Below are 57,671 nucleotides of genomic sequence, written 5' to 3'. Positions count from 1 at the left end.
CAAGGCATTTTTCTCATAAAAGTAGGGCTTAAACGCCCTATTTTTTTATTTTCAAAAAATTTTCATTTTTTTTACCTCTCTTAATCTTTCCTTAAGATTCTCTTGTTTAAATATACTCATCGAAAGGCAAACAACCCAATCGATAAATAAATCTGAAAAATGTTAATCACTTAAGAAAAGATTAAGATTTGAATGATTTAATACATCTGAAAGCAAAACTTTCAACTTACTTTATGATTATCTTATTTAGGAGAACAAACTATGAAAAAATTACTTACTGTTGCAGCTATCGCATTATCTTCTGTTGCCGTATATAACACCGCAATAGCGCAAGGATTTAATGATGGCAATAATCAAGTCACTCAACAAGGTTTTGTAGATGAAAGCGTCATTGTAAAAACCGTTGCTGATGCATTAAATGCCAATGATAACACTCCAGTTCGTTTAGACGGACAAATTGTAAAACAAATTGGTAAAAAGGATTTCTTATTTAAAGACGCAAGTGGAAAAGAAATCCAAATTGAAGTCAGCAAAAAAGCATGGAATGGTCAAACGATAGCACCTCAAGATAACATTCAAATTATCGGTAAAGTCGATAAAGAATGGAATAAAACAGAAGTTGATGTAAAACAAATCATCAAAAAATAACTAACAAAATGACCGCACTTTTCTTAAGTGCGGTTAAAAATCCCAAAGGAGAAGAGAATGGAAAACGTACAAACAATGTCAGATCTTATGCAGCAAATTCAACAACGAATTGATTCACTAAAAGCCTCTGCTATGCAGCAACAAACAGAAATGAAACAATCATTAAATGAATGTATTGAGCAAAGTGAAGCCATTCAAAATCAATTAGTTCAGAGCCAACAGCAATTAACATCACAATTGGAATACGGCACTGCAGTATTAATTGAACTGGAACAAGGGTTACAGCTAGATTTCAGTACAGAAATCGCCGAATTTGAACAGTTGTGTCAAAATGAAACCGCCGATACGGCAGAATTAACACAACGATTAGAACAGAATGTACAGGAAAAAATCACGTTCCAATTAAACGAATTAAAAGCCAAAACAGGTATTGCCTTACAAGAAATTGGTCAGGTGACACCCCATATTAAGCAGTTATTTGGGGCAGAAAAAAGTGCTAAAGTGAAAGGGTTGGCAAAATTAAAACAACGTTTATATAAACGCTTTGGTAAACAGATTATTGCTTCAAAAGAATGCTTGGCAAAACAACTGGAACGCGGAGCCAGTAAATTAAGAGCTTAAAATGTCTGCTATCGTTTATTAAGAAGAAAAGTTAAACCGCACTTAATCTTGAGATGAGATGAAGTGCGGTCATTTTTTTAGTATTTTTTCGATTGAGACGATTAAATCTGAGCCAGAAATTCTTCTTCCGTTAAAACAGCCACACCTAATTCTTGCGCTTTTGTCAGTTTAGAACCGGCTGCATCACCAGCAATCACAAAATCCGTTTTCGCTGAAACCGAGCCGCTCACTTTCGCGCCCATGTCTTGTAATAAGGCTTTAGCTTCATTACGTCCCATTTGAGTTAAGGTTCCGGTTAACACCACCGTTTTGCCTTTAAAGCGGTTTTCTGTCACTTCTTTGGTTTCCACGGTTTCCCAATGTACGCCTTGAGCGATCAAATCATTCACCACAGACACGTTATGTGGCTCGTGCCAAAACGCTAAAATACGATTTGCCACCACTTCGCCAACATCAGGTACTTGCTGTAAAGCGTCTAAATCTGCATTTTGCAACGCTTCTAAGGTTTTGAAATGATTTGCTAAATTCAATGCTGTCGCCTCACCCACTTCACGGATTCCTAAAGCAAAAATAAAACGTGCTAACGTCGTATTTTTCGCTTTTTCAAGGCTCGCTAACGCATTTTCAGCTGATTTTGCGCCCATCCTTTCCAAACGAGTCAGTGTGGTTAAATCTAACTTGAATAAATCGGCTGGCGTATGAATTAATTCACGATCCACCAACTGCTCGATTAATTTCCCCCCTACGCCATCAATATCCATGGCCTTACGAGAAACGAAATGTTTAAGCGCTTCTTTACGCTGCGCTGCACAGAATAAACCGCCCGTACAACGCGCTACCGCTTCACCTTCAATACGAACAATGGCCGAATCACACACAGGACAAGTTTCTGGAAAAATAATCGGTCTTGCATCCGCTGGACGACGGTCGTGTAATACGCCGATAATTTGTGGGATCACATCTCCCGCACGGCGAATCACTACCGTATCGCCAATCGCAATGTCCAAGCGTTCAATTTCATCACCATTATGCAATGTGGCATTACTTACCGTGACACCAGCCACAAATACCGGTTCTAATTTGGCGACTGGAGTAATTGCCCCCGTTCTGCCCACTTGGAATTCTACATCATTTAGGCGAGTTAATTCTTCTTGTGCAGGGAATTTATAAGCAATCGCCCAACGTGGCGCTTTGGAAATAAAACCTAATTTCTCTTGTAACGCAATATCATTGATTTTCAACACGGTACCATCAATATCGTAGCCAAGAGCACTACGTTTATTTTGAATATCACGATAAAAATCCAACACTTCATCTGTGCCGTTACATAAACGGATTTCTGGGTTTACCGGAATCCCAATAGACTTCAACCATTGCAAACGATCATAATGCGTATTCGGCAAATCTACCCCTTCAGCAATACCAATACCATAAGCATTCAATACCAATGGACGCTTACTCGTAATTTTTGGATCGAGCTGTCGCAACGAACCTGCTGCGGCATTACGTGGGTTAGCAAAGGTTTTCTCGCCTTTCTCTAAAGCCTGTTGATTTAAACGCTCAAAGCCTTCATGTGGCATAAACACTTCACCACGCACTTCTAAACGTGCAGGTGGATTGTCCATTAAAAGTTGCAAGGGAATATTTCGAATTGTACGGATATTCGCGGTAATATCTTCCCCTGTTGTCCCATCACCACGAGTTGCAGCTTGAGTCAGTACGCCATTCACATACAAAATACTCACCGCTAAACCATCTAATTTCGGCTCACAGCAGAAAGTGAGGGGGTCAGGCAAACGAATAAGACGATCTTCAATACGTTTTACGAATGCATAAAATTCCTCGTCTGAAAAGGCATTATCCAAAGACAGCATTGGAATTTCATGACGAATTTGTGCAAAACCAGAAAGCGGTTTGGCTCCCACACGTTGAGTAGGTGAATCTGCCGTAATGAGTTCCGGATGGGCGGCTTCTAAGGCTTTAAGTTGATGAAATAAACGGTCATATTCCGCATCAGGAATGGTTGGGTTATCCAATACATGATATTCATATTCATAACGACGAAGATCCTGACGTAATGTATCAATTTGTTGCAGAAGGCTCATAATGTTCTCTAACAGTTTGCTCATTGAATTAAAATGGGCGAACCATCGGCTCGCCCAAAGTGCGGTTATTTTTTCGTGCGTTTTATGCGATGCGAGATAAGTAATCCTGCTCAGCCACATCATCAAAAATCTCTTGCTGATCAGTCAGCACCACACCACCTAAATCTTCCGCGATGGTTTTCGCTGCACGAATCATCATACGTAAGTTCGCCAAATTATTACCTGGTGATGGCAACTGCATAAAGAGCACCACACCCATGGTTGAAAACTCTGCCATATTGTAATAATCAAACGTACCGGGTTGTTCAATGTTCGCCACACTAAATAACACTGGGCTTGCCACACTTAAATCAAAGTGGCGGTGATACATTTGACGCTCGCCAAAAATAAAACCGAGGTTTTCTAAAGATTGAGATAATTGTGGACCATAAAATTCACGATTTTGATTTGAAATCACATAAAGTTGAACAAAGCCAGTGGTTTGTTTTGGTTTTTCCACTTCTACTGGTTCGTGATAGTTAAAATGCACGTTCTCATGAGTAGGTTCTTGAGTTGGATTTAATGACATCTCGGCTAATTGCTCACGCAATTCTGGCGAAGAAGAATTCACACCGTCAAAATCATTGCTTTGTGCTTCTAATTCTTCAATTGTCATTTCTGCTACACGCGGTTTTGGTTGTACATTCGTTTCAGGATAAACCACGGGTTCAGGTTGTGGAGCTGGCGCTGGAGCAGGTTGCGTAGTATTCATCTCATAAACCGGCTGATTTGGTAAAGAGATTTTAATATCATCCACGCTTTTTTCTATTTGACGCGCATCCACTTGAGCTCGTTGCTCATCAAAATTAAATTGCTGTTGGTTTGCCGCCTGCGGTGCCACTTTAGGTTGAACATGTTGTTGTACTGGCTGCGCCGCTTGAGCACGATGTGTTAAACGAATATCCGCATTAGGATCAGCAGCTTGCGAAAAAGGATTGACCTCACCGTTTTTAGAAGTGCGGTTAAATGTATTCGCACTTTTAAAATATTTTGATTTCTCACGGCGATTTGACCATAATCCGTGTACCACTAAGGCAATTAAAGCAATTACCCCTAAAATAATCAAAATGGTATTTAAGTCCATTCTTGTTGCTCCTTAACGCAATGATTTTTGCTAATCCTATCACATTTCCACAGGTGAAAAAATAGGAAAGCAAACAAGAGATTAAAAGGGATGAGATGGAATCTTTCTCAAAAAATATTGTCTTTCTGTGACATTTTGTATTTTTTACTTTTCAATTTAAAGGAACAATGATGATCGATCAAAATGAAATAAAATCTGCTTTCAATCATTTCGTAATGGGTTGGCATTTTATTACGCAAAAAGGTCTCCGCCGTTTTGTGATTATGCCGATTTTACTTAACATCGTTCTGCTTACAGGCTTATTCTGGCTATTTGTCTCACAAATCTCCACGATGATTGACTGGGTAATGAGCTTTATTCCTGATTGGTTAAGCTTTTTAAGTGTGATTTTGCTTGTACTGTCTATCGGCTCGATTCTCTTATTTTTCTATTTTGCCTTTACAACGCTTTCAGGCTTTATTGCCGCACCGTTTAATGGATTATTAGCAGAAAAAGTCGAAAAAATGCTGACTGGCGAAGCTGTTAATGATGATGGTTTTGCTGAAATCATGAAAGATGTGCCGCGTATGCTAAATCGTGAATGGCAAAAACTATGGTACAGCTTACCGAAATTTGTGGGCTTGTTCTTATTGAGTTTTATCCCCGTTATCGGACAAACCATTATTCCAGTACTAACCTTCCTATTTACTTGTTGGATGATGGCGATTCAGTACTGTGACTACCCGTTTGATAACCATAAAATTTCTTTTGGCATTATGAAAAATGCGTTAGGCGAAAGACGTTCTCAAAGCCTGACATTCGGAGCATTAATTACCCTTTGTACCGCATTGCCAATCGTGAATTTAGTGATTATTCCTGTGGCGGTCTGTGGTGCAACGGTAATGTGGGTCGAAAATTATCGCTCACAATTAAAATTTGATATGAATTTTGACCGCACTTCCGGTTCAACACAAATTGTGACACGTTCTAGTAGTACTGAAATTAAGCCTTCAGGAAATAACATCGTGAATAAATAGCATTTAGTTATAAAATATAGCTATTAACTATTTTTTTTATATAAAAGCCGGTGTTATAACTACTGCATCAACTCATTCCAAAATATAAAAGGACAGTAAAATGACAATTTATGCAGATAACTCATACTCAATCGGTAATACTCCATTAGTTCGTTTAAAACACTTCGGACACAATGGTAACGTTGTCGTAAAAATTGAAGGTCGCAACCCAAGCTTTAGCGTGAAATGCCGTATTGGTGCCAATATGATTTGGCAAGCAGAAAAAGACGGCATTTTAACAGCGGGTAAAGAAATTGTAGATGCAACCAGCGGTAACACCGGTATTGCTTTAGCTTATGTAGCAGCAGCGCGCGGTTACAAAATCACCTTAACCATGCCTGAAACCATGAGTCTTGAACGTAAACGTTTATTACGTGGTTTAGGCGTGAATCTTGTGCTTACTGAAGGCTCAAAAGGGATGAAAGGTGCGATTGCTAAAGCAGAAGAAATTGTGGCGTCTAACCCAAATCATTATGTGATGCTAAAACAATTTGAAAACCCGGCTAACCCGGACATTCACCGTCAAACTACCGGTGAAGAAATTTGGAAAGATACTGAAGGTAAAGTCGATGTTGTGGTTGCTGGTGTGGGTACCGGCGGTACAATTACCGGTATTTCTCGTGCGATCAAATTAGATCACGGTAAAAAAATTACCTCTGTAGCGGTTGAACCAACAGAATCACCTGTTATTAGCCAAACCCTTGCTGGTCAAGAAGTGAAACCAGGTCCACACAAAATTCAAGGTATCGGTGCGGGCTTCATTCCGAAAAACTTAGATTTATCATTAATTGATCGCGTGGAAACTGTAGATAGCGATACAGCAATTGCTACCGCTCGTCGCTTAATGGCTGAAGAAGGTATTCTTGCGGGTATTTCTTCAGGTGCGGCTGTGGCAGCAGCTGACCGCTTAGCAAAACTACCAGAATTCCAAGATAAATTAATCGTTGCAATCCTACCTTCTGCATCAGAACGTTATTTAAGTACAGCGTTATTCGAAGGTATTGAAGCTTAATCTATTGATTGAATTCATTTTATCTAAGGTCTGTTTTTACAGACCTTTTTTGTTTATTAATTAAACAAATTTTATTTGATATAACTAAAGGAAATAATTCATAAATAAATAATACTTTTCTTTTCTTTTTCGCTTCTTATAATTCATTTCACTTTCGTTATTTATCTAAAAAAGGAATACTTATGAAAAAATCATTTTTTAGCACCGCACTTTTAGCGGCAGGATTAGCCCTTTCTACTTTTGCTAACGCCGGGGAAATTGCTGATCGCGTTGAACAAACTAAAACCTTATTAGTTGGTACTGAGGGTACTTACGCGCCATTTACTTTCCATGACAAAGATGGCAAGTTAACCGGTTTCGATGTGGAAATTATCGAAAAAGTGGCGCAAAAATTAGGTTGGAAAGTCGAATTTAAAGAAACCGCTTGGGACGGCATGTATGCAGGTTTAAATGCAAAACGCTTTGATGTTATTGCGAACCAAACCAATCCAAGTCCAGAACGTTTAAAAAAATATGATTATAGTGCACCTTATAACTACTCTGCCGGCGTCATCGTGACGAAAGCCGATAACGATAGCATTAAATCATTCACTGATTTAAAAGGTAAAAAATCTGCACAATCTGCAACCAGCAACTGGAGCAAAGACGCACGTGATAATGGTGCAATTATTGTAACCGTTGATAGCTTGGCGCAAAACCTTGAAGCGGTAAAACAAGGTCGTGTTGATGCAACTGTAAATGATAAACTCGCGGTGTTAGATTACTTCAAAAAACAACCTAACTCAGGTTTAAAAATTGCTGTAGAAAGTGATAAAAAAATCCCGACCGGTTTTGCTTTCTTGAAAGGTGAAGAGCCGCTTATTGCAAAAGTGAACCAAGCACTTGAAGAACTACGCAAAGACGGAACGTTAAAACAACTTTCAATCAAATGGTTTGGCGATGACATTACTCAATAATTGGTTAGCCAGCCTTCCATTTATGACCGCAGAACGAGCTGATTATGTAATCAGCTCGTTTTGGCCTATGATGGAAGGGGCAATTTTATATACGATCCCCCTTGCGGTCATTTCCTTCTTTTGCGGTTTATTCATTGCAGTTATCGTGGCTGTGATTTGCACATTGCCACATCCCAATTTAATGACCAAAATTCTGCAGGGCATTTGTCGCACTTATATTTCAATTATTCGCGGCACGCCAATGTTGGTGCAGATCTTCATTATCTTCTACGGTTTACCTGAAGTTGGCATCAAACTTGAACCTTTCCCAACCGCAATTATTGCGTTCTCCATTAACATTGGTGCTTATGCAGCAGAAACGGTGAGGGCCTCCATTCTTGCGATTCCTAAAGGTCAATGGGAAGCCTCTTATGCGATAGGCATGAATTACACACAAGCTTTCGTGCGTACCATTATGCCGCAAGCGTTACGTATTTCCGTCCCTTCACTATCAAACACCTTTATTAGTACAGTGAAAGATACGTCTCTGGCATCACTTGTTTGGATTGCGGAATTATTTCGTGTGGCGCAAAACATCACGGCTGAAAACTACGAATTTATTTTAATTTATAGTGAAGCGGCCCTCATTTATTGGGTATTCTGTTTTGTGCTGTCAATGGGACAAACCCGTTTAGAAAAACGCCTTTCTCGCCATTTATAAGGACTGTTTATGTTAAAAGTCACGAATATTCAGAAAAGTTTTAATGGCCACCATGTATTAAAAGGCATTGATTTTGAAATTAATAAAGGTGAAGTGGTTGCCATTCTAGGCCCATCAGGTTCAGGCAAAACCACTTTTTTACGCTGTTTAAATTTGCTCGAACGCCCAGAAAAAGGGGTATTAGCATTTACTGATGGAAGCTTAACCATTGATTTTAGCAAGAAGATCAGCAAAGCCGATGAACTAAAATTGCGTCGTCGTTCTTCAATGGTATTCCAACAATACAATCTGTTTCCCCATCGCACAGCACTCGAAAATGTGATGGAAGGCATGGTAGTTGTACAAAAACAAGCGAAAGAGATTGCACGTGAAAAAGCCTTGGCATTATTGGAAAAAGTCGGTTTAAAAGCAAAAGCGGATTTATACCCCTCTCAACTTTCTGGTGGTCAACAGCAACGTGTAGGAATTGCCCGAGCCTTAGCGGTTAAACCTGATATCATCTTGTTAGATGAGCCTACTTCCGCACTTGACCCTGAACTTGTCGGTGAAGTATTGCAGGCACTCAAAATGCTCGCACAAGAAGGTTGGACAATGATTATCGTCACCCATGAATTGAATTTTGCCAAAGACGTGGCTGATCGTGTGATTCTTATGGAAAATGGTCAAGTTGTTGAACAAAATACAGCGGCAAACTTCTTCAGCCGCCCTCAACAAGAACGTACAAAGCAGTTCTTATTGCAAGCTAAAATGCCAATGGAATTCGAAGATTATTGTATTTAATCAAACTTCTAAATATAAAAAGAGCGGTCAAAAAACACCATGAATTTTGACCGCTCTTTCTATTTGAATGAATTACATAATAGCGTTGTAGAATACTGCTGCTAAAGCCGCCCCGATAAATGGCCCTACAACCGGCACCCAACTGTATCCCCAGTCAGCTTTAGTTTTTAATGTACCACCAAGGAAGAGACCTAAGGTTAAGCGTGGACCAAGATCTCGAGCAGGGTTAATCGCATAACCGGTTGTGCCACCTAAGCTTAAACCAATTGCCCACACTAGAATGGCTACAGGTAATGCCCCGATAGAACCTAAACCAATTGGTGTGCTTTCTGCTGTGCCAGGTAAAGTGATGTTTGCACCTGCAAGGTAGAAAATCACGAAGACAAGCACAAAGGTACCAACGATTTCGTTTACCAAGTTGATTGGATAGTTACGAATTGCAGGTTCGGTACAGAAACACGCGCGTTTTAAGCCCTCTTCTTCGGTCGCTGCAAAGTGATCTTTATACATAATGTAAACCAACAACGCACCAACCATGCCTCCCACAACTTGTGCCGCGATGTAGCCTGGTACCAGCTCCCAAGCAAATACACCCTTCATTGCCACACCAAGTGTTACCGCTGGATTTAAGTGCGCCCCGCTGTAAGGACCTGTCACAACAACGGCCACATACACCGCAAATGCCCACGCGGTAGTAATCACAATCCAACCAGAACTTTGCCCTTTCGTTTTATTTAAACATACGTTGGCCACCACACCGTTACCTAACAGGATGAGAAGTGCTGTGCCAAAAAATTCTGCAAAATAGGCATTCATAAGAGAATCTCCAAATAATGATTAACTTAATGATTTCATTAAAGAAATCTTGCTTTGCAATTCGTTTCGTTGTTTGATCAAATATTGAGATACTCAAAGTGAGTGGTTTTATTATCTAGTTTTAACCAATTAATTCAATAGATGAAACCGATCTATTTCTAAAAATGAGAGAACGATCACATTATTTTGTGCGTTAATACGAGTATCCATATTTTTTAAGGGGAAAATCTGTGATAGCAATCACAAAACCCAACATTGCTTGTTCCAATTAGATTCGAATTCAATTAAGTTAGGCTCGCAATTTGTTCGTTTAAGCTCAAAATTTCTTCATTCATTTAATCAATGAGAGTGCTAAGCACTCTAAGGAATAGAACCATGACAGACAAAAAATACATCATCGCGTTGGACCAAGGTACCACAAGCTCTCGTGCAGTATTATTAGATCACAATGCGAATGTTGTCGAAATCGCCCAACGTGAATTTACACAAATTTATCCACGCGCAGGCTGGGTGGAACATAATCCAATGGAAATTTGGGCAACACAAAGTTCAACATTAAACGAAGTAGTTGCAAAAGCAGGCATTACCTCTGACGAAATCGCGGCAATTGGTATTACTAACCAACGTGAAACCACCATCGTGTGGGAAAAAGCAACCGGCACACCAGTTTATAACGCGATTGTGTGGCAATGTCGTCGTACTGCAGATATTACAGACAAACTTAAAGCGGATGGCCATGAAGAATATATCCGCAACACCACAGGTTTAGTGGTGGACCCCTATTTCTCGGGTACAAAAGTGAAATGGATTTTAGACAATGTAGAAGGCGCTCGCGAAAAAGCGGAACGCGGTGAACTTCTATTTGGTACCGTAGATACCTGGCTTGTATGGAAATTAACCCAAGGTCGTGTTCACGTAACGGATTACACCAATGCATCCCGTACCATGTTATTTAACATCCATACGAAAAAATGGGATGACAAAATGTTGGAATTATTAAATATTCCACGTTCTATGTTGCCTGAAGTGCGTAATTCTTCCGAAGTGTACGGCAAAACCAACATTGGGGGTAAAGGCGGTGTGCGTATTCCTGTTGCCGGTATCGCGGGTGACCAACAAGCTGCACTTTACGGCCATCTATGTACCCGCGCAGGCCAAGCGAAAAATACCTATGGTACAGGCTGCTTTATGTTGCTTCACACCGGTGATAAAGCTATTACCTCTAAAAATGGTCTATTAACCACCATCGCGTGTAACGCTAAAGGCGAACCAGAATACGCACTTGAAGGTTCGGTATTTATCGCAGGTGCTTCAATCCAATGGTTGCGTGATGAACTCAAAATCGTTCATGACAGCTATGACTCCGAATACTTCGCACAAAAAGTCCCAGACAGTAACGGTGTGTATGTTGTTCCAGCCTTCACCGGTTTAGGTGCGCCTTATTGGGATCCGTATGCTCGTGGTGCAATTTTCGGTCTTTCTCGTGGCTCTAATCGCAACCATATTGTACGCGCAACCCTTGAATCCATTGCTTACCAAACCCGTGATGTGTTAGAAGCAATGCAATCTGACTCAGGTCAACGCTTACAATATTTACGTGTCGATGGTGGCGCAACCAACAACAATTTCTTAATGCAATTCCAAGCGGATATTTTAGATGTGAATGTTGAGCGTCCAGTAGTGAAAGAAGTAACCGCACTTGGTGCCGCTTACCTTGCAGGTCTTGCCGTTGGTTTCTGGAAAGATTTAGATGAGCTTCACGACAAAGCACGTGTAGAACGTACTTTTACTCCAGATAATGACGAAGAAAAACGTGAACGTCGTTATAAAGGTTGGAAAAAAGCGGTGAAACGCTCATTAGAGTGGGCAAAAGAAGACGCGGAATAATTCTTCCTTCTAATAATAAGTGCGGTCAAAATCACTTGTGTTTTTGACCGCACTTTTATTTTGAGGAAATATATTACCGATAAATACTCGTACAATACGTCAGGGCTTGTCTTATGGCTTTCCCTAATTCTTCATCCGAAATACTCTTATCATATTTAAATTCTAATGGTGAATTGTCAGGAAGTGAAATTCCTGAGTACCCACCAAGAGAATCCTGGTGAAGTGGCGCTATAATTATAAAACTAGCGTCCTGTTCTAAAGATAAAAAAGACATATCCTTATAGATCGATTTTTTATTTTTATATCCATAGCGTTTTTTCATCTCTTCTTCGAGATTTTTTTGTAGTCCTTTCATTTTTTCAGAATTAAAGATAGCCTGAAACTCTTCGAACGAAATTTCTTTACTTTCATTAAGCTTTTCTTTAATTAACCTTCCTAGATCTAAATCAGAAATATCAACTTCATTAAAAATAAAATCTTGATCTGGATCTGTTATCGCAATCATTCCTCTAATAAAAGAGGTAACCAATAAGAAATCTTTATTAATTCTGACAAAAGCAGCTTTAGGTTTAGTCATATTAATTTACCTTAGTAACAATAATATTAGTTCCTTTAGATCTAGTATACATTAAACAATTACCTAATTTACCACTTTGACTTGTTATGCTATCTATAGTGATATTTCTACAGAAAAGTGAATGTGGAATTATAAGGTTTACTTAGAATAATCATCTTTGGAAACAAAAGCGCGGTCAAAATCGCTTGTGTTTTTGACCGCACCATATGCCTAGTCTACATTCTATTAAGAAGCCTCACTCAACACAGAGTAAACCTTATTAATTATTAGGCTTAACTCATCACTCTTAACACAAGACACCTTAACTCCCCAAAATCGTTCATCAAAGAAACCAACACTCTGACTTGATCTTGTATTAGAAAGCAACAATCTATCCTCAATATAATCTAAGTCATAACTTCTATTCTTATTAAAAACAACTATTATTTTAGATAAACCGCTAGAACTATTTATTACAAAAGGATAAAACCCTTTGTTTACATACTCCATGTAGTCTATCTCCCATAAATATGGGTTTACCACTTCACTCTGTTTAACTAGATTCAATTTTTCTAAAAAAATATCTTCATTATCTATAAACTCTTGATAATCAATTTTATTGTCTTTTATTAATTCCTCAATAGCATATATATACCCAAATCCCTTTGCCATTAAATTAATCATTAAATCCCTATCATCCAAATAAAATAACTCATCATTTATATTGGAGAAGATCTCCAATTTAGGATTAAAATAATCAATAAGATAACTTGCTTTATTATAAGCCAATTGAGTTGGGTAAATATTCATATCAATACACAGATTTACTGAAAAATTATCTGTATCTAAAATCTTATCTATTTGAATAGCAAAGCTATTAAAATTCCCTTTACTATCATATATCCCTGGATTTCCGATAATCATCTTCTCTCACCTAATATAGGATTCACTCTAATCGTTCGTATATTTATTTCTATCCTTAAAAGGATTTCATCATATACATACGCCTATCTTGCTTAAATATCAACCGCACTTTTATTTTATCTATTAACTATACTGCTGCCGATACTTTTCTAAATTATCTTGAAAATGCTGAATATAGTATTCGATATCTTTTTCTCGGTAACCAAGAATTCGGCCGATTTCACGTTCCACTTTTGGATCAAAACCATTCACCGTGCTTGCAGGAAGTAGTACTTCCATTTGTTCAGCGAGTGCAAGAGATTGGGGTAAATAGACAATAAAATCGGTTAAGCAAACATCATTAATATGACGTTGCACTGTTTTTGAATGAAGCATTCCTTGCTCAAGATAAGGGAGAAAGGCGTCAGGAATACCGAGCTCCTGATTGAATAATGCCACTTGCTTTTCGCCCCTTAACATTAATTCCAGCTCCTTGCCTTCATGCGGCCCAAGAATACCTTTTTCCATAAGAATATTCCTTTCGTTGAAATAAAAAAGGGGATTGGATGATTGACCAGATCCCCTTCATTGTACGCCTATTTGGCCACAATGTTCATCTAAATGACGAAATTATTTTTTCCAATTTTTCAACGCATCGGCAAAGGCATTACCCATCGCACTATTTCCTCTAGGATTACGCTCTTGACGAGGTGCATTACTTCTTGGTTTTGCGCTTAAAGTGCGGTCAGATTTGCCGTCATTTTTGACCGCACTTTCATCTAATCGCATCGTCAATGCAATACGTTTACGCGGCACATCCACTTCCAAGACTTTCACTTTTACGATATCGCCCGTTTTCACCACTTGATGTGGATCTTCTACGAATTTATCGCTTAATGATGAAATGTGTACTAAACCGTCTTGGTGAACACCAATATCCACAAATGCGCCGAAGTTGGTCACATTAGTGACGGTACCTTCTAAAATCATACCTGGTTTTAAATCGGTGATTTCTTCCACGCCCTCTGCGAATACCGCGGTTTTAAATTCACCACGCGGATCGCGCCCCGGTTTTTCCAACTCTTTGAAAATATCTTGAACGGTTGGTAAACCAAATTGCTCATCAATGAATTGTTTTGCATCAAGCTGACGTACCACACCCGCATTGCCCATTAAATCTTGAATAGATTGTGCTGTCGCTTGCAAGATTTTTTCCACCACTGGGTAAGCTTCTGGGTGGACACCTGAAGCATCAAGTGGATTTTTCCCGTCTGCAATACGCATAAAGCCTGCACATTGCTCAAAGGCTTTTGGCCCTAAACGAGGCACTTTTTTCAATTCTGTACGGCTTTCAAAACGACCATTTTCATCACGATATTCCACAATGTTTTGCGCTAAAGTTTTCGTCATCCCCGCCACGCGAGCAAGTAATGGCGCGGATGCTGTATTCAAATCCACACCCACCGCGTTTACACAGTCTTCCACCACCGCATCCAGTTTACGCGCAAGTTGGGTTTGGTTTACATCATGCTGATATTGCCCTACACCAATGGCTTTCGGTTCGATTTTCACTAATTCCGCCAATGGATCTTGTAAACGACGGGCGATAGAGACTGCACCACGTAAAGAGACATCTAAATTCGGGAATTCATTTGCCGCAAATTCAGAGGCGGAATAAACGGATGCGCCCGCTTCACTCACCACAACGGTTTGAGGTTTATTTTCTTTGATTTCTTTAATCACTTCTTTCGCAAAACGTTCGGTTTCACGAGAAGCGGTACCGTTACCAATGGCAATTAACTCTACGTTGTGTTTGCGGATCAAGCTGAAAATCGCCACTTGCGCTTCGGCTTCACGCCCCGTGTGTGGATAAATTGTGGTGGTATCTAATAATTTACCTGTGTTATCCACCACCGCGACTTTAACACCTGTACGTAAGCCTGGGTCCAAGCCCATGGTGCTCTTAGCACCTGCTGGTGCGGCCATTAAAAGTGCGGTCAGATTTCTAGCAAAAACATCAATGGCCTCTTCTTCTGCTTTTTCACGTAAACTTGCCATTAATTCTGTTTCTAAATGCAACGAAACTTTGATTTTCCACGTCCACGCAATCACTTGCTCACGCCATTTATCCGCAGGTTGCCCCGTGAAACGGACATCTAAATAATCACGAATAATCTCTTCACAATAACTTTGGCGACTTCCCTCTTCCGCATCAGGATCCGCATTTAAGCTTAATTGTAAAATGCCCTCATTACGCCCGCGGAACATCGCTAATGCACGGTGAGAAGGCACATTTTTCAATAATTCTTGGTGGTCGAAATAATCTTGGAATTTTGCGCCTTCCGTTTCTTTACCTTCAATCACTTTGGATACGATAACGGCATTTTTCGCTAAATAATCACGGACTTTCGCTAATAAGCCCGCATCTTCAGCAAAACGCTCCATTAAAATATAGCGTGCGCCATCAAGTGCGACCTTGGCGTCTGTTACGCCTTTATCCGCATTTACAAATTCAGCGGCTGACGTTTCTGGATCATTTTTCGGCTCGTTCCAAAGTAAATCAGCCAATGGCTCAAGACCGGCTTCAATCGCAATTTGCCCTTTCGTACGACGTTTCGGTTTGTATGGCAAATACAAATCTTCTAATTCGGTTTTGCTTTGTGTTGCATGGATTTTGTCACGCAATTCATCGGTCAATTTCCCTTGCTCTTCAATAGATTTCAAAATGGTTTGACGACGATCTTCTAATTCACGTAAATAAATTAAACGGGTTTCAAAATGACGAAGTTGGGTGTCATCCAAGCCACCTGTGGCCTCTTTACGATAACGGGCGATAAATGGAATGGTGTTGCCATCATCTAATAATTGAATGGCGGCGAGGATTTGTTGGGGTTGAACGGTTAATTCTGCCGCAATAATTTGGCTAATTTGTTGATTTAACATTGTCATACTTCTTTGTTATTAAAGGATTCAATAAAAACGGGGATAGAATACTGGTTTTAGACAACAGGCTCAAATATAATTCAAAAAAATTTCTTTTATTTTTATTATGGCAAAATCAAATTACATTACCCGTCAAGGCTGGCTTGCGCTTGACCAAGAACTTAAATTTTTGTGGAAAGAAGAACGCCCAAAAGTTACCCAAGCGGTTTCAGATGCCGCGGCGCTTGGTGACCGCAGTGAAAACGCAGAATATATTTATGGCAAACGTCGCTTACGTGAAATTGATCGCCGCGTGCGTTTTCTTTCCAAACGATTAGAAGTGCTACAAATCGTGGATTACCACCCGAAACAAGAAGGCAAAGTATTTTTCGGTGCATGGGTTGAGCTAGAAGATGAAGAAGGCGAAGTGAAGCAATACCGCCTTGTCGGCTGCGATGAATTCGATCCCGCTAAAAACTGGATCTCCATTGATTCTCCCGTCGCACGTGCTTTAATCGGGAAAGGCGTTGACGATGAAATCCATGTGGAAACACCCTCTGGCAAAGTCGTGCTCTATGTAAACCGAATTTGGTATGAAAAATAGCAAGCATAAAAAACAAAAGAGCGGTCAAATTAACCGCTCTTTTTTATTCTAAAAATCGGATAAATTATGCTTTATCGCCAATTAATACGGACTCTAACGCAATTTCGATCATATCATTGAAGGTTAATTGACGTTCTTCTGCTGTAGTTTGTTCGTGTGTACGAATGTGGTCTGAAACGGTACAGATACAAAGTGCTTTTGCACCATATTCTGCTGCTACGCCATAGATACCAGCCGCTTCCATTTCTACGCCTAAGATGCCGTATTTTTCCATCACATCAAACATTTCGAAATCTGGCGTATAGAATAAGTCTGCAGAGAAGAGATTCCCTACGCGAACTTGCTTACCTTTTTCTTTCGCTGCTTGAACCGCTGCTTGTGTCATATCAAAATCAGCAATTGCAGCAAAATCGTTATCTTTAAAACGGATACGGTTTACTTTTGAATCAGTACATGCACCAAGACCGATGATGACATCACGTACTTTAACATCCATACGTACAGCACCACAAGAACCAACACGGATGATTTTCTTCACACCGTATTCAGTAATTAATTCTTTCGCATAAATTGAGCAAGATGGGATACCCATACCGTGACCCATAACAGAGATACGACGACCTTTATAAGTACCGGTATAACCCAACATATTGCGAACGTTAGTCACTTCTTTCGCATCTTCTAAGAATGTTTCAGCAATATATTTTGCACGAAGCGGATCGCCTGGCATTAATACAACATCTGCAAATGCGCCTTCAGGAGCATTAATATGTGGAGTCATTGTTTTTTCCTCTTGTTGATAAATAAAAAATCATTTAAGCAAACGTTTTCGCCTGCTTTAAAATACAACACCACGAATGATTCGTGGTGTTGAGAGATAAAGTGCGGTTAAAATTCACCACATTTTCAATTACATTGCTACGCCGCTTAACTCGATGAATAAACCTGCGATAGTTGCACTCATTAAGTTAGCTAATGTACCTGCGATAACTGCTTTTAAGCCTAAGCGAGCCACATCACCGCGACGATTTGGTGCCATACCACCAATACCGCCGATTAAGATTGCGATAGAACTGAAGTTCGCAAAACCACATAATGCGAAAGTAATAATTGCTTTAGTTTTTTCACTTAATACAACTGCTGTATCTGGTTGTAAGTATTTCGCGAACTCTAAGTAACCCACGAATTCGTTAACAGCTAATTTCATACCAATCATTTGACCAGCGATTGCAGATTCATCCCAAGATACACCAATTAAGTACGCTAATGGTTTGAAGATCCAACCAAAGATTGATTGTAATGTTAAATCACCGTAACCGAACCAGCCGCCTACGCCACCTAAGATACCGTTAATTAAAGCGATTAAACCCACGAATGCGATTAACATCGCACCTACGTTTAACGCTAATTGCATACCTGCACTCGCACCACCTGCCATTGCTTCAAGCACGTTGGTTGGTTTTTCGCTATCATCCGTTTCAGGTTGTTTATCGTTAAATTGTTCAGTTTGTGGGAATAAAATTTTCGCAAATAATAAACCTGCTGGTGCAGCCATGAAAGATGCTGCGATTAAGTAAGTCAATGGTACGCCCATTCCTGCATAACCTGCCATTACTGAACCCGCGATAGAAGCTGTACCACCCGCCATAATAGCGAACAATTCAGATTGGGTCATATTTTTAATGTAAGGGCGAACCACTAAAGGTGCTTCAGTTTGACCAACGAAGATATTCGCGGCTGCAGACATTGATTCTGCTTTAGATGTACCTAACGCAGCTTGCAATGCACCACCAATCACTTTGATGACCACTTGCATGATGCCTAAATAGTAAAGCACAGAAATTAAACCAGAGAAAAAGACGATGATTGGTAACACTTTCACCGCAAAGATAAAGCCGGCATTTGAAGGATCTGCTAAGCCACCAAAGACGAAGTTAATCCCTTCATTACCATAAGCGATAACATTTGATACACCATTTGCTGTCGCTTGCAATGCATCACGACCAAACGGCACATACAAAATAAGGGCCGCAAATCCGATTTGGATCGCCAAAGCCCCTAATACAGTACGTAAATTAATCGCCTTACGATTATTTGAAAATAATACGGCAATGACCAGTAATACGACAATGCCTAAAACGCTACCTAAAATACCCATTTTTTTCCCCTAGGTTGGTTAGATAAGTAAGTGAATAAAATTGTCCTATTCTACTTGTTTTTCGGTAAAAAGTCGGAATATTTTTACTACTTTTTGGCATGTTTGCTTATAAAATGGTCACAATTTTGGTCAGACCACAAGATTTCGCATAATTTTCAAGTACTTGGGTCTGTTCAACAGTTGGGACATAAGGCGTGAGTCCTTCGGCATCTCGTGCACCTTTTGTGTGCATTCGAATAATTTTGAACAACACATCCGGATAGTCTTTCAATAAGGACGCAACCTTTTCCACCAACTTTTCTGCATCAAAAAAATTTGCCACATAAACTAACCGCACTTCTTCCACTTTATTCAATGGTAATAATTGCGCCAAGTTCTTCAAATTGCGATCTAAGTTTTCTTGCTTGATATGTTGATGAGTGGGGATGATGTTTTTCGGGACAATGCCTTGGCGATTTTGTCTATCAAAGCACAAACGTTGTAAACCAAGTCCTTCTCCTTTCAAGTCAAAGAGAAATTTGTCTGTGACATCAATTAAAGGACGAATTGCGTTAAATTCAAAGAAACCACTGCTATCTAAATAGCAAGTTAGCCCTTCCTCACGTAGTTTTTGAAACAATGGAACGAGCTTTTTATGATGAATGGTGGGTTCACCGCCAGAAACTGTTACACCACGAATGAAAGGTACCGCATCCATCACTTGCTCATACAAATACTGCAGACTGACTTGATGAGCGCCTTCTGCATAACGAGGAATGGTTTCTGGATTATGGCAATAAAGGCAGTTTAACTTACAACCTTGTAAGAAAATACTAGTACGATTCCCCTGCCCTTCTACATTAGAAAAAGGAATAATACGATGCAGGGGAACATAAATATCAGAAAGTGCGGTCACAAAAAACGCTATTTTCTAGAGTAAGTTATCACTTACACAAGCTTCATTTGGAAAATCACTAATTCCGCTTGGCAGCAGAATGTGAAAACCGCTTTAAGCACATACCCTTCTTCAACCTGTTGAATTTCAGATTGAATTTGGCAAGGTTCACTTTCTACATCACGAGCTTTTAATGTGAAATATTCCAATGCACCTTCTGCATCTTGACGAGTCGCGTAAAACTGTTCGATAGGTAAACTACAATCACTGTTATCAAACAATGATTTCATATCGAAAGTATTACAGCCTACGCATTCAATTGGTTTTTCAGTTTGAATGGCCATCTTTTCTCCTTATCTAAAAAAGCCGTGATATAACACGGCTTATTAAGTTTAAAATTATTTTGCAGCAACAAAGCCGACGGCTTCGTACACTTCGGCAAGGGTTTCTTTCGCTCTTGCACGGGCTTTTTCTGCACCTTGACGTAAAATCTCGTCTAAAAGTGCTTCATCGTTACGATATTGATAGAAACGTTCTTGTAAACCCGCAAGTAAGTTTGACACTTCGTCAGCCACCGCTGTTTTTAAGTGGCCGTACATTTTGCCTTCAAATTCTTTTTCAAGGTCTGCCACAGATTTATCCGTCACTGCAGAAAGGATATCTAATAAGTTAGACACACCCGCTTTGTTTTTCACGTCATAACGTACAACAGGTGGTTCATCAGAGTCTGTTACCGCGCGTTTGATTTTTTTTGCTACCGATTTAGGATCTTCAAGCAAGGTCACCACGTTATTACGATTATCATCAGATTTAGACATTTTTTTATCAGGGTCTTGCAAAGACATAATACGCGCACCAGCTTTTCCTAAGAAGATTTCAGGAATCGTGAAAATATCACCATAAAGCGCATTAAAACGAGCGGCAATATCACGGGTAATTTCTAAATGTTGTTTTTGGTCATCCCCTACTGGCACGCTTTTCGCTTGATAAAGTAAGATATCTGCTGCCATTAAAACCGGATAATCAAATAAACCCACGTTAATATTTTCGGCATAACGTGCTGATTTATCTTTAAATTGAGTCATACGGCTCATTTCACCAAAATAGGTGTAGCAGTTTAATACCCAGCTTAATTGAGTATGTTCTGGTACATGAGATTGCACGAAGATCGTGCTTTTATTCGGATCAATGCCACAAGCCAAGTAAAGGGCGAGCACATCAAGGGTGGCTTTGCGAAGTGCTACAGGATCTTGACGTACAGTGATGGCATGTAAATCCACCACACAGAAAATACACTCATAATCTTCTTGCATTTTCACCCAGTTGCGAAGTGCACCTAAATAATTCCCGATAGTTAATTCGCCGGAAGGCTGCACGCCACTGAATACAATTGGTTTTGTCATTGGTTATCCTTTTATTCTGTAAACTGAATTGGCGCTATGATAACAAAAGATAGGGCGTTTTTTAATGATTGAGTTCAAAACAATGTGTAAAAATGCTATATTACGCCAAAAATTTCTACAGCTCACAATTTATAATCCCAATGAAAAATTATAATGATATGGCTCTGGCACTTGCCGGTGTTTGTCAATCAGTCTTATTAATCAGTCAATTAGCACAAAAAGGCGAAGTTGATAACCAAGATGCATTTCAAACCACCATTCATTCTCTTCTCATTACTCAACCCGAAGATACATTAGCCGTATTTGGCGGTGATGTTCAACATCTTAAAGTGGGATTAAATACACTTATCGAGCAACTCACCCAATTAAACGATAAAAATTTATTAAATTATTGGGGCAGCTTGTTAGCGTTAGAGAGCAAATTAAACAAACAACCTGAAATCAAACAAGAACTTGGCCGCCGTATTGCTCGCTTACCGGAACAACTTGCTTATCACGACAATCAATTTGATGATGAGATGTTTTCTATCATGGCAAACATTTACGTCGATACGATTAGCCCTTTAGGCAAACGCATCCACATTATTGGTTCGGCATATCATTTACAGCAACAAAGCGTGCAAGACAAAATTCGTGCGTGTTTACTTGCCGGTATTCGTTCTGCTGTTTTGTGGCGTCAAGTCGGCGGCAGCAAATGGCAACTGTTATTTCATCGTAAAAAATTAGTGCAAGCGGCACGACAACTCTACTTAACTTTAAATTAATCCTTGGAGAACTCTTATGCAACTTTCCGCATTAACCGCTCTTTCCCCGATTGACGGTCGTTATCAAGATAAAGCCACTGCATTGCGTGGTATTTTCAGTGAATTTGGCTTGCTCAAATTCCGTGTCACCGTGGAAGTACGTTGGTTACAAAAATTGGCGGCGACCGCTGAAATCCAAGAAGTTTCTTCTTTGTCTAAAGAAGCAAACGATTACCTTAATAAAATTGTGGAAGAATTCAGTCTTCAAGATGCTGAACGTATCAAAGAAATTGAGCGCACCACGAATCACGACGTAAAAGCCGTTGAGTATTTCTTAAAAGAAAAAAGTGAAGCTTTACCAGAATTAGCCAAAGTCTCTGAATTTATTCACTTTGCTTGTACCTCGGAAGATATTAACAACCTTTCTCACGCCCTAATGTTGAAAACAGCACGTGAAGAAGTGTTCTTACCGGAATGGCAAAAACTGATTGATGAAATCACCCGTCTAGCGAACGAATACAAAACCATCCCATTACTTTCTCGTACACACGGCCAACCTGCCTCACCTAGTACTGTGGGTAAAGAAATGGCGAACGTGGTTTACCGTTTAAAACGCCAATTCAAACAACTCCAACAAAATGAAATCTTGGGTAAAATCAACGGTGCTGTGGGTAACTACAATGCGCATTTATCAGCTTATCCAAATATTAACTGGCATAAATTCAGTGAAGAATTTGTCACTTCATTAGGTTTAGATTGGAACCCATACACTACGCAAATTGAACCTCACGATTATATTGCTGAATACTTTGATGCCGTGGTACGTTTTAATACCATCATCATCGACTTCGATCGTGACTTATGGGGCTACATTGCGTTAAATCACTTTAAACAACGCACTATCGCAGGTGAAATTGGTTCATCCACCATGCCACATAAAGTGAATCCTATCGACTTCGAAAACTCAGAAGGTAACTTAGGTTTAGCCAATGCCGTGATGACTCACCTAGGTCAAAAATTACCAATTTCTCGCTGGCAACGTGACTTAACCGACTCCACTGTATTACGTAATTTAGGTGTGGGTTTAGGTTATTGCTTAATTGCGTATGCCGCAACGCGTAAAGGTATCAGCAAATTAGAAGTGAACGAACAACATCTCCGTGATGAACTCAACCAAAACTGGGAAGTTTTAGCTGAGCCAATTCAAACGGTGATGCGTCGATATGGTATTGAAAAACCATATGAAAAATTAAAAGAGCTTACACGTGGTAAACGTGTTGATGAAAAAGCAATGCGTGAATTCATCGAAAAACTGGCTATCCCAGCAGATGAAAAAGCACGTTTACAACAACTCACTCCTGCAACCTATATTGGTGCCGCCATTGAGTTAGTGGAAAAACTTTAATAAAGAAAAGGGCAGCTTTTCATGCCCTAAAAAGTCAAAGTGCGGTCAAAAACATTTTAGATTTTGACCGCACTTTTTTCTTTCTTCTCTTACCTATTGCATCATTCACGCTTAATAAACAGCAATCGCGCATGATCATACACCCAATTAAAAATAAAGGTATAAACGGTCACCATCACCGTTAAGCTGAAATCCATCATAAAAGCCGTTATCCAATCCACTTTTAAAAAGTAAGCAATGATCGGCACGGTGAAAATAAGCAAACCGCCCTCAAATGAAATGGCATGTAAAGTACGAAATATGACGCCTCGCTTTTCTCGCGGCCCCGTAAAGACTTTATCAAGAAAATAATTAAAGATGAGATTCCAGAGCATGGCGGTTAAGGAAACCAGTACCATGGACCCAAAGAGAATAGAAACACTTTCTTCTGTAAAGAAATACAAAGCGAAAACGGAAAGCAACACAACCGTAGTTTCAAACAAGATTGCGTGAAAAAGTCGCTCAAGAAAACTCATTTGTCATCCTTTACAAAGCAAAAGTGCGGTCAAATTCACCGCACTTTTCATCAATATTTGATTAATTGGTTTTTAATTTATTCCAATATTTTTCGTAAATGTCCACTGCTTCACCCACATCGCCTTGCATAATGCCTTTTTCAATGTTTTCAGCAGATGGGAACAAGGTTGGGTTATTTGCCATTTCAGGTGAAAGTAACGCTTTCACGCCTTCATTTGGCATTGAGAAGCCCATTTTTTCAACCACTAATTTCGCATTTTCAGGACGAAGTAAGAAGTCGATAAATTTATAAGCGCCCTCTGTATTTTTCGCACCTTTTGGTATCGCGTAGTTATCCATCCAGAAAATCGCCCCTTCTTTTGGATACACAAATTGGATACTTGGATTTTCTTTGTGGGCTAAATAAGCCGAACCATTCCATAACATACCAATAGAGGCTTCACCTTGAACAAACGGAACTTCTGGCGAGTCAGAGTTAAAAGTCACCACATTTGGTAACAATTTCACTAAACGCTCGTAAGCGGCTTTGATCTCTTCTTCATTCGTGGTGTTTGGTGATTTACCATCTAAAAGTAATGCAATGTGGAACACTTCACGCGCATCACTGGTTAATAATACTTTACCTTTGTATTCAGGGCTCCATAAATCAGCCCAGCTTGTGATTTTGCTTGGTTCAATATCATCCGCATTCACACCGATACCGGTTAAGCCATAAACATAAGGCAGAGAATATTTGTTATTTGGGTCAAATTCCTTGTTTAATAAGTTTGCTGGAATTTGTTTAAAATTACTTAATTTGCTGTGATCAAGCTCTTGTAACATATTTTCTTTCGCCATTTTATTGACGTAATAGCTTGATGGGAAAACTAAATCATAACCACTGCCTGTACTGGAGGTCAGTTTCAATTTAGCATACATTTCTTCATTACTTTCAAACGTAGAATAAATCACTTCAATGCCGGTTTCTTTGGTAAATTCTGCAACCAAATTGGATGGCACATAGTCAGTCCAGTTATAAACATACAATTTTTCAGCAGCAAGAGCAGCAGAAGTTGCAGCAAATGCAACGGCAGACAGACAAAGTGATTTAATGTATTGAACAGCATTTTTTTTCAATTTATTGACCTCCTCAGGACAATCAAAACAAACCTTAAGCAATCGTTTACCTATGTAAACTTGGGGAGTATAGCACCTTTTTTGCAAAAGGTTTGACATATTTTCCCATCAGGGTAAGATTTCTCTCATCTCTATTTTATGTTAATCAGTCATCAACTATGCTCGAATTTGCTCATCAAGAACACGTCAAATCTTATTATCTCGATAGTCGGAATCAAACCTTTGAACTGCCGCCTCTCTCTCAGCAAGAAGAAGCGGATGTTTGTGTCATCGGTGCGGGTTTCTTTGGCTTATCTGCTGCCCTTGAATTAGCAGAAAAAGGCAAAAAAGTGATTGTTCTAGAAGGCGCGCGAGTCGGATTTGGTGCATCTGGTAGAAGTGGCGGTCAAGCCATCAACGGTTTTGAAGAAGGCATTGATGAATATATTTCTCAAGTAGGCTTTGATAAAGCGAAAAAACTTTGGGATATGTCGCTAGAAGCCATTGATATTATTGATGAACGCATTGCGAAATATGGTATTCAATGTGATTGGAAAAAAGGCTATGCCACATTGGCGTTAAATGAACGTCGAATGGACGATCTCATTGAAATGGAAAAAGCCAGCCACGCGACTTTTGGCTATGACAAAATGCAACTTTGGGATAAGGCCAAACTGAAACAACATTTAGGCAGCGATATTTATGTTGGCGGCTTATACGATAGCAATTCTGGTCACTTACACCCATTAAATTATTGCTTAGGTTTAGCAAAAGCCTGCTTGGATTTAGGCGTACAGATTTACGAACAATCTCCCGTTGTGGATTTAATAGAAAAATCAGGTTGTATTGAAGTTAAAACCGATAAAAGTGCGGTCATTTCTCAAGACGTTATTTTAGCCACCAATGCTTATATTGATGCGCTACCAAAATCCATTCATCACGGCATTAATCGTAAAATTTTGCCAGTAGAAAGCTTTATTATTGCTACCGAACCTTTAGATCAAGCTACAGCGGATTCCGTGATCAACAATGGCATGTCTGTTTGTGATAACAATATCTTGCTCGATTACTATCGTTTGAGTGCAGATAACCGTCTATTATTCGGCAGTGACTCGAGCTCAGAAAAAGATATGGTACAGATTATGCGCGGTAATATGTTGCATGTTTTCCCTCAATTGGAAAACGTCAAAATTGACTATGGCTGGGCTGGACCGATTGATATGACACTCAACGCAAGCCCGCATTTTGGCCGTATCTCACCACACATTTATTTTGCTCAAGGCTATTCTGGTCATGGTGTCGCTCTCACTGGACTTGCTGGACGCATTATTGCCGAAGCAATTTTAGGCAATGACGAACGTTTGAGAATTTTTGAAGGATTGAAAGTGCCTTCGTTTTACGGTGGAAAATCCCTCAAAAACTTAGCCACCAAGATCGGCGTACTCTATTACAAATTCCTCGATCGTTATCGTTAATCAAAAAAAGCAAAGGCGTGTATCAAACACGCCTTTATTGTTTCGATGACATTTAAGGTTTAATGTCTCGTAAAATAGGATTCTGCATGGAAATCAAGGTTTCCGTTGATTGAATTTCATCAATTAACTGGATCTTAGTCGCCAGTACGGAATGTAATTCCGCAATGGTGTGTGTCATTACTTTAATAAAAATCGAATAGTTACCCGTGGTGTAATAGGCTTCCACCACTTCATCAAAGGTATCGAGCTTTTTAATCACTTTTTCGTAATCTTTTGCGCTTTTCAAAATAATGCCAATAAAGCAGCACACATCATAACCCAGCTTACGCTCATCAATAATCGCTTTTGTGCCTTCAATCAAACCAGACTGACGCATTTTCTCTACACGAACATGAATCGTACCTGGGCTCACGCCAAAGCTTTTCGCCATTTCGGCATAAGGTGTACGCGCATCTTTAGTCAGCACACGGAGAATTTGGCGATCAAGTGTATCGATATTGTTCATAAAACACTCCTTATTAGATCTTTTTCAAAATATTTTCTTTATTTTTGATAATATTCAACATTTAAAACAATGTAAAGAAATTACTTGAAATAATTTGTCATTTTATTGAATAATGCACAACAAATCTTACCAGTTATTATAAAAAGAAGGATAAATATGAAAAAGACGTTTATTTTACAACAACAAGAAATTAGCTTTGTGAAGAACACCTTTACTCAAAACTTGATTGAACAACTTGGCATTATCGAAGTACAAGGTCCAATCCTTAGTGAAGTTGGCAACGGTATGCAAGATAACTTATCAGGCATTGAGAAAGCGGTTCAAGTAAACGTGAAATGTATCCCAAATGCGGTTTATGAAGTGGTTCACTCATTAGCTAAATGGAAACGCCATACTCTCGCACGTTTCCATTTCAAAGAAGGTGAAGGCTTATTTGTTCATATGAAAGCATTACGTCCAGATGAAGATTCATTGGATCAAACTCACTCTGTTTATGTGGACCAATGGGACTGGGAAAAAGTCATTCCTGAAGGTCGTCGTAACTTTGCTTATTTAAAAGAAACGGTACGTTCTATCTATCGTGCAATCCGTTTAACTGAATTAGCGGTAGAAGCTCGCTTTGACATTCCATCAAGCTTACCGAAAGAAATCACCTTCGTTCACAGCGAAGATTTAGTGAAACGCTACCCGGATTTAAGCAGTAAAGAACGTGAAAACGCCATTTGTAAAGAATATGGCGCCGTGTTCTTAATTGGTATCGGTGGCAAATTGTCAGACGGTAAACCACATGATGGTCGTGCACCAGACTACGATGACTGGACAACAGAATCTGAAAATGGCTACAAAGGTTTAAACGGTGATATTTTGGTGTGGAACGCTGAGTTAGGTAAAGCGTTTGAGCTTTCTTCAATGGGTATTCGTGTGGATGAATCCGCATTACGTTTACAAGTTGGTTTAACCGGTGATGAAGATCGCTTAAAAATGGATTGGCACCAAGATTTATTAAACGGTAAATTACCTCTCACCATCGGTGGCGGTATCGGTCAATCTCGTATGGCAATGCTTTTACTTCACAAAAAACACATTGGTGAAGTGCAATCAAGCGTATGGCCAAAAGAAATGTTAGAACAATATCAACATATTCTTTAATCAAAAGAGAAAATAAAAAAGTGCGGTGAAATTTCACCGCACTTTTTTTTGGGAAAGATTAATTAATCTTGCAATGGCCCACTGTTAAACATTGGCAATCCCATGGTTTTTAAGCTGTCACGATAAATACCCAGCAAATCTTTCTCTGTAATTTTTTGTAGCTGATCTAACGGTTTATCTAATGCGGCGACCGTTTCAATCACAAGACAAGGAAACCTTGAAGATTTTTTGCATAATTAGTTCTCCATATTGGATTAAATAACAAAAAGAGCGGTCACTTTTTTATCAGTTTCCGCTCTTTTCACTAAGCTTGATTCATCGACATACACAATAACGTCAATGGATGGATACAAGTCACGTTAGATGACATATCTATCTGCCATTTACAAGTTTGGCATTCAGAGATCACGTAATCAAATCCGCCTGCATTGATGTTATCGAATAAGTTTTTACCGATAGATTGGGAAACCTCGTAGTTTTCTTCTTTGAAACCGTATGTTCCTGCAATACCACAACATTGTGATGGGAGCATCACCACTTCTAAACCTGGAATTTGTTTTAACACTTCCAAGGTGTATGGTGCCCAACCCGCTTTATCCACGTGACATGCAGTGTGATAAGCCACACGCAATTTCAATGGTTTAAGCGGTAAGGTTTTACCTTCTTTAAAGAGTTGATATAAGAATGGTGTCACCATGTGAATATGCGGACGAACTTTAGCATTGTCGATACCTAAAATATGATGATATTCATCACGTAAATTTAAGGCACAACTTGATGCTTCGCTGATCACATCTAAGCCATTTTCATCCACCATTTTGCCGATATAATCGGTGTTAAATTGCGCAATTTTTTTCGCGCGTTCTGGGAATTGGTTTACGCTCAATGGCAAGCCACAGCATTTTTCTTTTTCCAATAACACCACGCCAATATCCATGGCGTTGAATACTTGAATAAATTCTTTACCTAATTGTGGATTATTGTAGTTCACATAACAACCGTGATAATACGCCACTTTGCGTTCGAATTTTTGTTGGCTTTCCAACATTTTTTTCATATACCAGCTGCGGAACGTACCAAAAGAATATTTTGGTAACGTACGATGACGGCTGATTTTTAATGCTTTTTCCAACACAAATTTTGTCGCTTTCAAACCAGTGATGGTATTCACAATCGGCGCAAGTGGTGTATTAAGTGAACCCATAATATCGGTGTTACTTAAAATCGCATCACGTAATTTTTGCACTGCTGGCTTGTGTTGTTGAGCAATGTATTTGTTTCTTGCGCGAACAATAATATCACCAATTTTTACATCAGACGGACACGCAATTTCACAACGTTTACAGTTGGTACAGTATTTCAATGCTTCATCATAAAGCTCGGCTGATTTTAAGCGTAAACGCTCACCATCTGGACCTGATTGTTTTGGACCTGGATAGTTTGGATTCTGGCGCGAAACCGGACACACTGCTGTACACGCTGTACATTTAATGCAGCTCTCAAAGCTTTCATCAAAAGCATGATGATGCTGTGGTGCATTAAGGGATTGTTTTGCATTATCAATTAATTGTTGAATGTTCATAACGCCTCCTTAATGTGTGTTGTGAAGAATTTCATCAGCAACAGCAAGTGCTGTTACCACTGCCACGCCAGAACCACAACCGAGTTCTAGTGCATTGAAACCACCAATCACATTACCCACCGCATATAAATTCGTTAAAAATTGACCGCTCTTTTGTACTTGGCATTGCGCATTAATCGCCACGCCTGCAGATTGATACGGTTGTGGATTTGAGAAACGGTGATCAGTCCAAGTAAAGCGATCAGTATCGTTAAAGCCTTCCACACCGATGATGTCAGAATGGAATACGGGCTCGTAGATTTTATCGAATTCAGAGACTAAACCTTTACTGAAGAAACTGCCAGAAGCTAAGACAAAATGTTCTGCCGTGATTTCTTCCTCTTCGTGCAAACGCGTTTGAATAGCACGAACTTTGTTGCCATGAAAATGTGCTTTTAATGCGCTATCACCATTCATCATGAGTCCACCTAATTTCTCAAAACGATGGCGTAATTGAATACGTTGACGCATGCCTAATAAAGAAGGCGGTAAAGTTGGCAATTCAAATAATGGCAAGCCAGTTGCTTTACGAAGTGACTCCATAAACTCTTGATTTTCTAAACCGAAACAAGCTGGTAAGAAAATTGCTTCAGTGCCTTTCGCTGCTTCTTTCATTTCAGCCACAAGATCATCAAATTTCAATTTATATTCTAAAACTTGCGCAATATTCACACTGCGGAATTCACGCGAATTGGTACGTAGCTGATCTAATTCTGGAATATTTAAAAAGCCTGTTTTCACTTCACAATGCGCAAATTGTGGATTGAGTGTAAGGTTATCTGCCAATAATTCTGGTTGGAAATCGTGATAGCCTTCAATGCCTAAAACCGCAATTTTTTTATACGGGAATGGATTTTCGCCTTGCACGGTTGGCACGCTATTTGGTGAAAGCCATGCACCGCGTAAGCTACCTAAACCCGTTACGCGAAGATGATTTTCTGCGGTTGAGCCAATTAAATCTAAATTTAACGATTCCGCTAATTTTTCGAAATCTTGCGCTTTCGCCAATACACGTTCAGCACCCATAATGCTATAAGGGTGTTGTGGTAATTGAGCTGCAAGTGCGGTCAAATTCTCAGGAATATTTTTAACAAACGCACCATTTGGTAAACGGCTTAATAAATCCAATGAGCCAGATGCAAAATCAATCGCCGCTTGGCCATTATTGATGATTACACAACGTTTGCCTTGTTCTTGTAGGGCGATGCCGCAAGTTAAACCTGCAAGGCCGCCACCAATAATCACTACATCAAAATTCATTGTTATCCGTCCCTTGCTGTTTGTCAGTTTCAAGCGGTTGAACATCGTTTAAGCCCAACACACTGCCATACATCCATGAAGTAAATTCCGCTTCACGAATCGCCTCACCCCATGCAATAGGCTCAATACCGCGCCAACGCTCTTCCATGAAAGCGGTTAATTGTGTGGTCGATTGACGAGGTGTTGCCACTTCAAAACGGTTCATTAAGCCCGCCGCACGACATGCGCAAAGCTCAGCTTGGCAAGTACCCATACCTACACGAGTACGACGACGTAAATCCACTAAGTTATTGACGTTTAATTCATCAACGGCATAACGGACTTCACCCGCTGTCACGGCTTCACATTCGCACACCATTGAGCGATCGAGACGTTCTTTATCTAATAAGCGAGTTGCACGTGAACCATGACGATACACGGCTGAATAACGAATCGTACTTGGAAGTGAAATCACTTTCTGATTGGTTTCTGCGCGGCTTTCAGTTGAACCCGGCAATGGACGCTCAGCAGTCGTACAACGTGCTGTTTTGTTGAGTTTTTTACAAACAAGATCCGTTGCCCATTCAGCCATTAAGCGATAAGTCATTAATTTACCACCAGTGATCGTGATAAAGCCGTCTAAGCCATCACGCTCTGCGTGGTCAAGTAACACGATACCGCGACTTACGTTACGACCTGATGGATCGTCATCTGACGCGACTAACGGACGCACACCAGCATAAGCACGTAATACACGAGTATGACGCAAGCTTGGTGCAAGTTTTTCACCCTCACGGAATAAGATATCTACTTCTTCCGGGGTGACTTCCATGTTATCGATTTGATCGTAAGGAATACGGCTAGAGGTTGTACCGATAACACAAATGGTATCCCCTGGCACAAGAATGTCCGCATCCGCAGGTTTACGGCAACGGTTAATCACCATTTTATTGATACGGTGCCCCATAACAAGTAATGCACCTTTTGCTGGGAACATTTTGATTTTGAGATCCGCATATTCTGCGATGCCTTGTCCCCAAATACCACCCGCATTAACGACTAATGGCGCAAAGAATTTACGATTTACACGATTTTTGTGATCGTAAACATCCACACCGATGACTTTGCCACCTTCGCGAATTAAGCTTTTCACTTCGCAATAAGTGTACATTTTCGCGCCATTTTCGGTGGCATCCATCACGTTAGAAGCCGTTAAACGGAAAGGGTCGATTGAACCATCTGGCACAACAACGGCCCCCACTAAATCAGGGTTTACTGATGGTTCCATAATTTGGGCAAGTTTAGGATCAATGGCGACGGCTTCAATACCGGATTTAGTACAACTTTCGATGAAGGTTTTTTGATAATCAAGGGAATCTTCAGGTAAGGTGATAAATAAACCTTCTGTTTCATCCACACAGTGACGAGCGATATTGCGCAGAATTTTATTTTCTTTAATACATTCTTCTGCTGATTCTTGATCGTTTACGGCATAACGCGCACCACTATGTAACAAACCGTGGTTACGACCTGTTGCGCCTGTCGCAATATCACGACGCTCTAATAAAATACAGTTAATTCCACGCAATGCACAGTCACGAGCAATCCCCGCACCAGTCGCACCGCCACCAATGATAATCACATCCGTCGAGATAGGTGAAAAATCACCCACATCACGATACATATTAGGCGATAATCCCATTGTTACCCCCAAAGCCAAAATATTAATAAAAAAGAAACGTAAAACTGTTACAAATTCCATGGCTATTGTATGGGAGAGCGGTTAAATTCACAACATTCTGAGCGAAAAAGAAAGCTGTTTTGTGAGATAGATCACACAATTTTCGAATTCGCTCATTTGTTAAAAAATATTTTGTGAAATGCATCACATTTTTGAATTATTTCTCTTTTTAATTTCTATTTTTATTTTATCATGCACGCTATCCCCATCATGGGGGTGGACTCATAATTAAAATGATTTTGGAGAGAAATTATGTTTGGACCATTTAAACCCGCTCCGCACATTGCGGAACTTCCAGCGGAGAAAATTGATTCCACGTATAAACGCTTACGTTGGCAAGTGTTTGCAGGGATCTTCTTTGGTTATGCCGCTTACTATTTTGTACGTGCAAACTTTGACTTGGCACAACCTGGTTTAATTCAAGCCGGCTTGTACTCAAAAGCGGAATTAGGTGTTATCGGCTCAGCTGCCGGTCTTGCCTATGGTTTATCTAAGTTCGTAATGGCAGGTATGTCTGACCGTTCGAACCCTCGTGTATTCTTACCATTTGGTTTATTGCTTTCTGGTCTTTGTATGACCATGATGGGTTTATTCCCATGGGCAACTTCAGGCATTGCCATCATGTGGGTAATGATCTTCTTAAATGGTTGGTTCCAAGGTATGGGTTGGCCTCCATGTGGTCGTACAATGGTACACTGGTGGTCTAAATCAGAACGCGGTACTATCGTATCTATCTGGAATACCGCGCACAACATCGGTGGTATGATGCCGGGTGCAATGGTGCTATTAGCAAGTGCCGTTTTCTTCAGCACTCATGGTGTCGAAGCACAAGCAAAAGATATTTGGCAACAATCCCTCTACTATCCGGGTATTGCGGCAATGATCTGTGCAATTCCAGTTTACTTCGTGATGCGTGATACTCCACAATCTTGTGGTTTACCATCAATCGAAAAATGGCGTAATGACTACCCAGATGACTATAACGAAAAAACTTACGAAAACGATTTAAGCACAAAAGAAATCTTCGTAACTTATGTATTGAAAAACAAATTGTTATGGTACATCGCGATTGCTAACGTATTCGTATACTTAATCCGCTACGGCGTATTAAAATGGTCTCCGGTTTACTTAAGTGAAGTAAAACACTTCAACATCAAAGGTACCGCATGGGCTTACACAATCTATGAATTAGCAGCAGTTCCAGGTACATTATTATGTGGTTGGGTATCAGATAAAGTCTTCAAAGGTAAACGTGGTTTAACCGGTTTCATCTTCATGATCTTAACTACCGCAGCAGTTGTAGCGTACTGGATGAACCCAGCTACACCTGAAGCAGAGCTTGCAAACTATGCAGCTTGGTATGAAAACCCATATCAATTAACTGACTTCATCTTAATGACCTTAATCGGTTTCTTAATCTACGGTCCTGTAATGTTAATCGGCTTACACGCTCTTGAGCTTGCACCAAAAAAAGCAGCAGGTACAGCAGCAGGTTTCACCGGTTTATTCGGTTACTTAGGTGGTACTGTTTCAGCATCAGCTGTTATCGGTTGGGCAGCACAACACTATGGTTGGGACGGCGGTTTCTACGTCATGATCGGTGGTGGTGTCTTAGCGGTGTTATTACTCTTCATCGTAATGGTTGAAGAAGGTAAACACAAAGCTAAATTAGGCGATACCTACGGTAAATAATCTATAAATTAAAGGCGACAGGCGAAGGCTTGCCGCCTTTTTTATTACAAAAACAACTGAATTTTTAACCGCACTTTAAAAGGAGATAATGTGATGAAATTGAATAAATTAACCATTATGTTAGGCGCGGCAGTTATGGCAAATGCAGCATTCGCAAATCAAACTTGTGAAGCGCCCTATCGTTCAGCCCTCCCCGCTTATACTTATAAATTAGACAAAGTACTCGAAGTCAACGGACGTCAAGGCATTACCACTGATGGCAAATATTTATATGTATCTGGCAGTAAAACGCTCGCCAAATACGATATGGATGGAAAACTGATTAAAGAAAATAAAGATCCTTTTGTCGGCTATCAAAAAGAAGCTAATCACATTGGCGACATTGATATCTACAACAATGAACTTTATGTTTCCTCCGAATGGTTTGATGCCGGCGTAGGTAAAAATATTCAAATTGCAATTCACGATCCCGAAACCCTCGCATTAAAAAGATCAGTTGATTTTAATCCTGAGTCAGGTCAAGTCGAAGTTTCCGGCATCACTGTAGATACCGTTCACAATTCAGTTTGGATGGCATCTTGGGTCGGTGAAGAAAGTGGCCGTTATTTATATGAATATGATCTTTCAACGGGTAAATATAAACGTAAAGTACATTTACAACCTGTTCCACAATGGATTCAAGGGGTTTATGCCTATAACGGCGATCTCTACGTCACATCTGATGATGGTACGGCAGATGAAAAGGAACCCGATCATATTTATCGTGTAGAAATTTCAGATAAAAATAATGAAGCTCGCGTTGTTTTAGAAAAAACATTGAATGACATTCGAGATGTCGGCGAAGTCGAAGGCTTGAATGTGAATCCGAAAACGAAACAACTGCTTGTCCATGCAAACCGAGGCAAACAAATTGTGTTAGGGATGCCAAAAGGATTTTATCCAGGATATGACCGTGAAATTAGTGAAATCTATTTTTACGACATGAAACCAAGATGTAATAAGTAAATCAAGGAGAACACACCATGAAACTCAAAACTTTAGCGCTTTCTTTATTAGCTGCAGGCGTACTTGCAGGATGTAGCGCACACTCTTCTGTGGACACTATGAAATCAGACAAAATTATCATTGCTCACCGTGGTGCAAGTGGTTACTTACCAGAGCATACACTTGAGTCTAAAGCGCTTGCATTCGCACAACACGCAGACTACTTAGAACAAGACTTAGCGATGACAAAAGACGGTCGTTTAGTGGTTATCCATGACCACTTCTTAGATGGTTTAACTGACGTGGCGCAAAAATTCCCAAATCGTCATCGTAAAGATGGTCGTTACTATGTAATTGACTTCACCTTAAAAGAAATTCAAAGTTTAAATATGACTGAAAACTTTGAAACTAAAGATGGTAAACAAGTTGCAGTATATCCAGGTCGTTTCCCACTTTGGAAATCACACTTCAAAATCCATACTTTTGAAGATGAGTTAGAATTCATCCAAGGTTTAGAAAAATCTACCGGTAAAAAAGTGGGTATCTACCCTGAAATCAAAGCACCTTGGTTCCACCACCAAAATGGCAAAGACATTGCAGTTGAAACCCTTAAAGTGTTGAAAAAATACGGTTATGACAAGAAATCTGACATGGTTTACTTGCAAACCTTCGACTTCAATGAGTTAAAACGTATCAAAAACGAATTGCTACCAAAAATGGGCATGGATTTAAAACTTGTTCAATTAGTGGCATACACCGACTGGCATGAAACTGAAGAAAAAGATGCGAAAGGCAAATGGGTGAACTACGATTACGATTGGATGTTCAAACCAGGTGCAATGGCTGAAGTGGTGAAATATGCTGATGGCGTTGGTCCAGGCTGGTACATGTTAGTGGATAAAGAAAAATCTAAACCAGGCAACATCGTGTACACCCCATTAGTGAAAGAACTCGCACAATACAAAGTGGAATTACACCCATACACTGTGCGTAAAGATGCGTTACCTGAATTCTTCACTGACGTAAATCAAATGTACGATGCGTTATTGAATAAATCTGGTGCAACCGGTGTATTCACTGACTTCCCAGACACTGGCGTTGAGTTTTTGAAAAAACAAAAATAATACGTAAGTAAAAGTAATAAAAAGAGCGGTCAAAATTCGTTGTGATTTTTGACCGCTCTTTTTATTATTTCTACCTACATTTTAATTTCTAATATATGCATTAAGCGCCACCTATAATCGTTTAAAAAATTTTTTTATTTCTAAATTTTCTAAATATACCTTATATAATTCCATAAATATATGATCAATAAGAATTAAAACAGAAAACCATATAAAATAATTTTCATTATCATAATTTTCACTCTGTAATACATTGAATGTTGGAAGATTATGTTGATAGCATTTAGTATTGTGTGCTATTCTATTTCTATTCTTATACAAATGTTCCTTATATAAACTCTCTAATTTATTGCAACTAAATAATTTACTATTTTCTTGCAAAAAATGATTTGTGTTAATTTCCTTCCAGAATTCTTCATATTTTTCATATTTATTTCTATCGGATGATAGAATATCTATATTAAAAATAGAATGCAAATAAGTTGACTCAAGTATCTTTTTTTTATCTACGGATATATTACAAACTTTAAACTTGCTTGAGTCGTTAATTTCTATTTGAGATACTAATTCACAATATGCTTCTTGCTTCTCTTTATAGCTAGAATAGTTTCTGTGGCTATTTTTAGATAACAAAGCATATCTATAGTCAAAGTCATTATTTGCTAGCTCCCAAATAATAATTTTAATTTTTTGTTCTTGAGCTCCCGACATTTTTATAAATGTAGATTGCATTATATAATCATACAATGGATATGTTTCAATCCCATTTCCTATACACTCAAGTGCTGAAAATGATTCAGCTAGGATATCTGATAGTGGCGAGAATATGAATTTATTATGTTGATTCATTTGACATATCCTTTATATAAGCTGATAGATTTTTCAATTCTGTTCCTCAACTTTGATAAATCATTCGGAGATTTTGTATAATTGTCATCTGCTTTAAGGTTTTCAATAAAAGAATTAATATCACTAATTAATTCATCTTTTCTTGATGTATCTATTATTTTACCCTCAATAAGAATATAGTAAACAGAACCAAAGAAATATAAATCAGCATCAATAATTGACTTAAACTCTTTCACAGCCCCTAACAAATCAACTATAATTTTTTTGAAATTTTCTACTCTTTCAAAATGTTTTCCTGAAAATAATTTATAAAAACTACCAAACTTTTCATCATACTCTATATCTTGTCTATTGCTATCCTGAGTTGAACTATTGATTACTGAATATATATATTCCTCATAAAATAATTCTAATTTTGATTTATATCCTTTAGCGACTTTTGTAATATCTTTTTGTGATTTTTCATATTGTGTTACCAATGCTAAATAACGAATAAAATCTACTCTGGAAGGAATATTATTGGAGGTGACTTTATAATATTTCATAAATTCTGGTTCAAAAAAAGCTGCCATGTCTTTATCCAGGTAATAAAGCGAAGCTCGACTTTCCTGTGGTAATAGTGTCTGACCTTGAATATTAATTGATCTAAACACTGTAGAATAATAATTTTGTTGTTCCTTGTGAGATTTATTTGATGGGACTAAATAACAAAACCCTAAGTAATTATTCTCAAAAAAGTCATCATCTATATTATTATCCATAATTTTATAGTATTCCCCTTTATTAGATAGGATTTCAGACTTATTTTTTCCTAATTCTTGAAGAATTGAAAAATCCCACTCTAAAACATTTTCTAGCCTATCAATATTATCTGAATCTTCTTCATCCATAGAATTACTATAAATTAACTGGTTAGCTTCCTTTTTATATTTCTCTTTCTCTGGGTATATCTTTAAATATGTTAATAAAATGCTAGTTAACCTTTGTTGTCCATCAAGTACAAGATTTTGACCTCTATCTGATTCATTATAGAAGCCTATTGTAACGGGAGGAATAAAATGCTTATTTTTTAACGTATTAACAAGTTCTTTAACCTTTTTTTCATTCCATACAAAATACCTTTGATAATCTGGTAAAACGAGATTTTTTGATAAAATCAAATCAATCCAATGCTTTAGTGAATATTCTCCATAATAAACTCTATTTTGAAACTTTGTATTAGTTCTTTTATTTACTTGCTTAGCCATATATCTGTTCCATAAGCTATTTATTTGATAAGAAAATTGATAAATAAATCTTACCTCATATTTTATATAACATTTTTTCTCATTGTGTTACTGTGAGAAATTTTACATTATTTGAAATTCATTCTGGTATTTCTAAAAATACGTATTCAAGTACTATCTCCAGACAAGTATTCATACTAGGCTTGCCATTTATCCAAGCAAGCCTTTTAAATAAACTAATTAAGCAAATTGTTTTTTATTATCTAAATAACGTTTCGCACATTCTGCTGCCGCAACTAAGCCACCTGCCATCATAATAATATCTTTAATAACAAGTCGACCAGCACCAGAGAGATATGGGAAGCCATAATTAGGTGTTGGAAAGTCCCCGCCTAAATTCGGCACCCAGGTTTCTGGCGTAAATATCAGGAACGACAGCGTGACTATCGACATACCAAAGGTGAGTAAGCCTCCGAATAAACCTAATGTTGGAGACCAAATCCCCGCTAATACTAAAATACCAATTGTCACAATGATTGCGCCAATAATATAAGAAGCTGTGTAGGTGCCGTTGGCTTTATGCCATTCGATATTTTTTGCGACCATTTTGCCTTCAGGGTTTTTATATAAGGTATATTCTTTCACTAAAACCCCCTTATCATTTGTCACTTCATTTGCACCATTTTTGTAAAGGAAGCTTAAGAAAGGACTATTTGACACAAAGTGTGCAATACCATCTGCCTCATATTGGCAAACTTTTAAACCTCCAATCCAAACCATCACAACACAAATCGCAATGCGGATAAAGTTAATAAATTGACGTTGCAATGGCGCAACAATATTAGCTAGCAATGTAACTAATGCACTCATGTAGAACTCCTCATATAGTTCAATTGATATTACGGGCATATGCCCAAGAATTTTTATATAAAATATTTATATAAACCATTTACAATATTACTCTCTAATATTGTTGGCATTTTTTATTACTAAAATTTATGCAATAAAAAAGAGATACCAATTTAGTAGTATCTCTTATTTTTAATTAATTTTCTGTGAGCAATCTCACATTATTTAAAATTCACTCTCGCATTTCTAAAAATTCGCATCCAAGCGCCATCTTCAGACCAATCTTCTGGGTACCATGAGTTGCTCACGGCACGGAATACACGCTCAGGGTGTGGCATCATCGCAGCGATACGACCATCTACGTTAGAAATCGCAGTAATCCCTAATGCCGAACCATTCGGGTTGGCTGGATAGGTTTCAGTCACGTTTAAATGGCTATCGATATATTGTGCCACAATCAAGTTTTGCGCTTGAAGTGCGGTCAAATTCTCAGGTGTTTTGAATTCTACTCGACCTTCACCATGAGAAACGGCAATCGGCATATGAGAGCCTGCCATGCCTTTAAACCACAATGAGTTGGTGTCGTTAATTTTCACCATCGCAGCACGCGCCTCAAAACGTTCTGATTTATTACGCACGAAACGTGGCCAATTTTCAGCACCAGGAATGATTTCCGCAAGGGTGGAGATAAATTGACAGCCGTTACATACGCCTAATGAAAGGGTGTTTTCATTGGCGAAGAATTGGCTGAATTGATCGCGTAATTGTGGGTTAAATAAAATGGATTTCGCCCAGCCACCACCTGCGCCCAATACGTCACCGTAAGAGAAGCCACCACAGGCCACCATCGCATTGAAGTCATTCAAGTTGTAACGCCCCGCCATTAAATCGCTCATATGAACATCAATCGCGGCAAAGCCTGCACGATCAAAAGCCGCGGCCATTTCAACGTGGCTGTTTACGCCCTGTTCACGTAATACTGCCACTTTTGGTTTCACGCCTTTGCTGATGTAAGGCGCAGCAATATCTTCATTCACATCATAAGTTAAGTGAGCAGATAAACCTTTATTGTCTGTTGCTTTTTTCGCTTCAAATTCTTGGTCGGCACATTCAGGGTTATCACGTAAGCGTTGCATTTGGTGAGTGAGTTCAGCCCAAATACCACGTAATTCAGAGCGTTTTTCGCTTAATAATTTTTTGCTACCACGCGTGATTTCAAAACGATCTTCTAAGCTTACAGAACCGAGTTCATAAGTTAAGCCAAGCAAGTCATGGGCTTTTAATACCTCACGCACGGCGCTTAATTCACTTTCTGATACTTGAATCACCGCACCTAATTCTTCATTGAATAACACGGCTAAATCATTGTCGCCTAATGCAGAAATATCCACATCCACGCCACAGTTACCCGCAAATGCCATTTCTACAAGCGTAGTAATTAAACCACCGTCTGAGCGGTCGTGGTAAGCCAATAATTTACGTTCTGCTACTAATGCTTGCATTGCATCGAAGAAGTTTTTCAGTTTGGCTACGTTTACCACATCGGCAGGTTTATCACCTAATTGTTTATACACTTGCGCAAGTGCGGTCGCGCCTAAGCGATTTTTTCTTTCGCCTAAATCAATTAACAATAGACGGCTTGCGCCTTTGTCTGTGCGTAATTGAGGTGTCACGGTTTTGCGGACATCTTCCACGCGGGCAAAAGATGAAATCACTAAAGAAAGCGGTGCAGTAACGGATTTTTTCTCGCCATTTTCTTCCCAAGTGGTTTTCATCGACATAGAGTCTTTACCTACTGGAATGGTAATGCCTAATGCTGGGCAAAGTTCTTCACCGACTGCTTTCACCGCTTCATATAACCCGGCATCTTCACCACTATGACCCGCTGCAGACATCCAGTTTGCAGAAAGTTTGATGAGTTTAATATCGCCAATGTTGGTACCCGCAATGTTAGTGATAGATTCAGCCACCGCTAAACGTGCAGAAGCCCCGAAGTCTAATAATGCCACCGGTGCACGTTCGCCCATTGCCATCGCTTCGCCGTGATAGCTGTCTAATGATGCGGTGGTGACGGCCACATCAGACACGGGAATTTGCCATGGACCGACCATTTGATCGCGTGCCACCATACCGGTTACCGAACGGTCGCCAATAGTGATTAAGAAGGTTTTTTCTGCCACCACCGGTAAACGTAATACACGATGGAAGGCTTCTTTTAATTGAATATTTTCCGTTGCAAGCGGTCGGTTTTCGACGGTTTTTGACGAAACCTCACGGGTCATTTTCGGGGTTTTGCCTAATAACACATTCATTGGTAAATCAATTGGGTTATTGTCGAAATGGCTATCGTGCAAGGTTAAATGCTTTTCTTTCGTTGCCTCGCCAATGACTGCAAACGGTGCACGCTCACGTTCACAAAGTGCGGTAAATAATTCGAGTTTTTCTGGTGCAACCGCTAATACATAACGTTCTTGCGATTCGTTACACCAAATTTCTAATGGCGACATGCCTTTTTCATCGCAAAGGATGGAACGCAAATCAAATTTACCGCCACGTTCACCATCGTGCACTAATTCAGGCATCGCATTGGATAAACCACCCGCACCTACATCGTGGATAAAAAGAATTGGGTTTTCATCACCTAATTGCCAGCAGCGGTCAATCACCTCTTGGCAACGGCGTTCCATTTCTGGGTTTTCACGTTGAACAGAAGCAAAATCTAAATCTTCTTTTGATTTCCCGCTGTCCATGGAAGAAGCAGCACCACCGCCTAAGCCGATGTTCATGGCTGGGCCACCTAATACGATCAATTTCGCACCAACGGGGATTTCGCCTTTTTGAACGTGTTCGCCACGAATATTACCGATACCGCCCGCTAACATAATCGGTTTGTGATAACCTCGCACTTCTTCACCGTTGAAGCTGTTGACTTTCTCTTCATAGGTACGGAAATAACCTAATAACGCAGGACGACCAAATTCATTGTTAAATGCTGCGCCACCTAATGGGCCCTCAATCATAATATCTAAGGCCGAAGCAATACGGTTTGGTTTGGAAAGTGGATTTTCCCAAGGTTGTTCAAAGTTTGGAATGACAAGGTTTGATACCGAGAAACCGGTTAAACCTGCTTTTGGTTTTGCACCACGACCGGTTGCGCCTTCATCACGAATTTCACCGCCCGAACCTGTTGCGGCACCTGGGAATGGCGAAATTGCGGTTGGGTGGTTGTGGGTTTCCACTTTCATTAAGATATGTGCATCTTCATTATGATAGCGATATTGCCCATCTTGATCAGCAAAGAAACGGCCGACTTTTGAGCCTTCCATTACTGCAGCATTATCTTTATAGGCTGAAAGCACGAAATCAGGGGTTTTCTCAAAGGTATTTTTAATCATTTTAAACAGGGATTTATCCTGTTTTTTGCCATCAATAATCCAATCCGCATTAAAGATTTTATGGCGGCAGTGTTCAGAGTTGGCTTGTGCGAACATATAAAGTTCAATATCGTGTGGATTGCGCCCTAATTGGGTGAAGTTTTCCACCAAATAATCAATTTCATCTTCTGCCAGTGCCAAACCTAATTCTACGTTAGCTGTGACTAAAGCTTCACGTCCACCTTTTAAAATATCCACGGTTTTAAACGGTTTCGGATCTTGATGACGGAATAAAATTTCCGCATCTTGCGGATTGCGCACCACGGTTTCCATCATTCTGTCGTGTAAAAGTGCGGTCAATTTTTCTGTTGTTTTTTCATCAAGCGGTTGGCTTAACTCAAAATAATACGCCAAACCACGCTCAATACGCTCCACTTCACTTAAACCACAGTTATGCGCAATATCGGTTGCTTTAGAAGACCAAGAAGAAATAGTACCGACACGAGGAATCACGATAAAGGTTTCGCCTTTGGCATCGTGTTCTGCCAAAGTTGGACCGTAATGTAACAATGCTTTTAGTTTTGCTTCCTGCTCGCTAACAAGCGGTCGATTTAATTCCACAAAATGCAAATATTCCGCATAAACCGATTTTACCGGTAATTGATTTTGTTGGAATTTTTGCATTAAACCTTGAATACGGAATTCAGAAAGGGCGGGGGAGCCACGAAAAGTTTGAAACATACGGGTACCTTTGAGTTGTGTTTGAGATGAAAATCGCGGGCTATTATAAAGGAAAACACGCAAAAACGAAAACGTTTGCGTCAATCATTTTCAAATGATTTTAAGTGGGAGAAAGCATATAATCATCAAGCAATTTAAAAACAATCCGAAAACTAACCGCACTTTGGGGCGCCACTATGATCATCAATGACATTAATTTTAACAATCTCTATCAACAACATCTGAAAGCCTGTAATCACTATAATCTTCCAGCGACAAAGTGGGATAAAAAAGCACCCAAAATGGCCGAGAATTTAGTGGGTAAACCAAGCCGTTATAACGAGACGTTGCTTAAAGCCATGAATGTGCAACCTGATGAAACGGTGTTAGATATTGGCTGTGGCCCCGGCACGTTTGTGATTCCTTTAGCCCAACAATGCCAAGCTGTGTATGCTCTCGATTACAGCCAAGGGATGTTGGATATGGTGCAGCAATACAAAGAAAAGCATCAACTGAATAATATTACCCTTCTACATAAATCATGGTCAGATAACTGGGATGATGTGCCTCAAGCCGATGTAATACTCGCCTCTCGTTCTACGCTGGTTGATGATTTGGATGACATGATTGAAAAGCTGCAAAGCAAAGCAAAAAAACGTGTCTTTTTAACCTCAGTGACCCAACGCCATTTTCTCGATGAAGGCGTATTTGAAGCCATTGGTCGTGATGATGTGGGCTTTCCGACTTATATTTATTTGGTCAATCGTCTTTACCAAAAAGGCATTCACGCGAATGTGAGTTTTATTGAAACCGAATCAGGTCATTTCCAAGGTGAAACCTTTGAGGATTTATTAAATTCCGTGGAATTTTCTCTCGGTAATCTCACCGAAAAAGAAAAACAAGATTTAGCAAAATTCTATCAACAAAAACAAATAAATAATGAACCGATAAAACACGGACAACGCAAATGGGCGTTGATTTGGTGGGAGGTTTAAGAAAAAGTGCGGTAAATTAATCCTATTTATTAAGACAACATTTTTTATATTTTTTTCCACTTCCACATGGGCAGTTATCGTTTCGTCCAGTTTTTCTCTTAAATTTTCCTAAGCTTGACTGAGAAATAAGTTTAGTAAATCTCCGACACTTTTCGTCCATTTTGTCTGATTGCCGCCATTTATAAATTTTATTTATACCGAATCGAACCCTAGAACTATCAATATTAATGGCAATACCAAACCAATGATCTAATTTAGATACATATTTTCTTAATTCGCAGTGACTATCCAATTTAAGCATAGCCTCATCATCAGGTGCATCTGTGCAATGGATCGTTAAACCAAAAGAGTTATCCTTACCAAAAATTAAAGTAAGATCATGTAACTTCCTATCTCTCATACTATCTAAGCAGATTCTACGAACTTTCTCATTTAACTCAGATACAGAAGTTTCACTCAACATCAATAATTTAAATCCTAAGTCAATAACATTAGGATTTTTATCATTCTCAATATCTTTAATTAAGGTATCAAAGAATGTTCCTTGATACTTAGCTAATATCCCACTGTGAACATATTCATTTCCTAATCCTCCCCTTCTAGATAGCATTACTAGATCTAGTTCAGCTCCAATATCATCAAGGAGCCATAGAACTGAATGTTCTTCCGTTAAATATAAATTATTTTTTAAATGATAAGAAAGAATTGTCAATTCATGGTTGGAAATAACTTTATCCCCATATGTAACACGACGGTTAATATAACTTAAAAAATATAACGGAGTTTTTAATATTTCTGTGATTACATCTAAAGTAAAAATATCTATAACAAAAGCAGGTTTAATAATAGGATGTTGTCTCTGTTTTAAGAAATGTCTAGCCTGTATAGATAAAGCAGGATAATGATCAGAAATAATAGATAAAGGATATATTTCAGCAATGTTTCTATTAATTTTTAATTCCTCACCAGAGGGTAAAATTAGTGTATTTGTAGTATCTAATAAAAATATTCCACATTCTACAGCTTGATCATAGGATGCTTGTATAGCCTTCTTAAAATCATTATTTAAAGCGTCATCATTTCCTGCTCTAGCGGAAATTGTTAATTTTTTAGATTTTGCTTGCAATATTATTAATCTATTACCAAAAGTAACTAATACATCTATTTCGCCTAATTTATTGCTATTAGTATCTTTTATATCTATATTTTTAAATACATTTTTTTCACCAAATACATGTCTTAATCGTTCATAGGAGAAATCTTCTGTGAATTTCCCTCTATGTTCCATTGCTTTATTTTTATACTTAGGATCTTGATTAAACCAAAAGAAGGGCGTTTCGTATAGAGCTTCCAATAAGCTATAATACTGAAGTAGTAGAAATTTACCGTTTTCTAACGGTAAAATTGGATACGCATTAGTGGCATTAAAATCATTAATGCATTCTAATTTATCATTAGACTCTTTTGAAAAAGAAAATGAATTAATAATATTTTCTATAGTTTTTGCATCTATTCCTGTCTTATAAGAAATATCCTGTATAGAAAATATATATCCAGGTAGAATTGTATAATTATTTAACTTCTCTTTTTGTAAATCCTTCAACGTTTCATTTATTTTTTCTGTTTGAATACCCTCTATAGATGAGATAACTTTATAAAGTTGCTCTACAGAATATTCTTTATTAAGGATAAACCAATCATTATCATAGCTATACTTAAATTTTGAAAAGTCTCTATACTGAAAATGATATGCTGAATCACCTGTATAAAATATAGGTTCTCTTAGCATCTCTCCTGAATTCATATATTTCAAAAATTCTTCAATTGAACCTGAATCACCGGTTCGTATCATCATTGATGAATGTAACTCTTTTAATAAAAGTTCTGTTTGACTCACTAATTCTTGGAATTTTTTAGGTTCAGGAAGTTCTAAATTTAGAGTTTTTTTGCACATTAAACCTATGAGTAGAGATATTTCATTCCTAATTAATCTATTCTGGTTATATTTTTCTAAAATAGCATCTTTAGTTGCCTGCTTAGAATCAGAGAAAATAGAATTATCTCTAAAACAAAAGTAAGCAATTATATGTGCATAGCCAGGTTGCTGACATAAAGCTTCTAAATCGTCAAAGATAGCTTTTTCATCTCGAGTATTATCCAATACACTCATACTATTCCCTTAAATTTATACAGCTATATAGCATCCCAGATTTATTATATTTTAACTAAACTTTCAGTAATAAAATTAAAGAATCTCTAATAACTTCGCAAAGTCATCAAACACCCAATCTGGGTTTGATTCAGCGATTGGGATATTGTAGTTGTATCCGTAAGTTAATCCCACAACTGGGCAACCTGCTGAATGTGCCGCGAGAATGTCATTTCGAGAGTCACCTACAAACAATACTTGGCGAGGTTCTACGCCAAATTTACCACATAAATAATACAATGGGCCTGGATGTGGTTTAATCGCAGGTAATGATTGTCCACCAAGCATTTCACTGAATAAATGATCGATACCAAATGCCGCCAATACAGGCTGAACATGACGAGTTGGTTTGTTCGTTACCACAGCTAAGGTATAACCGCGAGCCTTTAAGGTTTCCAATGTTTCTTTTACATTTGGATATAAACGGCTCACATTACAAAGGTTCTCCGCGTAATACACGTTAAAACGCTCTTTCACTTGCTCCATTTCTGCATCTGAAAAATCTTTACCTGTTTGCTCTTTTGCCCATTCTAAAGCTCGTGCAATCAATACAGGTGCCCCATTACCAATCCAAGTTAACACTAACTCTTCTGGTGCTTGAGGTAATCCAAAGTCTGCTAAAGCAGAATTCACAGACAACGCTAAATCTGGCAAGCTATTCACAAGCGTACCGTCTAAATCAAAACCGATAACTTTAAATTGAGTCTTCATTCTTACTACCATCTATTTAACTGAAGCTAACTGTGCGCGCATTTGATCAATAATTTGTTTATAATCTGGTTTACCAAAAATCGCTGAGCCTGCCACAAACATATCAGCACCGGCTGCGGCAATTTCTGCAATATTATCCACTTTTACCCCACCATCAACTTCTAAACGGATATCTAAACCACTTTCATCAATCAGACGACGTGCCTGTTGTAATTTTTTCAATGTGGAAGGTAAAAAAGATTGTCCACCAAATCCTGGATTCACGGACATTAACAAAATCACATCCACTTTATCTAATACATAATCCAAATAACTTAATGGTGTGGCAGGATTAAACACTAAACCCGCTTTACAGCCATGATCACGAATGAGCTGTAAAGAGCGGTCAATATGTTCACTGGCTTCAGGATGAAATGTAATGTAATCCGCCCCGGCTTTGGCAAAATCAGGAATAATACGATCGACCGGTTTCACCATTAAATGCACGTCAATAGGTGCTTTAATGCCATAATCACGCAAAGCTTTACACACAGCTGGGCCAAAGGTTAAATTCGGCACATAGTGATTATCCATTACATCAAAATGAATCACATCCGCACCAGCATTCAACACGTTTTGCACATCATCTCCTAGACGAGCAAGATCTGCAGAAAGGATAGAAGGGGCGATTAAATAAGGTTTCATTTGTCATCTCCTAAAGGATAAAAGTCCTTGTAGTTTACTACGTTAGGCTTAATTTTACCTTGATTATTTACAAGTTTTAGCTGAAAACAAAGAAAAAAATAACCGCACTTGATTCAATTACCTCAAAGTGCGGTTGGTTTTTATCGTATTTTAAAAGGATCGATTAGTTTAATCCAATGATTTCCCAACGGTTGTGAGATTGACCATCGATTTTGCCTTTTTTCACGTTGGTGATGTAATCGATCATCATATTTTGGATAGTGCCTTTTTCGCGGCCCATTGCGACTTTAGATTCCCAAAGTACTGGGATTTTTTGACCTTCCCAAATACCACCTTTACCGTTTAATTGAGCGAAACGATATGAGTTCATACCCACTTTTAATTTCATATCATCTGTCACCGGTTTGCCGTCAGCAAGGGTTAAATCAACGATTTTGCTACCTTTTGGATTACGTAAGTCAATTTTGTAATTTACGCCACCGAAAATGTCGTAAGTCACATATTTTGATTTTTTACGCTCTGCATTGTAACGGTATTCAGTATCACCTGGTTGGATGGTATCGAAGTAGTTCGCAGACCATTCCATATATTCTTTCAATTGTTTACCGGTCATTTCATAAACGGTAACATCACCGCCTGCATAACGATAGTTAAAGATGATATCTTTTTTCTTGATATCGCCTTTATCCATACGTGCTTTTTGATGGTCGAAAGAGAAAGTCACCACATCTGCACCGCTGTAATGTTGTTCAACATCATTAATAAATGAAGATAAACCAGTATCTTTTGAGAATGCAGCAGATACACCATGTTTAGTCTCTTGAGGTACCATTTCATTCGCTGTTTGACCGATTACTACGTTGTTTAATTCACGTAATTTCTCGTGATAAGGTTTGTAGATTTCCACAATTTTCTTATCTGCTTCAAGTGCTTTAACTGGAACCGTTTTAGATTCTTTCTTCACTAATTTCACTTCTTTTTTATCGTTGATATCAAAAGTTAAATCCACTTCAGATACCACGGTACCGTAACGGTGTGGTTCAGTGATTAGTGTGTTTTTAATGGTTTCACTTGGTACATCTTTGTGCATGTGACCCGCGATAACCACATCAATACCATCTACTGCATTGATGACATCACGCATACCGGTATCAGGAATATTGTTTTCATTATCGATACCCATGTGGGTTACCGCAATAATCGCATCCACGCCTTTTGCTTTTAATTTCTCAACTTGTGTACGCGCTTCTTCTGTCGGCGAAGTAAATTTCATGTCTTTTAAGTTGCCCGTGTCTTCTTCAAATTTTGCTGACATTGGGGTACTTAAACCAATAATCCCTAACTTCACGCCATCTTTTTCGATGATAGTTGTCGCATCGATATAACGTTTGTCATTTTTCTTATGATAGAAGTTTGCGGTTAATTTTTTCGCTTTGATATCTTTTAGGATTTCATCTAATGCTTTCATCCCAAAGTTAAATTCGTGGTTACCCAATACGAAAATATCATAATTCATTTCGTTTAATACTTTTGGAACCGGGTGATTTTTATAGTATTTTTTATCTTTTGCGAACACTTCGATTTGGTTATCTTGGATCGCATCACCGACTTCCACTAACACCACGTTTTTATTATTTTTACGCACATCTTTCACATAAGTTGCAATTTGTGCATAAGAACCTGATTTGTCCTCTACGTCTGCACCATAGCTCCAAGGTACGATACGACCGTGAACATCGGAGGTCCCTAATAATTTAATATTCACTTCTTGTGCCATTGCTGTGCTAACAGCAGAAAGCGCAAATAATGAGCAAAGTAATTTTTTCATAGAATTTCCTTTAAAGTTGCACAAAGTGCGGTTAAAAATGCCGGAGAATTATAGCGGTGAATCGATTGCTTACATAATTTTATTTTGAAGAAAAATAAAATTCGTGAGCTTGATCACATTTCATTTGGAGGATTAATGCCCTGTTTGAGAAAACAAGTTAATCACTAAAACACCACTGATAATCAACGCCATACCTATCAGCCCAGCGGTATCAATTTTCTGACCAAATGCGAAATATGCCACAATGGCAGTCAGAACAATACCAACGCCCGACCAAATGGCGTAAACCAAGCCCACGGAAAGTGTTCGGAAAACAATGGAGACAAAATAAAACGAAATGGCATATAGCACTAATGAACCAACGGTGGGTAAAAGTTTGGTAAAGCCATCACTGACTTTTAATAAATTTGTTGCCACAATTTCAAGGCAAATCGAAATAGCGAGTAATATCCAAGGATTCATATCAATCAAACAGTAAATAGAAAGACACCATTCTACCTTAAGCGGCGGATGTATGTAACCGAATTTGACGAGCCATGGCTTGTATATAAGGCGCCGTTTGCTCAAAGAAATAACGGTAAGAGGCACATAAATAATTATGTGGATTAGGTTCATTTTCGAGAGAAATAAAACGATGTTTCGGGCAGCCGCCATAACAGAGTTTACGAAACTCGCAACGCCGACAAAGTGCGGTCAATTTTTGTGATTTTTCTAAACCGAATTGTTGCTGTTTACTGGAAAGCACAATCTCCGTTAAAGGTTGCTGAGTTAAATTGCCGACCTTGTATTCGGGGTACACAAAATGATCGCAAGCATACACATCACCATTGGCTTCCAAGACAAGAGATTGCCCGCAAGTGGGTTGATGAACGCAAGTTGTGGAAGGATAACCCAGCCATTGCCCTAGTAAATTATCAAACTGCGACACATAAACTTTTCCCACATCATGAGCATACCATTCATGAAAGACATCCACAAGAAATTGTCCGTAGCCTTCTGATGGTACCGAGAAATCGGTTACTGATTGAGTTTGGGCGTGATGTTCAACGATAGGAATAAACTGCATATAAGTTGAACCAAGCTGTTTGAGTGCTAAATAGGTTTCTCTTCCTTTTTGCCAGTTTTGATCGTTAATGACGGTTAAGGTGTTAAATTCCACGCCATATTCTTGTAGCAGATTTAACGCTTTTACGACTTTTTCAAAGGTGGGATTACCATTACCCGAAATACGATAACGGTTATGCACAGCGCTTAAACCGTCAATAGAAAGCCCAATGAGAAAATGATGTTGTTTGAAAAATGCGGCCCATTGCTGATTAAGAGCAATGCCATTGGTTTGAAAGGCGTTTGTAATCTGTTTGCCTTGAGCAAATTCCTGCTGATATTCAACGGCTTGTTTATAAAAATCTAAGCCTAAGAGAGTCGGCTCCCCCCCTTGCCAAGCAAATTCAACCACATTACCGGCATGAGATTGGATATAGTTTTTGACATAATGTTTTAAGGTGTCTTTCGACATGAAAGGCACATGTTGCCCCAACTGTTCTGATTTTTCCAAATAAAAACAATATTCACACTGAATGTTACAGTGAAAACTGCTTGGTTTCGCCATTAAATGAAAATGAGCTTGTGGTGGAAAAACAGACATCAACCATCCTTTGTTACAACATTATTTATGACCTGATATTCGATCAAATGCACCATTTTGTTTGAGTTCTTTCGCAATACGAATGGCGGTTTCCGTTTCACAGCCCGCATATTCCGCAATTTCGCGATATGTCCAATTATAATCAGGAAAATGTTGTTTGAGAAAATACAAACTATCCATCACGCGATCTAAGGTACGCAAATAGGCACTTTTTGTTAAACGCTCTTCGGCTTCACGTAGTTCATCTGCCAAGATCTGCAATAAACATTGGCTCATCACCGTATTATGCGTGAAAAATTCACTCACTACATTAGGAGGTTTGATGCGAGTAATCTCCGCATCAATTAAGACTTTTGCATTGCAATGATAATGTTTATCCGCCATCGAAAACAAAGTTCGAAAACCAAAATAATCCCCTTTGGAATATAACCGCACCAAGCTTTCCTTGCCATTTTCAAGGGTATGAAATAAGCCAATCAAGCCTGCTTGAATATAATAAAACTCATGTGCCACCTCACCTTGTTGATACAAGAAGGAGCCTTTCGGCAAGTGATGTAACTCTGTGAGCTGACAATGTGATAACTCAGTAGGCTTGATTGAGCAATTTTCCATAAACGTCCTTCAAAGTGCGGTCAGTTTTTTCTTTGTTTTTTTATACTTCGTGAATAATTCGATATACCCAGTTTTCTAGCGGATCATTTAAGCGTTTCATTTCTTGACGCATTTCTTCTAGCATCTCTTTTTTAACTGCTTCATATTCTGGCTTATAGAACAAATTATGCATTTCAGCCGGATCATTTTTTACGTCATAAAGCTCACAAATGTCCGAAGCATTAAACACCAATTTATAGTCTTTACGGTGCCACATACGTTGTTCAAAGTAAACGAAATGCCCCGCCAACTGTGCCAATATCCCTTTTCGTTGATTATCTTGATGTTGACGAACGATCGGTAAAATACTTTCCCCTTCAAAGGCAGAAGGAATCGGCTGATTAGCTAAATCATAAACCGTAGAGGTTAAATCATGGAGATAGACAAGATTATCATCTTGTTGATTAACACGATTTGAATTCGGGTCTTTGATAATCATCGGAATGTTGTAGGTGGTATCAAACATGAACTCCCCTTTCTCAATCATTCGATGAGCGCCCATCGCATCACCATGATCAGCAGTTGCCACAATAAAAGTGCGGTCATAAATGCCTTTGTTTTCTAAGAAAGCAAACAACTCGCCAATTGCATCATCAATCAATGTGATATAACCCCAGAATTTTGTGATCACTTCTTTCCAATGATCTTCACTCGCCTCCCACATCCCCCACATTTTAGAGATGGTACGATAGTGTCCTGGTTTGCCTTCTAGTGGTTTGAAGAAGCTTTCATCTAGTACCACATCTTCTTTTTTATACATAGAATAATACGGTTCTGGCACGATACAAGGCGTATGCGGTCCCCAGAAATTAATCCATGTGAAGAACGGTTTATTTTCAGTAAGCGATTGTCTGATATAGCTTTTCGCCTCATCAATAATGAAATATGGGATGGTTTGTTCTTTTGTACCTGAAAGCAAACCACAAAGCTCTTGCACGCGCAGATGTGGGTTATCACCGAAATAAGCACGACTCACTTCAGGGATCTCATAACCTTTTTCATCTAACCATTCTTTATAACGATTGGAATGTGTCGGAGGTTGGTTGAACACTAAATTTTGATACACGCCACTGCCCGGATAACCATAGCCGTCAAAGTTATGCCCTTTAATTCCATAATCTTCCGGTACGGATTTTGTCCCAACATGCCATTTCCCCACAACATAGGTATTATAGCCGTCTAGTTTACCGATATTCGGTGCAGTCTCGCTCACTTCACCTGTACCGCCTTTTTCACCATTACGAATGATGCCATGTGTGGACGGCATTAAACCAGTAAAAAGTGAAGTCCGTGCGGGTCCACAAACGGAAGCTGGTGTAAAAGCATTATTAAAACGCACGCCATCTTTCGCTAGACGATCGATATTTGGGGTTTTAACGATCTGGTGACCATACGCCCCCAGCATATCTTTACGCACTTGGTCGAGTAAAATATAGATAATATTCATACACAATCCTTATCTATTTTAAGGGCGTACGTGATGTACGCCCGACTGCTTAATGTTGGTTAGAAAGATGTAATTGATGTTCTGTTTTTTCATTTTTTGGTCTAAAGACAATCAACACAATGAGTTGTAATACCGCATACACTTCCAACACTAACATTGGATTGCCATCTGGTGAAGCAATACCAACAGGGGATAAGAAAGTATAAAGCGCAATTAAACCAAGGATTAATGAAACAGACGTTACTTTAATGTATTTCCAATTGGTTAAATCTACATCGCCTTTATTGACGGTATTTTCCACATAAGGTTCACGTTTTAAGAATTGACCTAGAATCAACATGAAAACAACATCAAATACGAATAATCCGCCCATGACATACACGAAATTGATTTTCACATTGAACACCCAAACAATACTGAAATAAAGTACTACGTGTACAAGTAAAGCAATACGTGCCGCTAAACCTGAAACCGTTTTATTGAACAAACCAACAGCAAATAACGCCACGATTGGAATATTCACAAAACCGGCAAAGCGTTTAGTGATTAAGAAAATACCATCAGTACCGAACATCAAAAGTGGACCAATAATCATGGTCACAATCGCCATAATGGTAGAGACTTTTTTCGCATAAACGATCAACTCTTGATCGGTACGTTGTTTTTTACTGATAGATGGTAATAAGTCTTTACAATAAATCGTCGCTGCAGAGTTTAAGAATGAGTTAAAGGTACTTAAAATTGCACCGAAAAGTGCCGCAATAAAGAAGCCTTGCAATGCAGTCGGCATCACTTTATTGACCAATAATGGATAAGAGGTATCAATTGGATTTAAGCCTTCACCTAAAATATGGAAACTTAATAAACCCGGTAAATTAAGAATAATCGGTAATGTGAGTAGGAAAAGTGCAGCAATTAAAATCCCTTTTTGACCCGATGCTAAATCCTTCGCCCCTAAACAACGTTGTACGATAGCTTGGTTTGTTGTCCAATAGAAGAAGTGAACGACCATAATACCGGTAAAAATTGTTGGCCAAGGGGTAGAGTCTGTTGAACTACCAATGGCGTTCCATTTTTCAACGTGGGTGGTAGTTATGATATTTAACCCTTCTGAAATACTGCCATTACCTAAATAAAGTAACGCAAATACAGGCACAAGCAATGCACCAATCACTAAGATTACGGCATTGATGGTATCGGAAACGGCCACCGCTTTTAAGCCACCAAAAATTGCATAAATCGCCCCCACTACACCGATAGCAATCACGGTATAGACAATTGCTTGAGCGTAGCTTAATCCAAAGATCGTTTCTAGATTGAAGATTTTGTTAAAGGCAATTGCCCCGGTATAAAGTGCGGTCGGAATAACGATTAAAAGATAGAAGACCAAGAATAACCCTGACATAATCAAACGCGTTTGACGGTCAAAGCGATTTTCAAAGAATTCAGGAATGGTGGTATAACCGTTACGCAAATATTTCGGCAACATATAAAGCGCCAAGAAACAAAGTGGAATCACCGTTGGCACAGTCCACGCAATAATAGAAAAGTTGTTTTGATAAGAAACGGCGTTCACGCCAATCAATTGCTCAGTAGAAAGTGAAGTTAGCACCATTGAGCAACCAATCACAATACCGCTTAATCCTCGTCCCGCTAAGAAATAACCTTTCGAGGTGGTTAAATCATCGTTTTTCGTCCGTAGCCATGAAATATAGGCTACCAAAGCTGTTACGATGAGGAAACTCGAAACTGTTAATAGCATACGCTCCTCCTTGTAGAAGCCATTATTAATATCCATTTATAGACTACTGCTAGGTGTATAAAGAGCATATGATAATTGTCATACTGATTGTGTGAGAAGGATCACAAAATTAAAATAAAGTCTGTTTTTATAGATAATTATGAGCAAGATCATAAATTATTTATTTATCCAAAAGAATAATAATGCCGTACTCCCACAAAAAAGGAGTTTGAAATGAGTTTACAGTTAATTTTTATTTTAATTTTATGTGGTGTGATGACAAATATAATGTCCGCTATTTTTGGCATCGGTGGCGGCGTATTGATGGTACCTATTCTCTACACCTTATTCCCACAGTTCCCTTTACAAATGATTGCTGCAACATCATTGACGATTGTCATGGGGTCATCCTTTATTAACTTAATTTATTTTTACAAACAAAAAGTATCGATTAATTACAAAGCGATGCTCATTTGGTCTATGGGTATGATTATTGGTGTGCAGCTAGGATTCGAATCCAGTTTTTATGTACCTGATATTGCCATCATCAGTGTGTTTGTTATCACACTTTCCCTATTAGCAATTCGTACTATTTTTAGTAAAGAAACCGCAATAATTCAGCAATCTACAGCGGATGAAACGATTAAAGGAATCGGTCTTTCAACGGTAGGCGGATTTATTGCCGGCATGACAGGCATTGGAGGAGGCTCAATTATGGCGCCTTTAATTGGACAATTAAAATCCGTTAGAGCCCATCAAATTGCGCCTTATACCAATGCGATGATGTTTATTGGGGGGTTAGGTAGCCTTTATGGCTATCTTTCAAAAAACTCAACTTATCACTTTGGTTGGCAAATCGGTTATGTCAATTTTTCGATTGTGATTATTGTTGTGCTAAGTGCTTTTGTAACCGGATTTTTCTCAATGAAAATCCGAGGTAAATTATCACCGCACTTAGTCAAAAAACTATTAGGTATTATTTTATTAGTAATCAGCGCTTATATGTTACTTATCCATTCCATAAAATAAAAAATGGCAGAGGAAAACCCCCTCTGCCATTTCGGTTATTTTTCTTCTTTTTTCACTTCATCCCACAGAATATCCATTTCGATTAAAGAAAGATCTTTAAGTAATACGCCTCGCTCTAATACCTTTCCTTCGACTTTGCGAAAACGTTGTTCAAATTTATTATTCGCCTTACGTAAAGCCTCTTCTGCGTTACATTTAAGATGACGAGACAAATTGACTGTCGCAAAAAATAAATCCCCAATTTCCTCTTCTATTCTTTGTTGATTGCAAGGTGTTTGATTGACTTCATCTCGCACCTCCTTCAATTCTTCTTCAACTTTAGCAAATACAGGCTCAAGTTCATTCCAATCAAATCCAATCTTTGAACACTGTTTTTGCATTTTCTGAGCTCTTAACAATGCAGGAAAAGCATTCGGAACATTATCTAAAATAGACTGTTGTTTTTGAGCTGATTTTTCTTGTGCTTTAATGCTGTTCCAACGGGCTAACGCCTCTTCTTCATTTCCAGCTGTTGCATCACCAAATACATGAGGATGGCGACGTACAATCTTTTCAGAAACATCATTAAGGACATCATCAAATGTGAAATAACCATCCTCTGAAGCAAGCTGACTGAAGAATACTACCTGTAATAAAAGATCACCAAGCTCTTCTCTTAAATTCGCAATATCTTTCTTTTGGATGGCATCAATGACTTCATAAGTTTCTTCGGTTAAACAAGGAATCATGGAGTCATAATTTTGTTTAAGATCCCAAGGACAACCGCCATTAGGGTTACGTAATTGTGCAATTAATTGAATAAAATCTTGAATGGAGTAATGCATAAGAATATCTCTGAAATACTAAAAGTACGATTAGTATAAAACGAATGGTAAAATAGACAATATTCTTAAAAAAATTAAAGATAATTTGATATGAAATGGATGGCAGGGGCGGAGAGGCTCGAACTCCCAACACCCGGTTTTGGAGACCGGTGCTCTACCAATTGAACTACGCCCCTATTGGTATTAAGAATTGGCGGAATGGACGGGACTCGAACCCGCGACCCCCTGCGTGACAGGCAGGTATTCTAACCAGCTGAACTACCACTCCGCTAAATGAGGTATGATTGGCAGTGACCTACTCTCACATGGGGAAGCCCCACACTACCATCGGCGTAACAATGTTTCACTTCTGAGTTCGATATGGATTCAGGTGGGACCATTGCACTGTTGCTGCCAAAATTTTTATTTTGTTAATTTACTCTTAAAATAAACTAACAAAATAAAAAGTACCTGGCGGTGTCCTACTCTCACATGGGG

The 57,671-nt window shown here is 38.8% G+C and carries 50 protein-coding genes, 2 tRNA genes, 1 rRNA gene and 1 pseudogene; 18 read left to right on the top strand and 36 right to left on the bottom strand.

Annotated features, from left to right (window positions below):
• The first annotated feature begins 261 nt into the window (after window positions 1–261).
• Together HMPREF3020_RS06845 and HMPREF3020_RS06840 are read left to right on the top strand one after the other, a co-directional pair.
• Window positions 262–648 (top strand): YgiW/YdeI family stress tolerance OB fold protein, encoded by a 387-nt coding sequence (locus HMPREF3020_RS06845; protein WP_054420347.1) that lies wholly within the window; start codon window positions 262–264, stop codon window positions 646–648.
• 57 nt (window positions 649–705) lie between these two features.
• On the top strand, window positions 706–1,269 hold the full coding sequence (locus tag HMPREF3020_RS06840; protein WP_070776017.1) for a hypothetical protein: 564 nt from the start codon (window positions 706–708) through the stop codon (window positions 1,267–1,269).
• Between the two features lie 101 nt (window positions 1,270–1,370).
• On the opposite strand, the gene ligA is transcribed toward HMPREF3020_RS06840, so the two are convergent.
• Both ligA and zipA read right to left on the bottom strand, forming a co-directional pair.
• On the bottom strand, window positions 1,371–3,374 hold the full coding sequence (gene ligA, locus HMPREF3020_RS06835) for an NAD-dependent DNA ligase LigA (RefSeq protein WP_180363117.1): 2,004 nt from the start codon (window positions 3,372–3,374) through the stop codon (window positions 1,371–1,373).
• A gap of 82 nt (window positions 3,375–3,456) precedes the next feature.
• Complete coding sequence (gene zipA / locus HMPREF3020_RS06830) at window positions 3,457–4,497, bottom strand: cell division protein ZipA (RefSeq protein ID WP_049369621.1); 1,041 nt, start codon at window positions 4,495–4,497, stop codon at window positions 3,457–3,459.
• Between the two features lie 170 nt (window positions 4,498–4,667).
• On the opposite strand from zipA, the gene cysZ reads away from it, so the two are divergent.
• The 5 genes from cysZ to HMPREF3020_RS06805 all read left to right on the top strand — a co-directional run bounded on the left by cysZ (window position 4,668) and on the right by HMPREF3020_RS06805 (window position 9,000).
• Window positions 4,668–5,513, top strand: a complete 846-nt coding sequence (gene cysZ, locus HMPREF3020_RS06825) for a sulfate transporter CysZ (RefSeq protein ID WP_070776016.1) — start codon at window positions 4,668–4,670, stop codon at window positions 5,511–5,513.
• A 100-nt stretch (window positions 5,514–5,613) separates the two neighbouring features.
• Complete coding sequence (gene cysK / locus HMPREF3020_RS06820) at window positions 5,614–6,564, top strand: cysteine synthase A (RefSeq protein WP_005694743.1); 951 nt, start codon at window positions 5,614–5,616, stop codon at window positions 6,562–6,564.
• 182 nt (window positions 6,565–6,746) lie between these two features.
• Window positions 6,747–7,520, top strand: coding sequence for an amino acid ABC transporter substrate-binding protein (locus tag HMPREF3020_RS06815; RefSeq protein ID WP_070776015.1), 774 nt, complete (start codon window positions 6,747–6,749; stop codon window positions 7,518–7,520).
• Window positions 7,504–8,220 (top strand): amino acid ABC transporter permease, encoded by a 717-nt coding sequence (locus HMPREF3020_RS06810; RefSeq protein WP_005697396.1) that lies wholly within the window; start codon window positions 7,504–7,506, stop codon window positions 8,218–8,220. Before HMPREF3020_RS06815 ends, HMPREF3020_RS06810 begins: the two co-directional genes overlap by 17 nt.
• 9 nt (window positions 8,221–8,229) lie before the next feature.
• Window positions 8,230–9,000 carry an amino acid ABC transporter ATP-binding protein gene (locus HMPREF3020_RS06805; protein WP_014064638.1) on the top strand — a complete coding sequence of 257 codons (771 nt, stop codon included), beginning with the start codon at window positions 8,230–8,232 and terminating at the stop codon, window positions 8,998–9,000.
• A gap of 72 nt (window positions 9,001–9,072) precedes the next feature.
• Here the strand turns inward: HMPREF3020_RS06805 and HMPREF3020_RS06800 are convergent, their stop codons facing one another.
• Window positions 9,073–9,816: an MIP/aquaporin family protein gene (locus tag HMPREF3020_RS06800; RefSeq protein WP_070776014.1), complete on the bottom strand. Its 744-nt coding sequence runs from the start codon at window positions 9,814–9,816 to the stop codon at window positions 9,073–9,075.
• A 375-nt stretch (window positions 9,817–10,191) separates the two neighbouring features.
• On the opposite strand from HMPREF3020_RS06800, the gene glpK reads away from it, so the two are divergent.
• On the top strand, window positions 10,192–11,703 hold the full coding sequence (gene glpK, locus HMPREF3020_RS06795; RefSeq protein ID WP_005697426.1) for a glycerol kinase GlpK: 1,512 nt from the start codon (window positions 10,192–10,194) through the stop codon (window positions 11,701–11,703).
• 73 nt (window positions 11,704–11,776) lie between these two features.
• Here the strand turns inward: glpK and HMPREF3020_RS06790 are convergent, their stop codons facing one another.
• The 4 genes from HMPREF3020_RS06790 to HMPREF3020_RS06775 all read right to left on the bottom strand — a co-directional run bounded on the left by HMPREF3020_RS06790 (window position 11,777) and on the right by HMPREF3020_RS06775 (window position 16,105).
• Window positions 11,777–12,280 carry a contact-dependent growth inhibition system immunity protein gene (locus HMPREF3020_RS06790; RefSeq protein ID WP_005697455.1) on the bottom strand — a complete coding sequence of 168 codons (504 nt, stop codon included), beginning with the start codon at window positions 12,278–12,280 and terminating at the stop codon, window positions 11,777–11,779.
• A gap of 225 nt (window positions 12,281–12,505) precedes the next feature.
• Complete coding sequence (locus HMPREF3020_RS06785; protein ID WP_005697437.1) at window positions 12,506–13,183, bottom strand: hypothetical protein; 678 nt, start codon at window positions 13,181–13,183, stop codon at window positions 12,506–12,508.
• Between the two features lie 123 nt (window positions 13,184–13,306).
• A complete protein-coding gene (locus HMPREF3020_RS06780) occupies window positions 13,307–13,690 on the bottom strand; it encodes a hypothetical protein (RefSeq protein WP_005697445.1) in 384 nt (127 codons plus the stop codon).
• A 102-nt stretch (window positions 13,691–13,792) separates the two neighbouring features.
• On the bottom strand, window positions 13,793–16,105 hold the full coding sequence (locus HMPREF3020_RS06775) for a Tex family protein (RefSeq protein WP_070776013.1): 2,313 nt from the start codon (window positions 16,103–16,105) through the stop codon (window positions 13,793–13,795).
• A gap of 106 nt (window positions 16,106–16,211) precedes the next feature.
• Here HMPREF3020_RS06775 and greB point away from each other — a divergent pair, with 106 nt between their 5' ends.
• A complete protein-coding gene (gene greB, locus HMPREF3020_RS06770) occupies window positions 16,212–16,688 on the top strand; it encodes a transcription elongation factor GreB (RefSeq protein WP_005697419.1) in 477 nt (158 codons plus the stop codon).
• Between the two features lie 64 nt (window positions 16,689–16,752).
• On the opposite strand, the gene deoD is transcribed toward greB, so the two are convergent.
• From deoD to trpS, 5 genes are all read right to left on the bottom strand, one after another.
• Window positions 16,753–17,469 (bottom strand): purine-nucleoside phosphorylase, encoded by a 717-nt coding sequence (deoD, locus tag HMPREF3020_RS06765; protein ID WP_070776012.1) that lies wholly within the window; start codon window positions 17,467–17,469, stop codon window positions 16,753–16,755.
• A gap of 129 nt (window positions 17,470–17,598) precedes the next feature.
• The gene (locus tag HMPREF3020_RS06760; RefSeq protein WP_070776011.1) at window positions 17,599–18,846 is read right to left on the bottom strand and encodes a NupC/NupG family nucleoside CNT transporter; all 1,248 of its coding nucleotides are present in this window, start codon (window positions 18,844–18,846) and stop codon (window positions 17,599–17,601) included.
• A gap of 106 nt (window positions 18,847–18,952) precedes the next feature.
• Window positions 18,953–19,741 carry a 4Fe-4S cluster-binding domain-containing protein gene (locus HMPREF3020_RS06755; protein ID WP_070776010.1) on the bottom strand — a complete coding sequence of 263 codons (789 nt, stop codon included), beginning with the start codon at window positions 19,739–19,741 and terminating at the stop codon, window positions 18,953–18,955.
• Window positions 19,742–19,773: 32 nt separating this feature from the next.
• Window positions 19,774–20,064 carry a YfcZ/YiiS family protein gene (locus HMPREF3020_RS06750; RefSeq protein WP_005697358.1) on the bottom strand — a complete coding sequence of 97 codons (291 nt, stop codon included), beginning with the start codon at window positions 20,062–20,064 and terminating at the stop codon, window positions 19,774–19,776.
• Window positions 20,065–20,118: 54 nt separating this feature from the next.
• Window positions 20,119–21,123, bottom strand: a complete 1,005-nt coding sequence (trpS, locus tag HMPREF3020_RS06745) for a tryptophan--tRNA ligase (protein WP_070776009.1) — start codon at window positions 21,121–21,123, stop codon at window positions 20,119–20,121.
• Between the two features lie 140 nt (window positions 21,124–21,263).
• Here trpS and hflD point away from each other — a divergent pair, with 140 nt between their 5' ends.
• Together hflD and purB are read left to right on the top strand one after the other, a co-directional pair.
• Window positions 21,264–21,887, top strand: a complete 624-nt coding sequence (hflD, locus tag HMPREF3020_RS06740) for a high frequency lysogenization protein HflD (RefSeq protein WP_005694773.1) — start codon at window positions 21,264–21,266, stop codon at window positions 21,885–21,887.
• Window positions 21,888–21,903: 16 nt separating this feature from the next.
• A complete protein-coding gene (purB, locus tag HMPREF3020_RS06735) occupies window positions 21,904–23,271 on the top strand; it encodes an adenylosuccinate lyase (protein ID WP_070776008.1) in 1,368 nt (455 codons plus the stop codon).
• 101 nt (window positions 23,272–23,372) lie between these two features.
• Here the strand turns inward: purB and HMPREF3020_RS06730 are convergent, their stop codons facing one another.
• Together HMPREF3020_RS06730 and HMPREF3020_RS06725 are read right to left on the bottom strand one after the other, a co-directional pair.
• Window positions 23,373–23,786 (bottom strand): PACE efflux transporter, encoded by a 414-nt coding sequence (locus HMPREF3020_RS06730; protein WP_014064625.1) that lies wholly within the window; start codon window positions 23,784–23,786, stop codon window positions 23,373–23,375.
• Window positions 23,787–23,847: 61 nt separating this feature from the next.
• On the bottom strand, window positions 23,848–24,879 hold the full coding sequence (locus tag HMPREF3020_RS06725; RefSeq protein ID WP_373897083.1) for an extracellular solute-binding protein: 1,032 nt from the start codon (window positions 24,877–24,879) through the stop codon (window positions 23,848–23,850).
• Between the two features lie 182 nt (window positions 24,880–25,061).
• On the opposite strand from HMPREF3020_RS06725, the gene HMPREF3020_RS06720 reads away from it, so the two are divergent.
• Window positions 25,062–26,357, top strand: a complete 1,296-nt coding sequence (locus tag HMPREF3020_RS06720; RefSeq protein WP_070776006.1) for an NAD(P)/FAD-dependent oxidoreductase — start codon at window positions 25,062–25,064, stop codon at window positions 26,355–26,357.
• A 52-nt stretch (window positions 26,358–26,409) separates the two neighbouring features.
• Here the strand turns inward: HMPREF3020_RS06720 and asnC are convergent, their stop codons facing one another.
• On the bottom strand, window positions 26,410–26,862 hold the full coding sequence (gene asnC / locus HMPREF3020_RS06715; RefSeq protein ID WP_049367595.1) for a transcriptional regulator AsnC: 453 nt from the start codon (window positions 26,860–26,862) through the stop codon (window positions 26,410–26,412).
• Between the two features lie 156 nt (window positions 26,863–27,018).
• Between asnC and asnA the strand changes: the two genes are divergently transcribed.
• Window positions 27,019–28,011: an aspartate--ammonia ligase gene (asnA, locus tag HMPREF3020_RS06710; RefSeq protein ID WP_049365717.1), complete on the top strand. Its 993-nt coding sequence runs from the start codon at window positions 27,019–27,021 to the stop codon at window positions 28,009–28,011.
• A 62-nt stretch (window positions 28,012–28,073) separates the two neighbouring features.
• Here the strand turns inward: asnA and HMPREF3020_RS09360 are convergent.
• The 4 genes and pseudogenes from HMPREF3020_RS09360 to glpA form a co-directional block, all read right to left on the bottom strand.
• A pseudogene (locus HMPREF3020_RS09360) lies at window positions 28,074–28,211 on the bottom strand (transporter); the annotation flags it as partial.
• A 104-nt stretch (window positions 28,212–28,315) separates the two neighbouring features.
• Window positions 28,316–29,593: an anaerobic glycerol-3-phosphate dehydrogenase subunit GlpC gene (glpC, locus tag HMPREF3020_RS06705; RefSeq protein WP_070776005.1), complete on the bottom strand. Its 1,278-nt coding sequence runs from the start codon at window positions 29,591–29,593 to the stop codon at window positions 28,316–28,318.
• Window positions 29,594–29,602: 9 nt separating this feature from the next.
• On the bottom strand, window positions 29,603–30,892 hold the full coding sequence (gene glpB, locus HMPREF3020_RS06700; protein WP_070776004.1) for a glycerol-3-phosphate dehydrogenase subunit GlpB: 1,290 nt from the start codon (window positions 30,890–30,892) through the stop codon (window positions 29,603–29,605).
• Entirely contained in the window at window positions 30,882–32,573 is a 1,692-nt protein-coding gene (gene glpA, locus HMPREF3020_RS06695) for an anaerobic glycerol-3-phosphate dehydrogenase subunit A (protein ID WP_070776032.1), read from the bottom strand. The genes glpB and glpA overlap by 11 nt, the downstream gene beginning before the upstream one ends.
• A gap of 291 nt (window positions 32,574–32,864) precedes the next feature.
• Between glpA and glpT the strand changes: the two genes are divergently transcribed.
• The 3 genes from glpT (at window position 32,865) to glpQ (ending at window position 36,412) form a co-directional block, all read left to right on the top strand.
• Window positions 32,865–34,304, top strand: coding sequence for a glycerol-3-phosphate transporter (gene glpT, locus HMPREF3020_RS06690; RefSeq protein WP_070776003.1), 1,440 nt, complete (start codon window positions 32,865–32,867; stop codon window positions 34,302–34,304).
• A gap of 93 nt (window positions 34,305–34,397) precedes the next feature.
• A complete protein-coding gene (locus HMPREF3020_RS06685) occupies window positions 34,398–35,309 on the top strand; it encodes a hypothetical protein (protein WP_049367604.1) in 912 nt (303 codons plus the stop codon).
• Between the two features lie 17 nt (window positions 35,310–35,326).
• Window positions 35,327–36,412 carry a glycerophosphodiester phosphodiesterase gene (glpQ, locus tag HMPREF3020_RS06680; protein ID WP_049371947.1) on the top strand — a complete coding sequence of 362 codons (1,086 nt, stop codon included), beginning with the start codon at window positions 35,327–35,329 and terminating at the stop codon, window positions 36,410–36,412.
• A gap of 111 nt (window positions 36,413–36,523) precedes the next feature.
• Here the strand turns inward: glpQ and HMPREF3020_RS06675 are convergent, their stop codons facing one another.
• The 4 genes from HMPREF3020_RS06675 to purL form a co-directional block, all read right to left on the bottom strand.
• The gene (locus HMPREF3020_RS06675; RefSeq protein WP_070776002.1) at window positions 36,524–37,261 is read right to left on the bottom strand and encodes a hypothetical protein; all 738 of its coding nucleotides are present in this window, start codon (window positions 37,259–37,261) and stop codon (window positions 36,524–36,526) included.
• Window positions 37,258–38,508 carry a DUF262 domain-containing protein gene (locus HMPREF3020_RS06670; protein WP_070776001.1) on the bottom strand — a complete coding sequence of 417 codons (1,251 nt, stop codon included), beginning with the start codon at window positions 38,506–38,508 and terminating at the stop codon, window positions 37,258–37,260. The genes HMPREF3020_RS06675 and HMPREF3020_RS06670 overlap by 4 nt, the downstream gene beginning before the upstream one ends.
• A gap of 219 nt (window positions 38,509–38,727) precedes the next feature.
• Complete coding sequence (locus HMPREF3020_RS06665) at window positions 38,728–39,357, bottom strand: YkgB family protein (protein WP_070776000.1); 630 nt, start codon at window positions 39,355–39,357, stop codon at window positions 38,728–38,730.
• Between the two features lie 200 nt (window positions 39,358–39,557).
• Window positions 39,558–43,451: a phosphoribosylformylglycinamidine synthase gene (gene purL, locus HMPREF3020_RS06660; RefSeq protein WP_070775999.1), complete on the bottom strand. Its 3,894-nt coding sequence runs from the start codon at window positions 43,449–43,451 to the stop codon at window positions 39,558–39,560.
• A gap of 176 nt (window positions 43,452–43,627) precedes the next feature.
• Here purL and HMPREF3020_RS06655 point away from each other — a divergent pair, with 176 nt between their 5' ends.
• Window positions 43,628–44,425, top strand: a complete 798-nt coding sequence (locus HMPREF3020_RS06655; RefSeq protein WP_070775998.1) for a class I SAM-dependent methyltransferase — start codon at window positions 43,628–43,630, stop codon at window positions 44,423–44,425.
• 22 nt (window positions 44,426–44,447) lie between these two features.
• Here the strand turns inward: HMPREF3020_RS06655 and HMPREF3020_RS06650 are convergent, their stop codons facing one another.
• The 9 genes from HMPREF3020_RS06650 to HMPREF3020_RS06610 all read right to left on the bottom strand — a co-directional run bounded on the left by HMPREF3020_RS06650 (window position 44,448) and on the right by HMPREF3020_RS06610 (window position 55,362).
• Window positions 44,448–46,595: a YecA family protein gene (locus tag HMPREF3020_RS06650; RefSeq protein ID WP_070775997.1), complete on the bottom strand. Its 2,148-nt coding sequence runs from the start codon at window positions 46,593–46,595 to the stop codon at window positions 44,448–44,450.
• Window positions 46,596–46,670: 75 nt separating this feature from the next.
• On the bottom strand, window positions 46,671–47,345 hold the full coding sequence (locus HMPREF3020_RS06645) for a phosphoglycolate phosphatase (protein ID WP_070592578.1): 675 nt from the start codon (window positions 47,343–47,345) through the stop codon (window positions 46,671–46,673).
• A 12-nt stretch (window positions 47,346–47,357) separates the two neighbouring features.
• On the bottom strand, window positions 47,358–48,029 hold the full coding sequence (gene rpe, locus HMPREF3020_RS06640) for a ribulose-phosphate 3-epimerase (protein ID WP_049374871.1): 672 nt from the start codon (window positions 48,027–48,029) through the stop codon (window positions 47,358–47,360).
• Window positions 48,030–48,192: 163 nt separating this feature from the next.
• Complete coding sequence (locus HMPREF3020_RS06635; protein WP_070775996.1) at window positions 48,193–49,857, bottom strand: bifunctional metallophosphatase/5'-nucleotidase; 1,665 nt, start codon at window positions 49,855–49,857, stop codon at window positions 48,193–48,195.
• Between the two features lie 132 nt (window positions 49,858–49,989).
• Window positions 49,990–50,319, bottom strand: coding sequence for a DMT family transporter (locus HMPREF3020_RS06630; protein WP_065286227.1), 330 nt, complete (start codon window positions 50,317–50,319; stop codon window positions 49,990–49,992).
• Window positions 50,320–50,356: 37 nt separating this feature from the next.
• The gene (locus HMPREF3020_RS06625) at window positions 50,357–51,502 is read right to left on the bottom strand and encodes an anaerobic sulfatase maturase (RefSeq protein WP_070775995.1); all 1,146 of its coding nucleotides are present in this window, start codon (window positions 51,500–51,502) and stop codon (window positions 50,357–50,359) included.
• Window positions 51,503–51,523: 21 nt separating this feature from the next.
• Window positions 51,524–52,114: a Crp/Fnr family transcriptional regulator gene (locus HMPREF3020_RS06620; protein WP_070775994.1), complete on the bottom strand. Its 591-nt coding sequence runs from the start codon at window positions 52,112–52,114 to the stop codon at window positions 51,524–51,526.
• A gap of 40 nt (window positions 52,115–52,154) precedes the next feature.
• A complete protein-coding gene (locus tag HMPREF3020_RS06615) occupies window positions 52,155–53,600 on the bottom strand; it encodes a sulfatase family protein (RefSeq protein WP_070775993.1) in 1,446 nt (481 codons plus the stop codon).
• A 49-nt stretch (window positions 53,601–53,649) separates the two neighbouring features.
• Entirely contained in the window at window positions 53,650–55,362 is a 1,713-nt protein-coding gene (locus HMPREF3020_RS06610; protein WP_070775992.1) for a solute:sodium symporter family transporter, read from the bottom strand.
• Between the two features lie 213 nt (window positions 55,363–55,575).
• Here HMPREF3020_RS06610 and HMPREF3020_RS06605 point away from each other — a divergent pair, with 213 nt between their 5' ends.
• A complete protein-coding gene (locus HMPREF3020_RS06605; RefSeq protein ID WP_070775991.1) occupies window positions 55,576–56,370 on the top strand; it encodes a sulfite exporter TauE/SafE family protein in 795 nt (264 codons plus the stop codon).
• A gap of 35 nt (window positions 56,371–56,405) precedes the next feature.
• On the opposite strand, the gene mazG is transcribed toward HMPREF3020_RS06605, so the two are convergent.
• From mazG to rrf, 4 genes are all read right to left on the bottom strand, one after another.
• Window positions 56,406–57,194 (bottom strand): nucleoside triphosphate pyrophosphohydrolase, encoded by a 789-nt coding sequence (gene mazG / locus HMPREF3020_RS06600; protein ID WP_070775990.1) that lies wholly within the window; start codon window positions 57,192–57,194, stop codon window positions 56,406–56,408.
• A gap of 100 nt (window positions 57,195–57,294) precedes the next feature.
• Window positions 57,295–57,370, bottom strand: a tRNA-Trp gene (locus HMPREF3020_RS06595).
• A 15-nt stretch (window positions 57,371–57,385) separates the two neighbouring features.
• Window positions 57,386–57,462, bottom strand: a tRNA-Asp gene (locus HMPREF3020_RS06590).
• Between the two features lie 14 nt (window positions 57,463–57,476).
• Window positions 57,477–57,592, bottom strand: a 5S ribosomal RNA gene (gene rrf / locus HMPREF3020_RS06585).
• Window positions 57,593–57,671 lie beyond the last annotated feature (79 nt).

The sequence above is a fragment of the Haemophilus sp. HMSC068C11 genome, from assembly GCF_001815355.1.
Classification (GTDB): Bacteria; Pseudomonadota; Gammaproteobacteria; order Enterobacterales; family Pasteurellaceae; genus Haemophilus_D.
This window is presented reverse-complemented; position numbering and strand designations above follow the sequence as displayed.

What these genes read in the sequence shown, in the direction of transcription:
- HMPREF3020_RS06845 (WP_054420347.1), top strand. Translation starts at nt 262, where the DNA reads ATGAAAAAATTACTTACTGTTGCAGCTATCGCATTATCTTCTGTTGCC.
- HMPREF3020_RS06840 (WP_070776017.1), top strand. Translation starts at nt 706, where the DNA reads ATGGAAAACGTACAAACAATGTCAGATCTTATGCAGCAAATTCAACAA.
- ligA (WP_180363117.1), bottom strand. Translation starts at nt 3,374, where the DNA reads ATGAGCCTTCTGCAACAAATTGATACATTACGTCAGGATCTTCGTCGT.
- zipA (WP_049369621.1), bottom strand. Translation starts at nt 4,497, where the DNA reads ATGGACTTAAATACCATTTTGATTATTTTAGGGGTAATTGCTTTAATT.
- cysZ (WP_070776016.1), top strand. Translation starts at nt 4,668, where the DNA reads ATGATCGATCAAAATGAAATAAAATCTGCTTTCAATCATTTCGTAATG.
- cysK (WP_005694743.1), top strand. Translation starts at nt 5,614, where the DNA reads ATGACAATTTATGCAGATAACTCATACTCAATCGGTAATACTCCATTA.
- HMPREF3020_RS06815 (WP_070776015.1), top strand. Translation starts at nt 6,747, where the DNA reads ATGAAAAAATCATTTTTTAGCACCGCACTTTTAGCGGCAGGATTAGCC.
- HMPREF3020_RS06810 (WP_005697396.1), top strand. Translation starts at nt 7,504, where the DNA reads ATGACATTACTCAATAATTGGTTAGCCAGCCTTCCATTTATGACCGCA.
- HMPREF3020_RS06805 (WP_014064638.1), top strand. Translation starts at nt 8,230, where the DNA reads ATGTTAAAAGTCACGAATATTCAGAAAAGTTTTAATGGCCACCATGTA.
- HMPREF3020_RS06800 (WP_070776014.1), bottom strand. Translation starts at nt 9,816, where the DNA reads ATGAATGCCTATTTTGCAGAATTTTTTGGCACAGCACTTCTCATCCTG.
- glpK (WP_005697426.1), top strand. Translation starts at nt 10,192, where the DNA reads ATGACAGACAAAAAATACATCATCGCGTTGGACCAAGGTACCACAAGC.
- HMPREF3020_RS06790 (WP_005697455.1), bottom strand. Translation starts at nt 12,280, where the DNA reads ATGACTAAACCTAAAGCTGCTTTTGTCAGAATTAATAAAGATTTCTTA.
- HMPREF3020_RS06785 (WP_005697437.1), bottom strand. Translation starts at nt 13,183, where the DNA reads ATGATTATCGGAAATCCAGGGATATATGATAGTAAAGGGAATTTTAAT.
- HMPREF3020_RS06780 (WP_005697445.1), bottom strand. Translation starts at nt 13,690, where the DNA reads ATGGAAAAAGGTATTCTTGGGCCGCATGAAGGCAAGGAGCTGGAATTA.
- HMPREF3020_RS06775 (WP_070776013.1), bottom strand. Translation starts at nt 16,105, where the DNA reads ATGTTAAATCAACAAATTAGCCAAATTATTGCGGCAGAATTAACCGTT.
- greB (WP_005697419.1), top strand. Translation starts at nt 16,212, where the DNA reads ATGGCAAAATCAAATTACATTACCCGTCAAGGCTGGCTTGCGCTTGAC.
- deoD (WP_070776012.1), bottom strand. Translation starts at nt 17,469, where the DNA reads ATGACTCCACATATTAATGCTCCTGAAGGCGCATTTGCAGATGTTGTA.
- HMPREF3020_RS06760 (WP_070776011.1), bottom strand. Translation starts at nt 18,846, where the DNA reads ATGGGTATTTTAGGTAGCGTTTTAGGCATTGTCGTATTACTGGTCATT.
- HMPREF3020_RS06750 (WP_005697358.1), bottom strand. Translation starts at nt 20,064, where the DNA reads ATGGCCATTCAAACTGAAAAACCAATTGAATGCGTAGGCTGTAATACT.
- trpS (WP_070776009.1), bottom strand. Translation starts at nt 21,123, where the DNA reads ATGACAAAACCAATTGTATTCAGTGGCGTGCAGCCTTCCGGCGAATTA.
- hflD (WP_005694773.1), top strand. Translation starts at nt 21,264, where the DNA reads ATGAAAAATTATAATGATATGGCTCTGGCACTTGCCGGTGTTTGTCAA.
- purB (WP_070776008.1), top strand. Translation starts at nt 21,904, where the DNA reads ATGCAACTTTCCGCATTAACCGCTCTTTCCCCGATTGACGGTCGTTAT.
- HMPREF3020_RS06730 (WP_014064625.1), bottom strand. Translation starts at nt 23,786, where the DNA reads ATGAGTTTTCTTGAGCGACTTTTTCACGCAATCTTGTTTGAAACTACG.
- HMPREF3020_RS06720 (WP_070776006.1), top strand. Translation starts at nt 25,062, where the DNA reads ATGCTCGAATTTGCTCATCAAGAACACGTCAAATCTTATTATCTCGAT.
- asnC (WP_049367595.1), bottom strand. Translation starts at nt 26,862, where the DNA reads ATGAACAATATCGATACACTTGATCGCCAAATTCTCCGTGTGCTGACT.
- asnA (WP_049365717.1), top strand. Translation starts at nt 27,019, where the DNA reads ATGAAAAAGACGTTTATTTTACAACAACAAGAAATTAGCTTTGTGAAG.
- glpC (WP_070776005.1), bottom strand. Translation starts at nt 29,593, where the DNA reads ATGAACATTCAACAATTAATTGATAATGCAAAACAATCCCTTAATGCA.
- glpB (WP_070776004.1), bottom strand. Translation starts at nt 30,892, where the DNA reads ATGAATTTTGATGTAGTGATTATTGGTGGCGGCCTTGCAGGTTTAACT.
- glpA (WP_070776032.1), bottom strand. Translation starts at nt 32,573, where the DNA reads ATGGGATTATCGCCTAATATGTATCGTGATGTGGGTGATTTTTCACCT.
- glpT (WP_070776003.1), top strand. Translation starts at nt 32,865, where the DNA reads ATGTTTGGACCATTTAAACCCGCTCCGCACATTGCGGAACTTCCAGCG.
- HMPREF3020_RS06685 (WP_049367604.1), top strand. Translation starts at nt 34,398, where the DNA reads ATGAAATTGAATAAATTAACCATTATGTTAGGCGCGGCAGTTATGGCA.
- glpQ (WP_049371947.1), top strand. Translation starts at nt 35,327, where the DNA reads ATGAAACTCAAAACTTTAGCGCTTTCTTTATTAGCTGCAGGCGTACTT.
- HMPREF3020_RS06675 (WP_070776002.1), bottom strand. Translation starts at nt 37,261, where the DNA reads ATGAATCAACATAATAAATTCATATTCTCGCCACTATCAGATATCCTA.
- HMPREF3020_RS06670 (WP_070776001.1), bottom strand. Translation starts at nt 38,508, where the DNA reads ATGGCTAAGCAAGTAAATAAAAGAACTAATACAAAGTTTCAAAATAGA.
- HMPREF3020_RS06665 (WP_070776000.1), bottom strand. Translation starts at nt 39,357, where the DNA reads ATGAGTGCATTAGTTACATTGCTAGCTAATATTGTTGCGCCATTGCAA.
- purL (WP_070775999.1), bottom strand. Translation starts at nt 43,451, where the DNA reads ATGTTTCAAACTTTTCGTGGCTCCCCCGCCCTTTCTGAATTCCGTATT.
- HMPREF3020_RS06655 (WP_070775998.1), top strand. Translation starts at nt 43,628, where the DNA reads ATGATCATCAATGACATTAATTTTAACAATCTCTATCAACAACATCTG.
- HMPREF3020_RS06650 (WP_070775997.1), bottom strand. Translation starts at nt 46,595, where the DNA reads ATGAGTGTATTGGATAATACTCGAGATGAAAAAGCTATCTTTGACGAT.
- HMPREF3020_RS06645 (WP_070592578.1), bottom strand. Translation starts at nt 47,345, where the DNA reads ATGAAGACTCAATTTAAAGTTATCGGTTTTGATTTAGACGGTACGCTT.
- rpe (WP_049374871.1), bottom strand. Translation starts at nt 48,029, where the DNA reads ATGAAACCTTATTTAATCGCCCCTTCTATCCTTTCTGCAGATCTTGCT.
- HMPREF3020_RS06635 (WP_070775996.1), bottom strand. Translation starts at nt 49,857, where the DNA reads ATGAAAAAATTACTTTGCTCATTATTTGCGCTTTCTGCTGTTAGCACA.
- HMPREF3020_RS06630 (WP_065286227.1), bottom strand. Translation starts at nt 50,319, where the DNA reads ATGAATCCTTGGATATTACTCGCTATTTCGATTTGCCTTGAAATTGTG.
- HMPREF3020_RS06625 (WP_070775995.1), bottom strand. Translation starts at nt 51,502, where the DNA reads ATGTCTGTTTTTCCACCACAAGCTCATTTTCATTTAATGGCGAAACCA.
- HMPREF3020_RS06620 (WP_070775994.1), bottom strand. Translation starts at nt 52,114, where the DNA reads ATGGAAAATTGCTCAATCAAGCCTACTGAGTTATCACATTGTCAGCTC.
- HMPREF3020_RS06615 (WP_070775993.1), bottom strand. Translation starts at nt 53,600, where the DNA reads ATGAATATTATCTATATTTTACTCGACCAAGTGCGTAAAGATATGCTG.
- HMPREF3020_RS06610 (WP_070775992.1), bottom strand. Translation starts at nt 55,362, where the DNA reads ATGCTATTAACAGTTTCGAGTTTCCTCATCGTAACAGCTTTGGTAGCC.
- HMPREF3020_RS06605 (WP_070775991.1), top strand. Translation starts at nt 55,576, where the DNA reads ATGAGTTTACAGTTAATTTTTATTTTAATTTTATGTGGTGTGATGACA.
- mazG (WP_070775990.1), bottom strand. Translation starts at nt 57,194, where the DNA reads ATGCATTACTCCATTCAAGATTTTATTCAATTAATTGCACAATTACGT.